Genomic DNA, 53,989 nt, shown 5'->3' on the forward strand with positions numbered 1-53,989 from the left:
CTGCGCGTCGAGCGGCGCTACAAGGGGTCGGTCCCGGCACGCGTCCGCATTTATACGCCGAACGACAGCGGGCGCGGGACGCCCGACGATGGACGGCGCAACATCCTGTTCCTGACGCGCGAGAACGGTCGGTTGACGATCGGCGGGAGCGATCCGAATGGCGGGGGCGCGGCGGTCGAAGCCGAGGTGCGCGCGCTCGCCGCGAAGCCGCGGCGCGGCCCCGGCACGATCGCGCTGCTCGTCGCGAACGAACAGGGCGATGCGATGCGCGGGGTTCGCGTGCGGCTGCGTCATGCGGGCGGCGAGCGCGAGCGGACCGTGCGCACCGATGCGGCGGGCAAGGCGCTGCTCCGCGCCGCGCCGGGGCGATGGACCGCGGAGGTTGCCGACCCCGGCTGGACGAGCCGCTTCAGCCTCTACACCTATCAGCGCGCCGACGGTTTCGACCTGGCGCCGGGCGGATGCGCCGACTTGCGGTTGGAGTCGATACGGTTAGGGTCGGACCGAAAAACATAAAGGGAGAGAGATATGGCTTCGGTACTCGAAGACGCGCGGGCGATCGCGCCGGTCGATGTCAGCGACCTCGCGCTCTATACGGACGACACATGGCGCGAGCCCTTTGCCCATTTGCGCGCCGCGATGCCGGTGAGTTGGTGTCCCGACAGTCCCTATGGCGGTTACTGGTCGGTGGTCAGCCATGCGCTGGTGCAGGCGGTCGAGCTCAACCCGACGGTCTTTTCCTCGTCGTGGGAGAATGGCAATATCGTCATCGCCGACCCGCCGCCGCAATCGAACCTGCCCAACTTCATCGCCGCCGACCCGCCGGTTCACACCGCGCAGCGCAAGGTGATCGCCCCCGCCTTCAACCCGAGCCAGATGGCCGAACGCGAGAAGGTGGTGCGCCAGCGCACGCGCGAATTGTTCGACGCGCTGCCGGTGGGCGAGACGTTCGACTGGGTCGAAAGCGTGTCGGTGCCGCTGACGATCGGGATGTTGTGCATATTGTTCGATTTCCCGTGGGAAGAGCGGCACGACCTCAAGCGCTGGTCGGACTATGGCGGCAATGTCTCGCCCGAGACCGCGACCGAGGAATATCGCGCGCAGTGGATGGCCGAGATGACCGCGATGCTCGCGCGCTTCGACGCCGAATTCGCCAAGCGCAAGGCGATGCCGCCGAGCGACGATTTGCTGTCGCGGATGGTGCACAGCGAGGCGATGGGCAGCCTGAACCCGATGGAGCGGCTCGCCAATATCGCGCTGCTGATCGTCGGCGGCAACGACACGACGCGCAATTCGATGAGCGGGCTGGTCGAGGCGCTGGATCGTTATCCGGGCGAGCTCGACCGGCTGCGCGCCGACGCGTCGCTGATCCCCAATGCGGCGCAGGAGATCATCCGCTGGCAATCGCCGGTGACGCATATGCGGCGCACCTGCACCGAAGATGTCGAGCTGGGCGGGCAGCAGCTTCGCAAGGGCGAGAAGGTCATCCTCTGGTACATCTCGGCGAACCGCGACGAGAGCGTGTTTCCCGACGCCGAGCGCTTCGACGTGCGCCGCGACAATGCGCGGCGGCATGTCGCGTTCGGGCACGGCATCCATCGTTGCGTGGGGGCGCGGCTCGCCGAGATCCAGCTCTGCACGCTGATCGAGGAGATCGTCGACCGCGGTATCCGGATCGAGCCGCAGGGCGAGGCCGAGCGGCTGGCGAGCCCCTTCCTGCACGGATTCGTCCATATGCCGGTGCGGATCGTGCCCGGCTGAGGCATCACTTTCCAGGTTGGAAAATTATAACTTGCCGAATCGGAAAGTGATGCCTATTGCTTTCCGTATTGGAAAGTGAAGGAGGCGTGTGATGAACCCGATCGAAGCCCAGGCGGCGCTCGACTCGATGGCCGAGGCGCGGCGCGAACTGGCGCGCAGCGGGCCGAAATACCCGTTGTGGCGGCACGCCGCCTTTGCCGCGGTGATGGCGGCGCTGGTGCTGGGGCAGGGCGTTGGCCAACCATGGTCGTTGCTTTTGCTGGTGTTCCCGATGGCGGCGGTCGCCTGGCTCGTCACCGACGATCGCAAACGGTACGGCATTTTCGTCAACGGCTATCGCAAGGGTCGCACGTTGTCGGTCACGACCCTGCTGCTCGTGCTGATGCTCGGCGCGATGGGCGGCGAGATTTACGCGCGATCCTATGGTCTCGGCTTGCTCGTGAAGTTGGGGATCGCGGGCTTCGCCTTTGTCGTGGCGCTGGCGATGAGCCTGTGGTGGACGCGCGTCTATGACCGCGAACTGTTGAAGGGCGCGTGACGATGGACGGCATCGACATGCTGCTGCACGCGCCGGCGCGGCTGCAGATCGCGGCGTTGCTCAGCACGGTCAGCGACATGGAATTCGCCAGGTTGCGCGAACTGGTCAAGGTCAGCGATTCGGTGCTGTCGAAGCATCTCTCGGCGCTGAGCGATGCCGGCTATGTCCGGCTGAAGAAGGCGTCCGAGGGCGGGCGGCAACGCACTTGGGCCTCGCTGACCCGCGAAGGCGGAAAGGCGCTGGACCGCCACGTCGCGGCGCTGCGCGCGATCGTCGCCCATTTGCCGGCGGCCGCCGACTAGCCGCCGCCGGCTCCATTGCAGGATTGTAATGTTACGGACGCGCTGCCGCCATGATGGCTGTGCGATAGATGCCACCCTCTCCACAGGATGAAGGAAGGCTTATCATGCAGATGACCAAACTCGCGGCAATCGGTGCGGCAGCCCTGTTGGCGCTGTCGGGCACGGCCGCAACCGCGCAGAATGCGACACCTTTTTGCTCGAAGTCGGTGACCGACAATTGCATGCAACGCGAAGGCCATGCCGTCGCCGCGCATCGCGCGCCGGCGAGGCATCATGCCGCAGCCAAGCATCGCGTCGCGGCGAAGCATCACGCCGTGAAGCACCACGCCGCGAAGCATCATGTCGCGAAACATCGCGTTGCCGCGAAGCATAGCGCCGCGCCGCATCGCGCGGTCGCGGCAAAGGCCGCGCCGGCGCCCGCGCACAAGATGTGACCGCCGCCCGCGCGCCGCCGATCGAGCGGCGCGCGGGTCGCGTCGCGATCACGCCGCGGCGACGCTTTCGCGCGCGCCCGCCTGCCAGCGGGCGGCGGCCGCGGCGACGCGCCGGCCGAGCGAATGGGCGGTGGCGCGGTCGCCGGCTTTGGGGGTGACCTCGGCGCTGTCGTTCGCCGCCTGCGCCATTGCGCCGAGGAAGCTGCCGAGGCGGTTTTCGACGTCGGTCGCGGCGCTGGTGTCGTCGTTGTTGCCGGGATTCTGGCCGGTGCCGATCCACAGCATCGCATGCTGCGCCGCAAAGATGGCGAGGGTGGTCAGCGTGTTGAGCTTGTCGCCCGAGGGCGAACCCGACACGGTGAAGGCGGCGGCGAGCTTGTCCTTCCACTGCTTGGTGAAATAGACAGCGGCGCTGGCGTCCATGAACGCCTTCATCGGCGCCGAAACGGTGCCCATATAGGTCGGGGTGCCGAAGACGAGCGCGTCCGATTCGGCGGCGACGGCGAAAAATTCGTCGAAGTTCGTCTGGCCGAGCTCGATCGCGAGCAGCACCGGGGTGGCGCCCGCGGCTTCGACCCCGCGTGCGACGTCGGCGGCGAGAACCGCAGTGTGGCCGAAGCCCGAATGATGGATGATCGCTACCTGGGTCATGTCTGTCGTCCTTTGCTGATGCCGGGGAGGGTCCGGGCGGCTTGCGCAACGGGAGATGATGGGGTAGGAACCAAAAGTGAAGTACGCACCTTGAGGTAACTGCCAAAATGACTGTTCCGGACTGGGTAGGCAAAGTCGATCCGTGCGACGCGAATTGCCCGTCGCGCGAGATTCTCGACCTCGTCGGCGACCGCTGGAGCCTGCTGATCCTGTTGGTGATCGCGCAGGGCCACACCCGCAACGGCGAGCTGAAACGGCGGGTCGGCGGGATCAGCCAGAAGATGCTGACGCAGACGTTGCGGGCGTTGGAGGCCAATGGGCTGGTCGAGCGGCACGATTTCATGACGGTGCCGCCGCATGTCGAATATCATCTGACCCCGCTCGGAGTGTCGCTCGGCGACGCGATGACGCCCTTTTTCGAATGGATCGAGCGCCAGTTCGGCGCGGTGCAGGCGGCGCGCGCGGCGTTCGCGGCGCGGCTGGCGGTGGCGGCATGACCCGGCCCGACCTGTCCGATGCCGACGCGCGCGCCGCCTATCGCAGCGAATTGCGCGGCATCGCCCGCGCCCCGCGCATGCTGGGCCTGATCTTCGTCTTCGCCTCGCTGGGGTTATGGGCCTGGCCGCAGAACGGCGGGCCGCTGGTGCTGGGGCCGCTGCCGACCGAGACCTGGGGATGGATCTGCCTCGGCATCGGCTGGGCGGTGCTATTGTGGGTGATCGTCGCGCGCACGCGCCACAACAAGGAACGGTTGGGCGGCCCCGACGCCTAGCGCAGGAACGGCCCGCGCGCCCGCACCCGTGCCTGTCGGGCGGGGACCCCGGCCAGTTCGCGAAATTCGCGCGCCATATGCGCCTGGTCGGCGAACCCACCGTCGGCGGCGTGGCCCGCGAGGCTCGTTTCGCCGGGGAGCGTCTCGAAGGCTTTCTGGAAGCGCAGCAGGCGCAGATAGGCGCGCGGGGGCACCCCGACATGCGCCGCGAACCAGCGCTGGAGCGCGCGCGGCGCCATGCCGGTGGCGGCGCCCATCGCGGCGACGGTCGGCGCGCCGACGATGGCGAGGCCGAGGACGCCAAGGTCTGTGGCGGCGGACAATCGCCGCTCGATGGCCTCAAAATCGGCGGCGGGACAGGCTTGCCACCGGCCGGTGATCTCGGCGAGCGGGGCGCCGCCGAGCGCGGTCCAGGCCCAGGGCCAGAGCCGTAGCGCCTCGAAAGCGGCGTCGCCGCTGATCGTGAACGCCTGCGGCCGGTCGACGAGCCCAACAACGAAATCCGCCGGCTGGTCGCCGTCCCAACGCGACCGGCCATGGGTGCGGCGGATCAGCTCGATGCAGCCGTCGGGGGTCGCCTGCTGGGCGATCCACGCGTCGGGGTCGCCGCCGCCCGCGAGCGTCCAGCGTGCCTTGACCAGCCCGGCGAGCGTGGGGGGCGGGGCGAACTCGCGATAGTCCATGCGCGCTTTAGACGCTTTTTGTCGCATCGGTTCAAGACGCGCGGCGGCGGCGGCGGCAGACGGGGCCGGCGCCGAGTTGCGGCGGGGAGGAAGCGATGATGAAAAGCATGACGGCGGCGATGGCGGCGATGTTGCTGATGGCGGCGGCCCCGGGTTCGGCCCCGGCCGCCACGGTCGGCGATCTCGCCTGGATGGCGGGGGCGTGGGTCAGCGACGCGGGCGATGAATGGAGCGAGGAAAGCTGGTCGGACCCGCGCGGCGGGGTCATGATCGGCCACAGCCTGTCGGGGGCGGGCGACAAGGCGCAGGCGTTCGAATTCCTGATGCTGCAGCCGGGCACCGACGGCACGCCGACCTATATCGCGCGGCCCGGTGGCGGCCCGGCGGTGGCGTTCGCGCTGGCCGAGCATGGCGCGGCGCATGCGACCTTCGAAAATGCCGCGCATGATTATCCGCAGCGCATCACCTATGCGCGCGACGGCGAAACGCTGACCGCGACGATCTCGCTGATCGACGGGTCGAAGGCGATGCGCTGGACCTACAGGCGGCGCTAGGCCGTCCGGCGCGCCAGATAGACCCCTGCGACCATCAGTCCGATGCCGGCGACGCGCTTCAGGTCGATCGCCGAGCGCATCGCGCCGAACAGGCCGAAATGGTCGATCGTCGCGGCGCTGACCAGCTGGCCGACGAGGACGAAGAAGATCGCGTTGCCGACCCCGAATTTGGGCGCGATGAAGGTCACCGCGATCACATAGAAAGCGACGAACAGCCCGCCGAAGTAGAATTGCGGCGGGATATCCGACGTGAAGCGGATCTGCCCGACCGAGCCGGTCATCAACGCGCCCGCGGTCGCGATCAGGAAGGCGAGGCCGAACAGGATCATCGACGCCGCCATCGGGCTGCCGAGCCGCGTGCCGAGCCCGCCGTTGAGCGCGGCGAGGATCGGGATGCCGACGCCGGTGAGCAGCATGATCAGCGCGAAGGCGGGGGCGCTGTTGTTCGCGGTCATGGCTTGGCCGCCTTCGCCGCCTGCGCGGCGCGGTAGTCGCGGACGGGCAGGCCGCCGATGCCCCAATTTTCGAGCTCGACCTCGTCGATCGTGACGACGGTGGTCGCGGGGTTTTTGTCGAGGACGCGCTGGAGCAGGTCGGTTACGCCGGCGATCAGTTCGGCTTTCTGTTCGGGCGTCGCGCCCTCGCGGGTGATCTTGATGTTCACAGTGGGCATGGCGTCTTCCTTTCAGGCGAACGGGGTCGCGAACTCGATACGGAGTCCGCCGGGCATCGCACAGATGAAATGATGCGTCGCCGCGCCTGCGCGGATCGGTTCGGGGTCGAATTCGATCCGGACGCCGGGATGGCCCTCGACGCGTGCGAAGACGGTGCGCAGCGTGGGCAGATCGGCGACCTGCAGCGCGAGATGGTGCAGGCCGACATTGGCGCGGCGGTCGAAGGGGGGCGTCGATGCGGGGTCCGCGACCTGCCACAGGGTGAGCAAGATGGTGCCGTCGGAGACGAAGATCGCGGGATAGTCGGGGCGTTCGGCGGCGACCGTGAAGCCGAGCGCGTCGACGAAGAAGTCGCGCGCCGCGGCGACGTCGCGCACCGCGAGGCCGATATGGTGGGCGCCCCGGGTGAGCGGGCGCGGCGAGGCTGTCGTCATTGTTCTTCCTTTGCGGAGCGAAGCGCGGCGATTTCGGCGCGCAGCTGGTTGAGTTCGGCGGCCATCGGCTGGATCGCCGCCGAAATTTCGGCCTCGGTGAAGCGCGGGGTGATATGCTGCGAGCAATTCCATTCCCAGCCGACGACGTCGATCAGGAAGGCGCGCTCGGGCACCGCGCGATAGCCCGTGGGCATCAGCGATGTGACCAGTTCGGGATCGTCGGCCAACTCGACGCTGTGCGCATGACCGATCAGTTTCAGCCGGTCCTTGTTCGGATAGTCCATCAGGAACAGCGAGACGCGGTCGTCGTGCAGCAGATTGGCGGTGCTGATATATTGCTTGTTGCCGCGATAGTCGGCGAAGCCGACCCGGTTGCCTTCGATATGCCGCAGGAAACCGGCGGGGCCGCCGCGATGCTGCATATAGGGCCAGCCGTCGGCGGTGACGCTGGCCATGTAGAAGCTGTCGCGCAGCGCCATGAAGGAGATTTCCTTGTCGGTCAGCGCATCGGGCGTGCCGTCGGCGCCGGCGTCGAGCTTGGCATAGGCGGCGCGAGAGCCGTGGATTTCCTGCAGCTTGCGGACGTCTTCGTTGAAGAGGGTGGTCCGGTAATTGCGTGCCATCGGTCGCCTCCTTTCGCCGCGCCGATCTAGGTCATTGCCCGAATGGCGATAATCGGCGAAGATTGCAGAACTTCATTCCGGAAAATGGAATAATCGATGGACCGCTTGCTGACGCTGGAGATGTTCGTTGCGGTCGCGGGCGAGGGCGGCTTCGCCGCCGCGGCGCGCAAGCTGGGCCATTCGCCGCCCGCGGTGACGCGCGGCATCGCCGCGCTCGAGGACAGGCTGGGGACGAGCCTGTTCCACCGTTCGACCCGCGCGGTGGTGTTGACCGACGCCGGCGCGGCGTTTCTTGGCGAAGCGCGGCGCATCCTTGGCGACCTCGCGGGCGCCGAGCGCGCGGTGCGCGGTGCGGCGGCCGAACCGCGCGGCCAGCTGTACCTGACCGCGCCGGTGATGTTCGGGCGGCTGCATATGCTGCCGGTGGTGAGTGCTCTGCTCGCCGAACATGATGCGCTGACCGCGCGGATGATGCTGGTCGACCGCAACGTCCGGATCGTCGAGGAGGGGATCGACGTCGCGCTGCGCATCGGGCCGCTCGCCGATTCGGCGCTGAAAGCGGTGCGCATCGGCGCGGTGCGGCAGATGCTGGTCGCGAGCCCCGCCTATCTCGCGCGGCAGGGCGCCCCGGCGGTGGTCGGCGACCTCGCGGATCATGCGCTGATCGCGATGGACGGGCCGCGCGCAGGGGGCGAATGGCAGTTCGCCGGCACGCGGCTGAAGCTCGAGGCGCGGCCACGGCTGGTGGTCAACACGGTCGACGGCGCGATGGCGGCGGCCGAAGCGGGGGTGGGGATCGCGAACCTGCTGAGTTACCAGGTGATGGACGCGGTCGACGCCGGGCGGCTGATATCCTTGCTCGCCGGTGATCAGCCGCCCGCGCTGCCCGTCCACCTGCTGTTCGAACCGTCGCGCGCCGCGCTGCCGTCGGTGCGGCTGTTCGTTGCGGCGATGAAGGCGCGGCTGCGGATGGCGGGGCTGGCCTGACGCGTCAGCCGATCATCGTGAAGGCGATCCAAACCCCGCCGACCAGCGCGAACAGAGAGCCGAGGCCGACAAACAGGCCGATGAAGCAGCCGTTGCGCATCGGCGCCCATATCATGACGTCATGGGGATCGTCGGGGTTGTAGCGGACGCGCATGATGCTGCCGACCGCTTTGGGGTGGTTGGTCGACAGGCTGTCGGGAATTTGTTTCGTGACGCCCGCGAGCCGATATTCGATCGTCGCGGTGTGCATCAGCGTGCGGTCGCCGTCGCTGTCGCTGCTCCAATGGCTGTCATGGCCGACGATCCGGCCCTCGACCTCGTGCCAGCGGCGGCCGCGCATTTCCTTTTTCGCCATGGCGAGGCCGATGCTCGCGAACAGCAGGCCGATCCCCGCGAAGAACCACGGGATCAGGCGCAATATCTGGTCTTCTGCCACTTCGCTTCCCCCCGGAACGAAGATGGGGACGGACGGGTCCCCGTCTAGAATTGATAGGCGAGGCCGATGCCGCCGAGCCACTGGTCGGCGCTGCCTGCGTCGGCGACGATCGGCGAATCGGCGTAGCGGCCGAGCATCCGGCCATATTGGGCGCCGCCGATCAGCACGAAGCCTTTGCGCAGGTCGCCCGACAGGCCATAGGCGCCCGCGAGGCCGATCGTATATTTGCCCGCGGTGACCTTGTTCCCGGCGCCGGTATAGACGGGCAGGCCGCTCGCGGCGCTGCCGACCGGGTCGACGTCGAAATAATAGCGGCCAAAACCTTTGCCATAGATGTTCACCGACGCCGACATGCCGATGAAGGCCTGTTTCGACAACGGGGTGCCATAATCGATGGTCGGCGAGATGACCCAGCTGCCATGCTTGCCCGAAATGTCGGCGAGCCCGACGACGCGGAAACCGACCTGATCGTAACCACTGGTGACGATGCCGGTGTGGGTGACGCCCGCCGACAGGCCGAGTTCGACCGCCATCTTCTTTTCGCCGAGCGCCTCGACCTGGGCGTCCTTGATGCGGCCGGTGCGGTCGCTGCGCAGGTTGATGATCGGGCCGAATTTCAGGTCGGTCTTTTGCCCGCGCTTCTGGCGGATCAGGTCAACCTGCAGATTGGTGCCGCGGGTCGAGAAGGAAAAGCCGCTGAGCCGGCCGCGCACGTAGAAGGCGGGCAGGACGACGCGGTCGTCGGAGCCGTTGTAACTCGGCGCGGTGATTACCCCGCCGGCGACCGAAATATAGTCGCGCGACCATTTGCGGTCGCTGTCGTCGCCTTCGGGCGAGGCGGCGGGGAGCAGAATCGCCTCGTCGATGTCGCGGTCCTGCAGATAGGCGACAGGCGTGGTGCGGGGCGCCGGGCGGCCGGGCGCGATCTCGGCGCTCAGGCCGGCGAGGTCATAGCCGAGTGCGGGGCCGTCCATCGCCTGGGCAGGGGCGGCGCCGCAAAGCAGCAGCGCCGGAAGCGCAAGGCGGGGGAGAAAGGCGGGCATCGGCATAAAGCGTTAGGTTCCTATGGTCTTGCCCCTCGTGCTGGGGGTGTATGCGAAGCACGGGGGCTTGGAAAGACAGAGACTTGCCGACGGGGGATTTAGTTCCCATGCAGCGTCACATGGCCCGCAATCATTACAATCCCGCGCCCGATGTTGCGCGGCGCGACATCGGCGCTGACGCCATGGCTGTCCCGTTGTTCCGTCGTGACGTCACCGAAAGAACAGGGGCATGAGCCGGATCCCGCGGTTCGTCGGCTATGCGCTGATGGCTGGCGCCGCCGGGCTTGCGCTGCTGGAGCGGCGCGGCATGGTCGCCAGCGTCGGGCCGCTGCCGGTCATTGCGGCCGTGCTGTTGCTCGGTATGGTCGGGGTGATGCTGGTGTTCACCGACCTGATGGTGCGCGGGCTCTATGCGCAGGTCGACGTCGCGAAACGGGCGCCGCCGCCGGCTGATGGCGCCGAGGATACCGACGCCAAATAGGATGCAGGGAAGGACCGCCCTCTCTGGGGAATGGCGGTATTTTGGCAGCCGCGCAGCGGCCGACGGAGGGGCCGACGCGGTCAGGCGGCGTACAGCGTCGCCGGTTCAGTTCGGCGCCGGGCAGCGCGAGCGGTCGCCCTTGTTGCAGGCGTCGATGTCCGCATTGGCCTTGGCGACGCGCGCGACCTCGGCCTGGTGCGCGGCGACGGCGGCGCGATAGTCGGCCTGCTGCTTTTCATAATCGGCCTGTTTCTTGTTGAAGTCGGCCTGTTTGCGTTCGAAATCGGCGACCTTTTCGGCCTGGATACGTCGCGCCTCGGTGTCTGCCTTGAGCCAGGCGGCGGCGGCGGCATTCTGCTCTTCGTTGAGATGGCCCGTTTCGGACGGGGGAATGTCGACGGCCACCGGGCCGGCGGGTTTTGCCGGTGTCGCAGCGACCGGTTTCGGGGCCGCAGGGGCCGGCTTGGCGGTCGAACCGCCACGGCTTGCCATATGCTGGCCGCGCAGCCGGTCCGACTGGCCGGCGTCGCAGCTGCTCGGCTGCTTGCCGTTCCAGTTGTTGCAGCCGTTGACGAAGGTCACCGGCTGGTCGGGGTCGAGTTCGTCATATTCGTCGGCGTCGACATCATAATAGGCGTTGTAGCCGACCGGGCCGTTCAGCACGCCGCGGTCGGCGGTGCCGATGAAGCGTTTGGAGAAAAAGTCGCCGGTCTCGTCGAGGTCGATGTAGAGCGTGCCGGGTCCGCTGATCAGCCCGTCGGCGTTGCAGCCGCCCTTCCATTCGATCAGCGCCACGCCGCCGGACCCGTAACGTTCCTTGACGGTTTTCGTCCCCGCCGCGTCGAGCCCCATCGCACCGTGATTGACGATCATCATGCACTGGCCGGTGCCGTTTTTGACCTTTTTCAGCGACCAGCTGGCGCCGGCATAGGGGCCGGCAAAGGCATCGTCGGTGCCGCTCTGCGCCACGGCGATCACCGGCGTCAGGAGCAGCGCCGCCGCCGCGGCGCCGGCCGCGCCGATCATCGAAACCCGTGTCTTTCCCGTCGTCATGTCCCGATCCTTTTCGCCGCGCCGCGTCGGCGGATGCCGCCGCAAATCTGAGGCGATCGGCGCGCGAAATGCAACTCGAAACAATTTGGTGCGCCCCGCGTGCGCGGTGGACGGAGGCCCCCGGCGCGCGCCCTTTTCGTTCGACACTATCGGCACTTGCCAGTATGACCGGGCGATGACCGATCGCCCGCAAACACCGCTGCTCGACACGGTGGATGTCCCCGCCGACCTCCGCAAGCTGAAGCCCGAAGACCTCCGCCAGTTCGCCGACGAACTGCGCGCCGAGATGATTTCGGCGGTCGGGACGACGGGCGGGCATCTGGGCTCGGGGCTTGGCGTCGTCGAGCTGACCACCGCGCTCCATTATGTGTTCGAGACGCCGCGCGACAAGATCGTCTGGGACGTCGGCCACCAATGCTATCCGCACAAGATCATCACCGGGCGCCGCGATCGCATCCGCACCCTGCGCACCGGCGGCGGGTTGTCGGGCTTCACCAAGCGTAGCGAGAGCGAGTATGACCCGTTCGGCGCCGCGCATAGCTCGACCTCGATCAGTGCCGCGCTCGGCTTTGCGATCGCCAACAAGCTGAAGGATCAGCCGGGCCGCGCGATCGCGGTGATCGGCGACGGGTCGATGTCGGCGGGCATGGCCTATGAGGCGATGAACAACGCCGCCGCGGCGGGCAACCGGCTGATCGTCATCCTCAACGACAACGACATGTCGATCGCGCCGCCGGTCGGGGGGCTCAGCGCCTATCTGGCAAAGCTGGTGTCGTCGCGGCCGTTCGTCGAATTGCGCGAGATCGCGCGGCGCTTTGCGCGCAAGCTGCCCGAACCCTTGCACAAGGCGGCGAAGAAAACCGACGAATATGCGCGCGGCATGGCGATGGGCGGGACGCTGTTCGAGGAGCTCGGATTCTATTATGTCGGGCCGATCGACGGTCACAATCTCGACCATCTGATCCCGGTGCTGGAGAATGTGCGCGACAGCGACCATGGTCCGGTGCTGATCCATGCGGTGACGGTGAAGGGCAAGGGCTATGCCCCCGCCGAGGCCGCCGCCGACAAATATCATGGCGTCCAGAAATTCGACGTGATCACCGGCGAGCAGGCGAAGGCGCCGCCGGGACCGCCGGCGTATCAGAATGTGTTCGGCGAAACGCTGGCGAAACTCGCCGACACCGACCCGCGCATCGTCGCGATCACCGCGGCGATGCCGTCGGGCACAGGGGTCGATAAATTCGCCAAGGCGCATCCGACCCGGACCTTCGACGTCGGCATCGCCGAACAGCATGCGGTGACCTTTGCCGCCGGATTGGCGGCGCAGGGGATGCGGCCGTTCTGCGCCATCTATTCGACCTTCCTCCAGCGCGCTTATGATCAGGTCGTGCATGACGTCGCGATCCAGAATTTGCCGGTGCGTTTCGCGATCGATCGCGCCGGGCTGGTCGGTGCCGACGGATCGACCCATGCGGGGTCGTTCGACGTCACTTATCTGGCGACGCTGCCCAACATGGTGGTGATGGCGGCGGCCGACGAGGCCGAACTGGTCCACATGACCTATACCGCGGCCGAATATGACGATGGGCCGATCGCGTTCCGCTATCCGCGCGGCAATGGCACCGGGGTGGCGTTGCCCGAAGTTCCGCAGAAGCTGGAGATCGGCAAGGGGCGCGTCGTGCGCAGTGGCAAGACCGTCGCGATTCTGTCGCTCGGCACAAGGCTCGCCGAGGCGCTGAAGGCGGCGGACACGCTCGAAGCGCGCGGCCTGTCGACGAGCGTGATCGACCTGCGCTTCGCCAAGCCGCTCGACGAGGAACTGATCCGCAAGACGCTCGCGAACCATGAGGTGTGCGTGACGATCGAGGAGAATAGTGTCGGCGGGCTCGGCGCGCATGTGCTGACCCTGGCGAGCGACGAGGGGCTGATCGACGCGGGGCTGAAGCTGCGCACGATGCGCCTGCCCGACGCCTTCCAGGACCAGGATTCGCCCGACAAACAATATGACGCCGCGGGGCTGAACGCGCCGCAGATCGTCGACACGGTGCTGAAGGCGCTGCGCCACAACAGCGCGGGCGTCGAGGAGGCGGGGGTCCGGGCTTGAGCGGCTGGTGGTTCGCCGCCGGCTGCGTCGCCCTGTTCCTGATCTATTCGCTCATCGCCGCGCGCCGTGACAAACGGCAGGCGGCGGCGCTGGCGGCCCGGCGCGACAATGTCGGGCGCGAACGGTTCATTGCCATGCTGGCCGGCGATTGCGAGCGCGACGTGGCGGAGTTCCTCTGGGATGAGCTGCAGCCCGAATGGGCCTATTGGCCCGTGGGGCTGACCCCGCATCCCGACGACGATTTCCTGAAAGACCTGCCGATCGACGATGAGGAGCCGCAGGACTGGCTCGAGCATTATTGCAACAGCCGCGGCCTCGACTGGAAACGCTGGGCGAATTGGGACCGGAGCCAGCCGACAACGGTCCGCAATTTCGCGCGCTGGCTTTCCAAAGGGCAAGCGTCGCCGGTCGAGGATGCCGCATGAACTTCTTCAACCTCCTGCAATCGCTCGACGAACTGCTGTACGAGGTGATGTCGTGGCTGGTCTTCTATCCGGTCACCCTGTGGCGGGTGCTCGTGCACCCGCTCAAGATGATGGATTATTCGGACGTCGAGCAGGGCGATGTGTCCGACCAGCAATATACCGACACGCTGAGCCCGCCTTTGTTCCTGCTGCTGTCGCTGATCATCGTCCACGCCGCCGAGATCGCGCTGGTCGGCAACGACGCGGTGGTGGCGAGCAAGGTCGGGCTGTCGGCGCTGGTCAGCACGAACACCGACCTGATCCTCCTGCGTATCGTCCTTTACAGCCTGTTTCCGGTGATGATGGCGACGCGGCTGGTTCGTGCGCGCGGGCTGCAGGTCGATCGCGCCACGCTGCGCGCGCCCTTTTACAGCCAATGCTATGTCGCCGCGGTGCTGGCGATGATGCTGGGAACCGCCGTGATCCTGGTCAAGCAGGGCCATGACTGGGCGGTGCTCGCAGGCGGCGCGCTCGCGTTGTTCGGGCTTTTGTGGTTCGGTTTCCTGCAGACCGCGTGGTTCAACCAGCACCTGCAATGCGGCCGGCTGCGCGCCTTCGGCCATGCATCGCGCGCGATGGTCGAAAGCCTGGCCGCGATGTTCATCCTGTCGAGCCTGTTCAGCTGAGCGCCGCGGTTTAAGCCTTTGTCCATCGGTTGCCGTCAGGCCGGACGGAAATAGCGAAAGCGGGGATGCGCGAATGACGGTGACGACGACGATGCGGGGGGTTGCCGCCGCGATACTGGCTCTGCTTGGTGCCGTCGCTTTTGCCGTGCCGGGCTGGGCCGGACCGATCGAGGACGGCGTCGCCGCGATCGACCGCAAGGATTTTGCCGCGGCGGCCCGGCATTTCACCGCCGCGCGCGACGCGGGCAACCTCCAGGGCGACTACCATCTGGGCTATATGGCTTTTGCCGGTGAGGGGCGCGCGGTCGACCGGGGCGCGGCCGCCGACCTTTGGCGCCGGGCCGCCGACCGGGGCATGATCCTCGCGCAGATCAACCTGGCCCTATTATATCGCGGCGACCTTGGCGTTCCGGCGGACCTGCCACAGGTACGCGCGCTGTTGCAGGGACCCGCCGCGAAGGGCGAGGACCGATCGATGGTGATTCTCGCCATGATGATGGCGCGCGGCGAGGGCGGGCCGGTCGACATCGAAGGCGCCGACCTGATGATCCAGCGCGCGCGATCGGAGAACAAGGAGACGGCGGGGCCTGTGCTGGAAGAGCTGCGCGCCGCGGGGCTATTGCCCGATCATGGCGCGCTGCGCTGGCAGGAGCAACGCGATGCCCGCGCGCTGGCGGGGGACAGCGATGCGCTGTTCCTGCTCGGGTCCGACTATCTCCACGGCGAAGGCGTGGCACAGGACAAGGCGGCGGCGGCGCGCTGGTTCGCGGCTTCGGCCGACAAGGGCAATGCGGTGGCGCAGATGGCGCTCGCCGCGCTGCTCACCGATGCCGACAGTCCGCTGGCGGATTTTGTCCGCGCCCGAGAACTGGTGATCGCGGCCGCCAACCAGGGGCATCCCGACGCCCTGTGGAGCATAGCGCGCAATGTCGGTTGCTGCATGAAGAAGCCGGCCGATCAGGACATCGCCGCCACTGCCGCGATCCTCGCCTTCTGGAATGGTGCCTATGAGGTCGGCCCGATTCGCCTTAAGTTCATGAACGGACTGTCGCCAGCGCGGCAGCGGGCGGTGCAGGCGCGCGCCGAGGAATGCCACAAGGTCGGGATCGCGGTGTGCGGCCTGTTCGACGCTTTGGTCTTTCCGGCGGTCGATGGCCGCGGACAGGTGTTGCCCGAGGGCTGAGCGCCCCAACGAAAACGGCCCGGGCAATGCCGGGCCGTCGATCATCCGTTTTGCCAGGCCGAAATCAGCCCGGAATCGCCGCCTGCGCGTCGCGACCGTCGCCTTCGGGCGAGACCAGGATGTCGCGGGTGACGAGGCCCTTGTCGACGACCTCGGTGGTCGGGCTGCCGACCTGGCTGCGGATGCCGGGGTCGGCGCGAGCGCCGTCGGCGCTGCCGATGACGGCGCTTTCGGTCGTGCTGCGCGGGGCGGGGCCGCCGAAAAGGGTGCGGAGCGTCTGTTCGGCGGTGGTTTCGCCGCCGGGACGTGCCGCGCCCGGCGCGGGCGGGACGAGCGAATAGTCGGGCGGCACGATCAGCGGTGCCTGGCGCGACACGCGCATTTCGTCGGGACGGTCGCGGCTGAACAGATTGTTCGACCCGCAGGCCGACAGCGTCGATGCGGCCAGGGCGGCGGCAAGAATGGCGGTGGTCCGGTTCACTTGAAAATCACTCCTGTACGCCCCGTTTAATCGGCGGCGGGCTGGTCGCCCGCCTTCGGGGCCTTTTCGCCCAAGAGCAGCGCGCGCGCAACCAGCAAAAGCACCCCGATGGTGATGCAGGCATCGGCGACGTTGAAGATGAGGAAAGGGCGGAAATCGCCGAAATGCAGGTCGGCGAAGTCGACGACATAGCCGAAGCGGACGCGGTCGACGATATTGCCGAGCGCGCCGCCGAAGATCAGCGCGAGCGCGAAGACGTCGCCCTTCGCCTTTTCGCGGGTCATCCAAATCAACACCGCGCTCGCCACCGCGGCGGTGACCGCGACGAGGATCCAGCGCATCGTCTCACCCCCGTCGGCGAACAAGGACAGCGAGATGCCGGTATTTTCCGCCCAGGTCAGGCGGAAGATCGGCAGGATGTCGATCACGCGCTTCGCCTCGAGCGACAGCGGGGTGATGACGATCCACTTGCTGATCTGGTCGAGCAGGAAGGCGACGGCGGCGATGATCAGGCCGAACTTCAGGTGCGGCGAACGGGTGCTGGACATGGCTTAGCTCAATACCGTGTCGCAGCGATTGCACAAGGCGCCGTCCTCGACCACCTCGGGCAGGTGGCGCCAGCAGCGGCCGCATTTGTGGTTTTCGGTGCGGGTGACGGAAAGCGTTTCGCCCGCGCGGGCAACCGACACGATGAACACTTCCTCCAGCGCGGTCGCGTCTAGCGTCGGATCGGGAATCGTGACCTCGGCTTCGAGGCTCGATCGGATCGTCTTTTCGCGACGATAGGGTTCGATCGCCTCGGTCACTGCTTCGCGCTGAGTGCGGACGCCTGCCCACTTCGCAGCGAGTGCGGCATCGTTCCAGCCCGCCTCGACTGTCGGCCACTCCAGCAAATGGACGCTGGTCGCGTCAGGATAGCGCGTGCCCCAGACTTCCTCGCTGGTGAACACCAGCACCGGGGCGGCGTAGCGGACGAGCGCGTGGAAGAGGATGTCGAGCACGCTGCGGTACGCGCGGCGGGTGTCGGTGCCGAGCGGCGCGGCGGGGCCGAGGTCGCAGTAGAGGACGTCCTTGCGGATATCGAAGTAGAAAGCAGACAGGTCTTCGTTGCAGAAGTCCGACAGCAGGCGCGTGTAGCTGTTGAAGTCGAAATCCTCGACCGCCTGCGCCATCCGCTTGTCGAGGTCGGCGAGCAGGCTGAGCATATAGCGTTCGAGTTCGGGCATCGCCGCGACGTCGGTGATGCGCTCTTCTTCCGTGAACCCGTCGAGCGCGCCGAGCAGGTAGCGGAAGCTGTTGCGCAGCTTGCGATACTGGTCGGCGACGCCTTTGAGGATTTCGTCGCCGATACGGTGGTCTTCGGTGAAATCGACCGACAGTGCCCACAGGCGGATGATGTCGGCGCCGTTGGTCTGCATCACCTTGACCGGATCGGTGGTGTTGCCGACCGATTTCGACTGTTTGAGGCCCTTGCTGTCCATGGTGAAGCCGTGGGTGAGCACCGCCTTATACGGCGCCTGCCCGCGCGTGCCGCAGCTTTCGAGCAAGGACGACTGGAACCAGCCGCGATGCTGGTCGCTGCCCTCGAGATAGAGGTCGGCGCTGTGGGTGCCGCCGTCGTGGCGGACGAGCGCGGGCCAGCGGCCGCTCTCCAGCACGAAGGCGTGGGTGCAGCCCGAATCGAACCAGACGTCGAGAATGTCGACGATGCGTTCGTAATCGGCGGCGTCATAGGCGTCGCCGAGATATTCCTGCGCACGCGCGTCGCTCCATGCATCGACGCCGCCCGCCTTCACCGCCGCGACGATGCGGTCGTTGACTTGCGGGTCGTTGAGATACTGGCCGGTCTTGCGGTCGACGAAGAGCGTGATCGGCACGCCCCAGGCGCGCTGGCGCGACAGCACCCAGTCGGGGCGGTCCTTGACCATCGACCCGATGCGGTTGCGGCCCTTTTCGGGGACGAAGCGCGTGTCGTCGATTGCCTGCATCGCCGCCTGCCGCAGCGTCGGCGCGGCGCACAGGTCCTCCTCATGCGGGTTGATCGCACCGCCTTCGCTTTCCCAGCGCTGCTCGCGCGGTGCCTTGGGCTCGATATGCGTCATCACCCGGTCCATCGGCACGAACCATTGCGCCGTCGCCCGGAAGATGACCTTGGCCTTCGAGCGCCAGCTGTGCGGATAGCTGTGCTGGTAGTCGGCGCTGGCGGCGAGGAGGCCGCCGGCAGCGCTGAGGTCGCTGCAGATCGGGCCGTCGGGGGCGTTGAACTTGGGATTGATGACGCTGCCCTGACCGCCGAGCCAGCCCCAATCCTCGCGATATTTGCCGTCGCCTTCGACCGCGAACACGGGGTCGATGCCGTTCGCCTTGCACAGGTCGAAATCGTCCTCGCCATGGTCGGGCGCCATATGGACGAGCCCGGTGCCGCTGTCGGTGGTGACGAAATCGCCCGCGAGGAAGGGACGCGGACGTGCGAAAAAGCCGCCGAGCTTGTGCATCGGGTGGCGGGCGATGGTGCCGGCGAGGTCGGAGCCTTTCAACACGGCGCCGGGAAATGCAACGTCGCTCCGTTCGGGAACCGCGACGTAATCCCATTCGAGGATCGGGGCGTCCGTGGGCCAATCATTGGCTTCCGGTTGTGCGCGAAGGAAGCGTTCGACGCGTTGCTTGAAGGAATCCAGCAACTGGACCGCGACAAGGAAACGGCCCCGGAATCGCTCCAGTCCCTTCGCGTGAACCGTGATGTCGCCGATCTGGTACTCGACATCCGGCCCATAGGCCAAAGCCTGGTTGACCGGGATCGTCCACGGGGTCGTCGTCCAGATCACCGCATGCGCGCCGACCAGCTCCGCGATCGGGCTTTCGACGATCTCGAACGCGACATCGATCTGCGTCGAGACGATATCCTCATATTCGACCTCGGCCTCGGCGAGCGCGGTCTTTTCGACCGGCGACCACATCACCGGCTTGGCGCCGCGATAGAGCATGTCGTTGGCGGCGAATTTGAGCAGTTCGCGGACGATGGTGGCCTCGGCCTCATAATCCATCGTGAGGTACGGATGGTCCCAGTCGCCGCCGATGCCGAGGCGCTTCAACTGCTCGCGCTGGGTGTCGACCCAATGCTGCGCATAGGCGCGGCATTCGGCGCGGAATTCCTCGACCGGAACCTCGTCCTTGTTGAGCTTTTTCTTGCGATATTGTTCCTCGACCTTCCACTCGATGGGCAGGCCGTGGCAGTCCCAGCCGGGCACATAAGGCGCGTCCTTGCCCTTCAGCGTCTGGGTGCGGACGACCATGTCCTTGAGGATATGGTTGAGCGCATGGCCGATGTGCATGTCGCCATTGGCGTAGGGCGGGCCGTCGTGGAGGATGAACTGGTCGCGGCCCTCGCGGCTTTCGCGAATCTGGCCTTCCAGATTTCCCTCGACCCATTTCGCCAGAATCAGCGGCTCCTTCTGCGGCAGGCCGGCCTTCATCGGGAAGTCGGTCTTGGGCAGGAAGACGGTGTCGCGATAGTCGCGGGTTTCGGCGGTGGGCGTGCTGTCGGTCATGGGGGCGGCGCTTAGCGCAGATTCGCGTGGGAGCAAAGACAATGGGCGCTGGCATCTTGAGGAAGAAGGGGTTCACGCGAAGACGCGAAGACGCGAAAGAAAAAGTTTCGCGCAGAGAGCGCAGAGAGCGCAGAGAAATAGCGAGAAAGGGCGGCGAAGCCGCCAATCATTCTTCTTCGCGCCTTCGCGGCTTCGCTTGAACCGTTTTTCTCTGCGTCCTCTGCGTCTCTGCGCGCATTGTCTGCCTTAGAGGTGCGCGAGCAGGTCCCGCGCCGCGTCGCAATCCGCCGCGATCTGCGCCATCAGCGCGCCCATGCCGTCGAACTTCGCTTCCGGACGGAGGAAGGCGTGGAAGGCGACGTCGATTTCCTGGCCGTACAGGTCTTCGGCGAAATCGAAGAAATGCGGTTCGAGCAGCTCCTTCGGCGGGTCGAAGCTGGGACGGATGCCGAGGTTCGCGGCGCCTTTCAGCACGCGGCCGTCGGGCAGCCGCCCGGTGACGGCGTAGATGCCGTAGCGCGGGCGGAGGTAATTGCCCATGTCGATGTTGGCGGTCGGGAAGCCGAGCAGGCGGCCGTTCTTGTCGCCGTGCTGGACGATTCCGCGCACTATGAACGGCCGGGTGAGCAGGCGCGCGGCGGTGGCGCAATCGCCCGCGTGCAGCGCGTCGCGGATGCGGCTCGACGAGATGACCTCGTCGGCGTCGTCGACCGGCGAGACCATTTCGGTGAAGAAGCCAAGGCGGCGGGCGTGGTCGGCAAGCGTCACGACATCGCCGCCGCGGCCCTTGCCGAAGACGAAGTCGGCGCCGGTGACGACCCCGGCGGCGCCATAGCGGTCGAGCAGCAGGCCGGTGATGAAATCCTCTGCCGTCGTACCCGCGAGCGCGGCGTCGAAGGGCAGGACGAGCATCGCGTCGGCGCCCGCCGCAGCGAACAGCGCCTGCCTTTGGTCGAGCGTGGTGAGGCGGAAGGGCGCGGCGTCGGGCTTGAAGAAGCGCACCGGATGCGGGTCGAAGGTCGCGACGATCGCCGGCCGGCCTTCGTCGCGCGCATGGCGGACGGCGCGGCCGACGACCGCCTGGTGCCCGGCGTGGAAGCCGTCGAAATTGCCGAGCGCGATGACGCCGCCGCGCAAATCGCCCTCGATCCGCTGGTGGCCGTCGAGGCGGATCATAGCGCGGGCGGGGTGAGCGGGACGAGCCCCGCGCTCAGCACGCGGATCGCGTTGCCGCCCATCGCGGCGCGGATCTCGTCGTCGGTGAAGCCCGCGTCGATCAGCGCCTGCGTCATCTGGACCAGCTGCGAGGTGTCGAAGCGGACGGTGGTCGCGCCGTCGTAATCGCTGCCGAGCGCGACATATTGAATGCCGACGAGGTCGCGGACATGCTTCATCGCCTTCGCGATGCTCGCGGGCGAGGTGTCGCAGACGGCGGCGTCCCAATAGCCGATGCCGATCAGCCCGCCGGTCGCCGCGACGCCGCGGATCTGCGCGTCGTCGAGATTGCGGTTGACCTTGCACGTCGCCTGCACCCCGCCATGGCTGGAGACGACGGGGCGGCGCGCCATCTTGAGGATGTCGGCGACGCACGCCTTGCTGCAATGCGCGACGTCGACGATCATGCCCTTGGCTTCCATCGCCGTGACGACCCGGCGCCCGAACGGGGTCAGCCCGCCCTTCTTGAGTCCGTGCATCGACCCCGCGAGGTCGTTGTCGAAGAAATGGGTGAGCCCAGCCATGCGGAAACCCGCGGCGTAGAGCTTGTCGAGATTGGCGATGTTGCCTTCGAGGACATGCAGCCCCTCGACGCTGAGCATGACGCCCCGGCCGGTCGGATGGTCGGGGATCACCTCCTTGTTCAGCCCGTCGAGGCCGCCGGGCGCGGTCACGAGATACCATGGCGGGCGATTGCCGATCGCCTCCTGTTGCTCGGCCAGCGCGCGTTTCAGCTTTTCCGAATGCCAGAGCGAGCGCTCGAGCAGCGAATTCCACGTCCGCACCGGCTGGAGCTGCGCGATGACGAGGCCGGTGATATTGTCGGTGTCGGCGCCATTGGCGTCGTAATTCTGGCCCTTGGGCGATTTGGTGGTGCTCGCCAGGACCTGCAGCGCGACATTGCCCTCTTCGAGCCGAGGAAAATCCATATGGCCACGATCCGCGCGGTCGAGGATGCTGCGTTTCCACAGCAAGGTGTCGCTGTGCAGGTCGACGATCGTCAGCGTCTGGTGCAGCGTCTTGGCGCGTTCGCTGACGACTGGCAGCGGTTTGCCGTCGATCTTGTTCATGTCGCGCTCGAGAATGCCGGGGGCGAGGGCGAAGAAAGCGAGCGCGGCGAGCGCGACGACGAGCAATAGGCCGGTAAGCCAGCGACGCATCAGCGCTTCCTCGTGAAGGTGACGAAGCTGTAGGCGGGGCGGCCCGCCTCGTCGGCCGGATGATCTTCGCGCGCCGCTTCGCGCCAGTCGGCGGGGTCGGGATAGGCGATCGACGCGTCGCCGGCGGGCGTGAGCGCGACTTCGGTCAGCTCGATGCGGTCGGCGAGGGGCAGGAACATCGCATGGATTTCGGCGCCGCCGATCACCATCACCTGCGGCGCGTTGGCGCTGCGCAGCGCCGCCTCGACCGATGCGACGGGTTCGGCGCCGTCCTCCTGCCAGTCGGGGTCGCGGGTGAGCACGATGTGGCGGCGGCCCTCGAGGATCGCGGGCAGGCTGTCGAAGGTCTTGCGCCCCATGATCATCGGGCGGCCCATGGTGAGCTGCTTGAAGCGACGGAGATCGGCGGGCAGGTGCCAGGGCATCTTGCCATCGGCGCCGATGACGCCATTCGCGGCGCGCGCAACGATCAGGGTGATTTCGGGGTGGTTCATGCGGGTTCCGTGCCGACCCAGGTCGCGTGGCCGAGCTTGCGCCCGGCGCGGACCTCGGCCTTGCCATAATGGTGGAGGTGGCAGCCGGGTTCGGCGAGCAAGGCGGGCGCGTCGTTTATGCCGACGCCGATCAGATTGCGCATGACGACGGGCAGCCGCGGGCTCGCGGTGTCGCCGAGCGGCAGCCCGGCGATCGCGCGGATGTGGTTTTCGAACTGGCTCGTCACCGCGCCCTCGATCGTCCAATGGCCGCTGTTGTGGACGCGCGGCGCCATCTCGTTGAAGACCGGACCCTTGTCGGTCGCGAAAAACTCGCCGGTGAGCACCCCGACATAATCGAGGTCGGCGGCGATCGCCGCCATCAGGTCGCGGGCTTCGGCCTGCTGGTCGAGGACGATCGGCGGCGGCGGAAGGGTCGAGGTGGCGAGGATGCCGTCCTCATGGATATTGACCGGGCTGTCCCAGAAGCGTGTCTCGCCATCGATGCCGCGCACCATCAGCACCGAAAATTCATGGTCGAAGGCGACGAAGCCTTCGAGCACCGCGGCGTGACGGTCGATCGCGTCCCACGCGGCGTCGGCATCGTCGGGGGCGGCGAGGCGTGCCTGACCCTTGCCGTCATAACCCATGCGCACGGTCTTGAGGATCGCGGGGGTGCCGATCGCGGCGATCGCGGTATCGAGCGCGGCGCGGTCGGGGGCCGCCGCGAAGGGGGCAGGGCGGCCGCCAAGGCCGGCGACGAAGTTTTTCTCGATCAGCCGGTCCTGCGCGATTTCGAGCGCGTCGGCGCCGGCGCGCACCGCGACATGGCCCGACAGGAACCGCAAGGTGTCGACGGGGACATTTTCGAATTCGAAGGTGACGACGTCGCAATGCGCCGCAAAGGCGGCGAGGCGCGGTTCGTCGTCCCACGCGGCTTGCGTGTGCTGCGCCGCGACCTGTGCGGCGACGCTTTCGGCGTCGGGGGCATAGATATGCGTCTTGTAGCCGAGCTGCGCGGCGGCGACGGCGAGCATGCGGCCGAGCTGGCCGCCGCCCAATATGCCGATGGTAGAACCGGGTGGCAGCAAGCGCTCAGCCCTCGCGCACAGGGATCGGGGCGACGCCTTCGGACTGCGCGGCGCGCCAGGCGTCGAGCTTTGCCGCGAGGCCGGCATCGCTGTTCGCGAGCAGCGCGGCGGCGAACAGTCCGGCGTTGGTCGCCCCCGCCTTGCCGATCGCGAAGGTCGCCACTGGAATGCCGCCGGGCATTTGGACGATCGAATAGAGGCTGTCGACGCCGCTGAGCGCGGCCGACTGGACGGGCACGCCGAGCACCGGCACGCGCGTCATCGACGCGACCATGCCGGGCAGGTGCGCGGCGCCGCCGGCGCCCGCGATGATCGCTTTCAGCCCGCGCGTCGCGGCGCTTTTGGCATAGGAAACAAGGCGGTCGGGGGTGCGGTGGGCCGAGACGATCTGGACCTCGTGGGCGATGCCGAAGGTTTCGAGGATGTGGACGGCGTGCGCCATCGTCGGCCAGTCCGACTGGCTGCCCATGATCACGCCAACGCTTGGCGCCGTGTCGCCCATCCCTCTGTCTCCCTGCCCGGGCGAGTCATCGCCGCGCCCCTCCCCTAGCGGGTCGAAATGATGCGGGCAACGCCATCAAATCGCGGGCTCCGTTTACCGATTGGTATCAAGTCCGTTCTAGGATCGCCCGTCACGAGAGACTGTCGGCATCCGGCCGGCGGCACGGGTTCGCTTCGGGGACGTTTGGGATGGACAGCATAGGGGGGGCACGGATCGCGGTCGATCACCTGACCGCCGTACCCGTCGACTCCATCGAGGACCAGTTGCGCGACGTTCGGCGCGAACGCGACGCGTTGCGCCGCGAAAATCGCGTCCTCAAGATCGCGGTCGCCGAACTCGAGCGCGTGTCGGAACGCGACACGCTGACCCCCTTGTTCAACCGCCGCTATTTCCTGACCGCGATCCACCAGCGCATCGCGCGCTTCGAACGCCATGCCGAGACCGCCGCGGTGGTCTTCGCCGACGTCAACCAGCTCAAATTCATCAACGACAGCTTCGGCCATGCCGCGGGCGATTTCGCGCTGATCCAGATTGCCGATCGGTTGCTGTCCTCGATCCGCGCGACCGATGTCGCGGCGCGCATCGGCGGCGACGAGTTCGGGCTGATTCTCGACCAGTCGACCGAGGAAGGCGCGCGGGCGCAGGTGACGCGGCTGTGCGATATGCTGATGGCGGCCCCCGCCGTCTATGACGGGCGCGAGATCGCGCTGTCGGCGTGCTTCGGGGTCGCGATGCTCCAGCCCGACATGACTGAATCGGACATCCTCGCGGCGGCCGACCGCGACATGTATCGCTGCAAGCAGGGGCAGGATGGCCCCGCCGGCCATCGCTAACCGTCCATTAACCAAATGAGCGCATCGTCACACCCTTGAGGACCAGGGGGTGTCAGATGTTGCATCACAACGACCCGAGCCACGATATCCAGCGCCGGATCACCGGGCAGATCGGCGCGCTCGCCGAGGCGCTGCCGCATTGCGCGCTGACCCAGATCGTCCAGGGGGTCGACGACATCCGTTGCCTGGCGCGGGATCATGGCTTTGCCGCGGTCGAGACGCTGGCGAGCCGGCTCGAATCGGCGGTCGCCGCGGGCGGCTATCGCGCCGCGATCCTGACCTATCTCGACGCGATGAGCGACGCCGCGAGCGTACCGCGCGGGCCGATGGCGCCCGCCGCGCAGGAAGCCTGGCTGGCGTCGGTCGCGATGCGCCTCGGGCACTGATTCCAACGCTTCGGGACCGAATTTCATGGATGCGATCATGCTGGCGCTCGTCGCGGTGGCGCTGGCCAACGCCGACGGACGGACGGGAGTTTTCCTGTCGCGCCTGCTCGCCGCGCGCGACGACCGGCGGCTGGTGTTCGGGATCGCGGTCGGCGTGTTCGTCGTCAATGCGGTGATCGCGGCGGTCGCCGGATCGATCGCCAACCGGATGATCGGGCAAGGCATCGTCGCGCTGCTCGTCGCCTTCGCGCTGCTGTCGGCGGCGGTGGCGCTCGCGTGGCGCGGGCGGCTGACGCTCGCCGACGATCGCGTGCTGACCGCGCCGGTACCGCTGCTCGCGGCGCGGATGCTGTTGATCCAGTTCGGCGACCGCAGCCATTTCCTGATCGGCGCGCTCGCGGCGACGAGCGGCGCGGGGCATTGGGCCGCGGCGGGCGGGCTGGCCGGATGGACGATCGCGATGCTGCCCTTCCTGGCTTTTGGACCCGCGCTCGCCGACCGGCTGGGCGCGAAGATCGTGCGCTGGGCGGCGGCGCTCATTCTGGCGATCTGGGGGCTGCGCAGTGCGATGACCGCGTTCGGGATGCTCGGTCGGTAATCGATTTTATCGATCATTCAGCGTGAAAGGCTGCGTGGGACCATGGGCTTTCTGATCCCTATATTGCGGGAACAGGAAAGGAGGGTGTCATGCCCGACCATAATCAGCCCGCCGTCGCCGATGCGCTCAACGCGCTGCTCGCCGACAGTCTCGCGCTCTATCTCAAGACGAAAAATTATCACTGGCACGTTCAGGGGCCGCATTTTCGCGAACGGCACCTGCTGTTCGACGAACAGGCAACGCAGATACTCGCCACCACCGATCTGATCGCCGAGCGCGTGCGCAAGAATGGCGCCGCGACCCTGCGTTCGATCGGCGACGTCGGCCGCCGCCAGTCGATCCGCGACGACGATGCCGCGGGCGTCGATGCCGAAACGATGGTCCGCACGCTGGCCGCGGACAACAAGACGCTGCTGGCGCAGATCAAGGAGGTCAAGGCGGCGGCGGAAAAGGCCGGCGATATCGCGACGAGCGGCCTGGTCGACGCCTGGGCCGACGAGACCGAGCAGCGGGTGTGGTTCCTGGAGGCAACCGCGGGCTATTGAGCGGCAACTATCGACGCTTGATAGCCGACACAGCTTTAATCCGTTCGTGTCGGGCGAAGTCGGGGCACCCCGAAGGCATGCATTACTGCAGGGTGTCTCGACTTCGCTCGACACGAATGGAGATGGGGGGCTCGCGCCGTAAGATATGTGCCGCCACGCCCCCAACGAAAAAGGGCGGCCTCTCGGCCGCCCTTTTCCTTATCCGTTCGGACCGGAATCAGTCCTGGTGCGGCTGGATGTTCACCGCGGCGAACTTGCCGCGATCGTCGACTTCGATGTCGAAAGCGACGCGGTCGCCTTCCTCGAGGCCGGTCATGCCGGCGCGCTGCACCGCGCTGATGTGGACGAAGGCATCGGCCTGTCCGTCGTCACGCGCGATAAAGCCGAAGCCCTTGGTGGTGTTGAAGAACTTCACCGTGCCCGAGGTGCGTTCGCCGGTCAGTTGGCGCCGGCCGCGGGCGCCGCCCGGTGCAGGACGGTCGCCGCCGAAGCCGCCGCGGTCACCGCGATCGTCGCGGCGCGGGGCGCTGTCCTCGATCGGCATCGGTTCGCCTTCGATCTTCAGGTCGATCGCCGACACCTTGCCGTTGCGTTCGACGAGGGTGAAGCCGAGCGGCTGGCCCGAGGCGAGGCCCTGCAGGCCCGCCTGTTCGACCGCGCTGATGTGCACGAACACATCCTCGCCGCCGTCGTCGCGCGCGACGAAGCCGAAGCCCTTCGACGGGTTGAAGAATTTGACGGTGCCATTGCCTTCGCCGACGACCTGCGCCGGCATGCCGCCGCCGCGTCCGCCGCCGAAGCCACCACCGCCGCCACGATCGCCGCCGCCGAAGCCGCCGCGATCACCGCCGCCGAAACCGCCCCCACGGTCCCCGCCGCCGCCACTGCGATCGCCGAAGCCGCCGCGCGACGCGCCGCCGCCATAGCTGTCACCGCCATAGGGCGCCGGTTCGAAGCTGTCGAAATTGCCGAAATCATCGCGCTTACCGCGCCCCCGATGGCCACGGCGGTCTTTGTTGAAACTCATTGTCTGATAGTCGCTTTCGGTCGTCCACGCTCCGTTACCACCGGCTCCTTGCGCCGGACGGAGACGCAGTTCACCCTTGGCACAGACTCGCCCCGTGCCGCTAACGGCGCAATATATAACCTAAATGACCGGCCGCTGCGAACAGAAAATTCGCGGGCTTCGTCGCGATGCGGGCAGCGTCCGTCGCACCCGCCCGGCGCGCCCGCGGCGCGGGCAAAACCAGTCATTGAGCCGCAAGGCGGCTTGGCCTAAGGCGAGGCCATGACAGTCTATTTCCATGAAGAGGATCTGCCCGAGGGCGTGCTGGGTCCAGGTGCGGTTGCGATCGATACCGAGACGATGGGGCTCAACCCGCTGCGCGACCGGCTGTGCCTGGTTCAGATCAGCGACGGGTCGGGCGACGAGCATCTCGTCCGCTTCGGTCCCGGCAGCGCCTATGACGCGCCGGTGCTGAAGGCGATATTGACCGATACCAACCGGTTGAAATTGTTCCATTTCGCGCGTTTCGACATCGCCGCGCTGCAGCAGGCGCTCGGCGTCGTGACCGCGCCGGTCTATTGCACCAAGATCGCCTCGCGGCTGATCCGCACCTACACCGACCGCCACGGGCTGAAGGAGCTGGTCCGCGAATTGCTGGGCCAGGAGGTGTCGAAACAGCAGCAGTCGAGCGACTGGGGTGCCGCGACGCTGAGCGACGCGCAGCGCGACTATGCCGCGAGCGACGTGCGCTTCCTCCACGCGATGAAGGAGATCCTCGACGCGCGTCTGGTCCGCGAGGGACGCATGGAACTGGCGCAATCCTGTTTCGATTTCCTGCCGACGCGCGCGGCGCTCGACCTCGCGGGTTGGCCCGAGGCCGATATTTTCGCGCACAGCTGAGGGGGCGATTCGCATGTCCGCCCGCGCCGATCATGATCGCACGATGCGCCAGTTGTGGGCGACCAGCGGGTCGAGCCACGACCGTGTCGTGCGCATCCTGCGCTTCGGACTGCCGCTGGTGATCGGCGTCGTCGCCGCGGTGATGATTTTTTCGCCCTTCACCCAGCGGACCGAGGTCAGCTTCCTGCTCGCCAAGGACAAGGTCGAGGTGGCGCAGGAGCGAATGAAGGTGACCCGCGCCGAATATCGCGGGCAGGACACCAAGGGCCAGCCCTTCGCGCTCGTCGCGGGCAGCGCGGTACAGAAAAGCTCGGCCGAGCCGATCGTGCGGATGGAACAATTGTCGGGCGCCATCAACCTGGCTGACGGACCCGCGACGATCGCGGCGGCGGCGGGGCAATATAATATGGACACCGAACAGGTCGCAGTGCCCGGCGCGGTGCGCGTGCGCAGCGCCGACGGATACCGGATCGACGCGAGCAATGTCGCGATCGATTTGAAGTCGCGCAGCCTGACGGGCCGCGGCGGGGTCAACGGCACATTGAACATCGGCAATTTTTCGGCCAACGCGCTGTCGGCCGATCTCGACACGCGCGTCGTCCGCCTGTCGGGCAATGCCCGGCTGAGGATCAATCAGGGAGTGCTGAAATGACCGCAACGCCGCGCCTGGGGGGATTGCGCAGCCTGATCTTGGCGGGCGCGAGCTTCGCGCTGACCAGTCTCGCGATCCTGTCGGGCGGCAGCGGCGGCGCCCCGGCGCGGGCGCAGGCGCTTGCCAACCACAACAGCAACGCCCCCGTTGATTTCAGCGCCGGCAGCATCGAAGTGCAGGACCGGTCCGACCGCGTCGTGCTGTCGGGCGGGGTGCGGGTGACGCAGGCGGGCATGACCGTGACCTCGCAGCGCATGACCGTCGCTTATTCGCGGCAGGGCGGCACCGACGTCAACCGGCTCGACGCGACCGGCGGCGTCGTGGTGACCAAGGGCGACGAGCGCGCAACGGGCAATGTCGCGATCTACGACCTCGACAAGCGGCTGATCACGATGGTCGGCAATGTCCAGCTGACCCAGCGCGGCAACCGCCTGAACGGCGGGCGGCTGGTGATCGACCTCAATTCGGGGCGCGCGACGGTCGATGGGCGCGGCGCGACGCGCGGACCCGACGGCAATGTCGTCCCGGGTGCGGGCGGGCGCGTGACCGGCACCTTCACCGTTCCCGAACGCAAGCAGTAACGGCCTCTAAGTCAAGACGAATTCCGACCCGCGCGGCGGGCGCGGCTCATCACTTTCGCCCGTTACTTGCGATATCCCGGTTTCGTGTCACTATTCCCCTGTAATTTTTCAGAAGTGGGGGAGGCGAGTCGTGTCGATTTCCGAAAGCTTTCTTGATACGATATTCACCGTGACCGATCCCGATGCGCGGTTGCGCAAGCCGGGCGCGCTGTTCGAGTTCGAAACATGGCGGGCGGGCGACGCGCTGCCCGCCGGCGCCGCGGTCGGCGGGTTCAAGACGATCCCCAAGAACAGCAAGGTGAAGGTCGAGCAGATCAAGATCGAACCGTCGGGGAGCCAGTCGAAGATCGTCTTCGCGCTGGTGGCGCCGGCGGCGGGCGGCGCGGCGCTGGGGTGGACCTCGACGCGCAATTTCAGCGGCAGTTTTCGCAACGTCACGCTGGGCAAGATCGCTCCCGCGCCGGGAGCGGGGCAGTTCGGACCCAATGCGGCGTGGAAGGGCGGCGCCTATCAGGGCCAGATCACGCTGGTCCAGATCGTCGACCGGACGCTCGAGATCGAATATCTGTCGGAGGCGATCGTCGAGCCCTATCAGAAGATGGTCGCGGCGGCGGCGGCGGACGGCATCGCGATCCTGCTGAATTCGGGCTTTCGCACCTATGCCAACCAGAAATATCTCTATGAGGGCTATGTCGCGGGCCGGCCGGGGTTCAACAAGGCTGCCAAGCCCGGGTCGTCGAACCACCAGCACGGCATCGCGCTCGACATCGACACCGCCGGAGGACTCGGCAGCCCGACCTATGACTGGCTGGCGAAGCATGCGACGCGGTTCGGTTTCATCCGCACCGTGCCGAGCGAGGCCTGGCATTGGGAGCATCGTCCCGCCGCGGCGGCGACGGCGCGCGCCGCGGGCAAGCACCAGCTCTGATCCGCGGCGGCGATTCGCGGGAAAGGGCGCGCTAACCTTTTCCGTCAACGCGGTCGATACCATGGCGCGCCAAGGTGGCGGCGGGACCAGACCATATGCGGCACCGGGGGGTGCGACGCCGCGCAGTAAAAGGCGCCCCGCCCATGCGGTTCTCCCCGATTGTCACGCCGCGCCGCCCGCTGTTCGGCCAGCGGCTGACCACCATCGAAACCCCCGAACTTGCCGGCCCGACCAGCGAGGAACGGCGGCTGATCGACCGCCTGCTGCGGCGGGCGGGATATCGCGATTCGCGGTAGAAGAAGAAAATCTCACGCAAAGGCGCAAAGAAAAAGGGTCTCACACAAAGACACAAAGATGTCGCGCCTGGTCGGCTGGCGTCGGCTCGTCGCCGCAGGCGACATTTTCAAAGGCGCTTCGCGCGATCCTCGCGTCGCGCCCGTGGCGTGCGCTGCCCTCTTCGCGCCTTTGCGCCTTCGCGTGAGATATTCATGGCGCAGCGCGCGGAGGCATAAGTCAGCCTGTCGTCACCAACCCCGCTTGGCGTTGGGCGGCGTCCACCCTACATGGGGCGCCGATGCCGCCCGATACGCAAACTTCCGCCGATGCGGCCAAGGAACCGCCGGTGCTGGACACGCTGCGGCGCTTCCTGCCCTATCTGTGGCCCGCCGGGCACACCGAGCATAAGGTCCGCATCATCGCCGCGGGACTCATCGTGCTCGCGTCGAAGGGCGTCCAGCTGTCGATGGGCTTCCTCTATGGCGCCGCGATCGACAAGATGGCGCCGGGGATGGAGCAGGGCGTCGCGCTCGCGATCGGGCTGGTGCTTGCTTATGCCGGGGCGCGTTTTGCCGGGGTGCTGTTCGACAATATGCGCAACGTCGTGTTCGAGCGCGTCGGGCAGGATGCGACGCGCGAGCTCGCGATCGCGACCTTCACCCATTTGCACGCGCTGAGCCTGCGCTTCCACCTCGCGCGGCGCACCGGCGAGGTCACCAAGGTGATCGAGCGCGGGACCAAGAGCATCGACACGATGCTCTATTTCCTGTTGTTCAACATCGCGCCGACGATCGTCGAGCTGCTCGCGGTGCTGATCATCTTCTGGACCAAGTTCAGCTTTGGTCTCGCCAGCGCGACCGCGCTGATGGTGATCGTCTACATCATCTTCACGCGGCGGGTGACCGACTGGCGCAATGCGCTGCGCGTCCGCATGAACGACCTCGACACCCTCACCGTCGGGCGCAGCGTCGACAGCCTGCTCAATTACGAGACGGTCAAATATTTCGGCGCCGAGGAGCGCGAAGCGGCGCGCTACCGCGACGTCGCCGACCAATATGCCAAGGCCGCGGTGAAGAGCGAGAACAGCCTCGCCTGGCTCAACATCGGGCAGAGTTTTGTCACCAACGCCGCGATGGCGGGGGCGATGGCGTACACCGTCTGGGGCTGGTCGAAGGGGCAATATCAGGTTGGCGACGTGGTGCTGGTGAACACCCTGCTCGCGCAGCTGTTCCGCCCGCTCGACATGCTCGGCATGGTCTATCGCGTCATCCGCCAGGGGCTGATCGACATGGAGGCGATGTTCCGGCTGATCGACACCCCGAGCGAGGTGCGCGATGCCGAGGGCGCCTGGCCGCTGGTGGTGAACGGCGGCGCGGTGGCGTTCGACAATGTCGTGTTCGGCTATGAGCCCGACCGCACGATATTGAACGGGGTCAGCTTCGCGGTCGGCGCGGGCGAGACGCTGGCGATCGTCGGGCCGTCGGGCGCGGGCAAGTCGACGATCGCGCGGCTGCTGTTCCGATTCTATGACCCGCAGGGCGGGCGGATCACCATCGACGATCAGGATATCGCCAAGGTCACGCAAAAAAGCCTGCGCGCCGAGATCGGCATCGTCCCGCAGGACACGGTGCTGTTCAACGACAGCATCGGCTATAATATCGCCTATGGCCGCGAGGGCGCGAGTGCCGAAGAGATCGCGGCGGCGGCCGAGGGCGCGGCGATCGACACCTTCATCGGCATCCTGCCGCAGGGCTATGACACTGAGGTCGGCGAGCGCGGGCTGAAGCTGTCGGGCGGCGAGAAACAGCGCGTCGCGATCGCGCGCACGCTGCTCAAGAACCCGCCGGTGCTGATCTTGGACGAAGCGACCAGCGCGCTCGACAGCCGCACCGAAGCGGCGATCCAGGACACGCTCGACCGCATCGCCGCACGCCGCACGACGCTGGTGATCGCGCACCGCCTGTCGACGGTGACGGGGGCGGACCGGATCATCGTGCTCGACAAGGGCCGCGTGGCCGAGACGGGGACGCACGAGCAACTGCTGCGAATGCGCGGGCTGTACGCCGACATGTGGGCGCGGCAGCAGGCGGAGAAGGAAGAGGGGACGGTTTAGAGAGGAGGGTTGCCTTGTGTGCGTGCGGGAAGCACTAACCAAGATTACGCAAACTGTTGTAGCCCGTTGGCGCTTTCACCGCCGCGAACACTTCGTATGGCGCAAATTTCTACGTTGCCGGGCTGGCAATTGAATACGATGATGTAGCGACCACGCTGGACGAGATGCAACGTGACAGAGCGAGGGTGCGGCATGGCTCCTGGCGCTGCTGAGCAACCAGATCGGTCAATATCATCGAAGGCCTGTCTCAAAGCGGACCGACGGCTCGCACGCAGCTGATTCCAAAGCAAAAGGAGATTATGTTCATTCCGCTTGAACGACCATGCCATTTACAATTCCCCCAAACTCTTGCTGACAATGATGCGCAAATTTTGAGCATCCTGCAACCCTTCGTTTGTTGCCTCTAGCAGATCCTCAAAGAGGAGTTCCAGACGATCCTCGTCTTGAGCTTTGTCGCCATCATATTTGATCTCGAAGAGAGGCAAGGCGCCCTGAATCCTTGCCAAATTTGGATCGTCGAGTATAGAAGAGAATAAAGAAGAAATCTCGGAAACTCTTATCTGAAGCTTTCTTATGTCGATTATCTCTTTTGGCTTCAAGTTTGATAGCTTATCCCAATTATCAGATATAAAGTTAAAGTCGATATTCCTTGAAGCAAATCTGATTGCGTTGACGGATCCGGCGGATCCAATGCTTTCAATCTCTATTGATTCTAATATTTCCTTTGTCCTTTGAATCTTTTCAATTGCCATGTCTAATTCAGAAACTAAAACAGAAAAGAATGCTAGTCTTTTTGATTCTAAATCATCTCTGCGATTTTTGTCATTTAGATAAGTTGATATGATGGCGTTAAATAGCGTAAAAAATCCGATGATAAAAGTCAGTCCAGAAGCAATTAAAATCTGATGACTTTCTAGGAATGGCTTATCCATATATTTTTTTGGATCGACCATTATTATTTTTACTGTTTCTCGTTGCGCGGATTCTGGTATTTGTGAATCCGGCCGGGGCGAAGCGGCGTCTGCGTGAGAATTTTTACGTTCTTGCATCTGCAACCCCGTAGTGATGGCCAAGCGGTGTTATCATCACATGAACCGGTCGACCTATCAACGTTCTTCAGCATATCTTGAGCGTTAGACCAGCTTACGCGAAGGATGTGACGATAGCTCAATTGCCGCCGCGCGACAAAGGGATGCACGAAGCTTAGCGCACCGTCCAACCCCCTCCCCACCGTCAACAATATTTACAAATTTGTAAGCAATTACCGCCATTTCGGCAGCAATCGTCCCGCCCTGTCCGCGGGCTGTTTTGCGTCAAGAGGTGGGGATTTTGATCAGGCTGGCCATGTGCATCGCGATCGAGCACGATCCGTGGCTCGTCGCGCTCGCCGTCGCGATCTGCGGCGTCGGTGCCTTTGCCATCGTACAGATGTTCGAACGCGCGCGCGATGCGGAGCGGGCGCAGGGGATCGCTTGGGCGTTCCTCGTCGCCGTCGCGGCCAGCGCGACGATCTGGTGCACCCATTTCGTCGCGATGCTCGCCTTTGAAGCGAAAGCCCCTGTCACGCTCGATCCGGTGTTGACGATCGCCTCGCTGATGGTCGCGATAGTCGGATCGTTCATCGGTTTCGCGGTCGCCGCGTGGGGCCGCGACGATATTTTTGGCGCGATCGGCGGCGCGCTGTTCGGCGGCGCGATCGCCGCGATGCACTTTACCGGCATGACCGCCTATCGCGTCGACGGCATCGTCGCCTGGGACCAGAATTATATCGCAGCAGCGGTGATTAGCGGCATGGTCTTCGCCGCAGCCGCGCTGACCGTGCTGCGCACGCAGCGGGCGATGCGCCATCGGGTCCTGCTCGCCACGACGCTGATCGTGCTCGCGATCGCCTCGCTGCATTTCCTCGCGATGACCGCGATGCGCATCACCCCGATGGCGCTCGACCAGACACCGCTCCGCCCGTCGGAATTCAATGCGCTGGCGCTCGCGACGGTGCTGGTCGGCGGCATCGTGATCGCCGCCGGCGTGTTCGCCGCGATGCTCGACCGGCAGACGCGCTCGGAGGCGATGCGCGAGCTGACCCATATGGCGATGAACGACGCGCTGACCGGCCTGCCCAACCGCACCGCCTTTCGCGCCGAACTGGCGCGGCAAATCGGCGCCGCGATCGTCAATGGCGAGCGCGTCGGCCTCTGTGCGATCGACCTCGACCGCTTCAAGGAAATCAACGACGTCCACGGCCACAAGGCCGGTGACGAGGTGCTCGCGCGCATCGCGCAGCGGATGCGCGATGCGCTCGGTCACAATGAATTTGTCGCGCGGCTGGGCGGCGACGAGTTCGTCGCGCTGACGCGCTTCACCGATCGCGCGCAGCTGACGGCGTTCGCGGCGCGGCTCGATGCCGAGCTGAAGGCCCCGCTGATTCTGGCGGATTTCGAAGCGCGGCTGGGCGCGAGCATCGGCATCGCGGTCTTCCCCGACGATGCCGCGACCGCCGAAGTGCTGGCGAACAATGCCGACCTCGCGATGTACCGGGCCAAGGCCGACGCCGCGCCGGTGCCGTGCCATTATGATTCGCAGCTCGATGAGGCGATCCGCGATCAGCGCGAACTCGCCGCCGACCTGCGCCGCGCGATCGACCGCGACGAACTCGACGTCCATTACCAGGTCCAGACATCGGTCACGAGCGGGGCGGTCACCGGCTATGAGGCGCTGCTGCGCTGGACCCACCCGCAACGCGGCGCGATCCCCCCTGCGGTGTTCATTCCGATCGCCGAATCGAACGGCTTCATCCTCGCGCTCGGCGAATGGGTGCTGCGCCGCGCCTGCGCCGATGCGGCCGCCTGGCCGCACCAGTCGAAGGTCGCGATCAATGTGTCGCCGCTGCAGCTGGCGCACGCCGACCTGCCGCGCCTGTTCCACCAGGTGCTGATCGATACCGGCCTGCCGCCGCGGCGGCTGGAGATCGAGCTGACCGAGACCGCGATCATCGCCGACCGCGACCGCGCGCTGCACGTGCTGCGCCAGATCAAGGCGCTGGGCATCGGGGTCGCGCTCGACGATTTCGGCACCGGCTATTCGTCGCTCGAAACGCTGCGCGCCTTTCCGTTCGACAAGATCAAGCTCGACCGCTTCTTCGCCGCCGAGCTGGAAGGCAATATTCAGTCGACGGCGATTTTGCGCGCGGTGCTGGCGCTGGGCAAGAGCCTGTCGATCCCGATCCTGGCGGAAGGGATCGAGACGCGCGAGCAGCTCGAGGTGCTGCGCCGCGAGGGTTGCGACGAGGCGCAGGGTTTCCTGATCGGCCGCCCGGGCCGCGGGGTCGCGCTGGCAGATGCGGGCGGAGGCCTGGGCGCACAGGCCGCCTGACGGGTCGCCCGTCACGTTTTTTTGCGCCGCACAACTTGACCCGCCGTGCCCGCGCCCCGTACGCAAGGAGCATGCCGCACGACACTTCTTTGATCGGAACCGTGGTCGCGGGCTTGGGGGTCGCCTTTCTGATGGGCGCGCTGGCGCATCGGCTGCGCATTTCGCCGATCGCGGGCTATCTGCTCGCCGGCGTGATGGTCGGGCCGTTCACCCCGGGCTTCGTTGCCGACACCGGGCTTGCGATGCAACTCGCCGAGATCGGCGTGATCCTGCTGATGTTCGGGGTCGGCCTGCATTTTTCGCTGAAAGACCTGTTGTCGGTGCGCAAGATCGCGGTGCCGGGGGCGGTGCTGCAGATCGCGGTGGCGACCGCGCTGGGGATGATGCTCGGGCTGTGGCTCGGCTGGTCGATCGAGGGCAGCGTGGTCTTCGGCCTCGCGCTGTCGGTCGCCTCGACGGTGGTGCTGCTGCGCGCACTGCAGGCGCGCGACATGGTCGAGACCGAAAAGGGACGGATCGCGGTCGGCTGGCTGATCGTCGAGGACCTCGTCATGGTGCTCGCGCTCGTGCTGCTGCCCGCGATGTTCGGGGCGCGCGGCGACGAGGGAACGAGCGCGGGGCTGCTGCAATCGGCGGCGATCGTGCTGGTCAAGGTCGTCGGTTTCGCCGCCTTCATGTTCGTGATCGCGCGGCGGGTGCTGCCCTGGGTGCTGCACTGGGTCGCGCATTCGGGATCGCGCGAGCTGTTCCGGCTCGCGGTGCTGGCGATCGCGCTGGGGGTCGCGTTCGGCGCGGCGGTGATTTTCGACGTGAGCTTTGCGCTCGGCGCCTTCTTCGCCGGCATGATCCTCGGCGAGACGCAGCTGTCGCGTCGCGCCGCCGAGGAAACGCTGCCGCTGCGCGATGCGTTCGCGGTGCTGTTCTTCGTATCGGTCGGCATGCTCTTCGACCCCAAGGTGCTGATCGAGCAGCCGGGGCCGGTGATCGCGACGGTCGCGATCATCGTCATCGGCAAATCGGTCGCCGCCTATGCGCTCGTCCGCGCCTTCGGCCATGATTCGCGAACCGCGCTGACCGTATCGGTCAGCCTGGCGCAGATCGGCGAATTCTCCTTCATCCTTGCGGGACTGGGGGTCGGGCTCGAGGTGCTGCCCGAGACCGGGCGCGACCTGATCCTCGCGGGCGCGCTGCTGTCGATCCTGTTCAATCCGATCCTGTTCACCCTCGCGGTGCGGCGCATCCGCGCCGAGCAGCCCGATGCGGCGGAGGAACCGGCCGAGGCCGAAGCGGCGCCCGCGCCGTGCAACGCCGGGGTGGTGCTGATCGGTTATGGCCGCGTCGGCAGCCATATCGGCTCGCTGATCTGCGGCCGCGGCGAGGGGCTGACGGTGATCGAGGACCAGAAGGACATGGCGGCGGCGGCGAAGCAGGCCGGCGCGACGGTGATCGTCGGCGACGCAACCAAGGAAAGCATCCTGCGGCAGGCGGGGATCGAGGACGCCTCGACCCTGCTGATCGCGATCCCCGAGGGAGTCGAGGCGGGGGCGATCGTGCGGCGCGCGCGGGCGATCAATCCCAAACTGCTGATCGTCGCGCGCGCGCATTCGGACGAGGAGGTGACCGACCTGGTGCGGCGCGGCGCCGACCATGTCGTGATGGCCGAACGCGAGACGGCGTCGCGGATGGCCGAACGGGCGATGCTGGCGGGGGCGTAATTGCCGTCGTCCCCGCGAAGGCGGGGGCGACGGAATGGGGGCTTCCCCCGCTCTCCCAAACTTCCTATCGCCCGCACTATGTCTGCCGCCGCGCTGCTCCCCCTCCTGAAATCGACCTTCGGCTTCGACCATTTCCGTGGCCGCCAGGGCGAAGTCGTCGACCGCGTCATGGCGGGCGAGCGCACGCTCGCGGTGATGCCGACCGGCGCGGGCAAGTCGCTGACCTATCAGCTGCCCGCGGTCGCGCTGCCCGGCTGCGTCGTCGTCGTGTCGCCGCTGATCGCGCTGATGCACGACCAGCTGCGCGGGGCGCGGGCGGCGGGAATCCGCGCGGCGGCGCTGACCAGCGTCGATGCCGATTTCGCCGAGACGCGGCAGCGCTATCGCGACGGCGACCTCGACCTGCTTTATGTGGCGCCCGAACGCGCGACCGGCGAGGGGTTTCGCGCGCTGCTCGAGGCGCGCAGCCCGGCGCTGTTCGCGATCGACGAGGCGCATTGCGTCAGCGAATGGGGGCATGATTTCCGCCCCGACTACCGCCTGCTGCGGCCCTTGCTCGACGCTTTCCCGGCGGTGCCGCGGCTCGCGCTGACCGCGACAGCCGACAAGCATACGCGCGAGGATATCCTCGTCCAGCTCGGCATCCCCGCGGGCGGACTGATCCTCGCGGGGTTCGACCGGCCGAACATCCGCTATGCGATGCGCGGGCGCGTCACCCCGGCGCGCCAGCTCACCGATTTCATCACCGCCAATCCGGGCCCCGGCATCGTCTATTGCCCAACGCGCAGCGGGACCGAGAAGCTTGCGAGCCAACTCGCGGCGGCCACCGGGCGCAAGGTCGCGGCCTATCACGCCGGGCTCGATCCCGAAATCCGCGCGCGCGTCCAGCATGATTTCGTCGCGTCGGAAGACGGCATCGTCACCGCGACGGTCGCTTTCGGCATGGGGATCGACAAACCAGACGTGCGCTTCGTCGCGCACGCCGGGCTGCCGAAGTCGATCGAGGCCTATTATCAGGAAACCGGCCGCGCCGGCCGCGACGGCGACCCCGCCGAGGCGCTGATGCTGTGGGGGGCGACCGACTTCGCGATGGCGCGGTCGCGATTGGGCGAACTGCCCGAGGCGCGTGTCGCCGGCGAGCGGGCACGCCTGAACGCGCTTGGTGCGCTGGTCGAGACACCGGCGTGCCGCCGCGCCTTGCTGCTCCGCCATTTCGGCGAAGACCCGCCCGAGCGCTGCGGCAATTGCGACAATTGCCTCGAACCGCCGAGCCGGATCGACGCGACCGAACTGGCGCGCAAATTGCTCTCGGCGGTGTATCGCACCGGGCAGAGCTTCGGCATCGGCCATGTCGAGGCGGTGCTGACGGGGCGCAGCGACGAACGGATCGTCAGCCGCGGTCACGACAAATTGTCGGTGTTCGGCATCGTCGCGGGCGAGGAGGCGCGGTTGATCAAGCCGCTGGTGCGCAGCCTGATGGCGCGCGAGGCGCTCGCCACGACCGAACATGGCGGACTGATGCTCGGCCCCGCGGCGCGCCCGGTGCTGAAGGGCGAGGCCGAGGTGCTGATGGCCGAACCGCCGGTGAAACGCACGCGGCGCGAGCGCGGTGGCGCGGGCGGGGCGCCGAACCCGGTCGGCGACCCGCTGTTCGACGCGCTGCGCAGCGTCCGGCGCGAACTCGCGGCCGAGGCGGGGGTGCCGCCCTATGTCGTGTTCCACGACGCGGTGCTGCGCGCGATGGCGACCGAAAAGCCCGGCACGCTGCACGCGATGGGGGCGATCCCGGGGGTCGGCGCAAAAAAGCTCGAGGCGTGGGGCGATGCGTTTCTGGCGGTGATAAGGCAGTTTTGATCCGCGCGCCGCGCACCAGGCAAATCGAAACCGGCCTCTCGGCCCGATCCCATCGCGATTGACAGGGACCCGCGACCGCCGCATCAGGCGCGCAGGGTCGCGGCCGATGGAGCCTGCCATGTTGCGCTATGCCCTGCCGATATTTCCCGCCCTGTTGCTTGCTGTTCCCGCCGCCGCCGAGGAAACCCCGGTCGCCTATGACGACGCGGCGCGTTGCGGGGTGCTCAACAGCCTGATGGGGGTGCTCGTTGAGGGCGATGCCGAAGCGGTGCGGACGCGCGAGGCGATGGCGCTGACCTGGTTCGCGCTCGCCAGCGACCGATCAGCGTTGAGCGACGCCGAGCAGACCGCCGCCTTCGATACGGTGCACAAGGAAGAGGGCGAAGCCGTGGTCGCGCAGCCCGCCGAAGGCAGCGCGCGGGCCGATCACCTGATCGGACGCATGACCGCGTGCGATAAGCTGCGCCGCGCCCATCTCGACGCCTATCGCGACATGGCCGAACTGCTCGCGCTCGCGGCGCCCGAAAAATTCGCGGACGGCGCCGCGCTGGAACGGCAGGGCAGCGAACCGCCGCCGATCCCGCGCAAGGATTTGAGCTTCGGCGACGGCTGGACCTTTCAGTCGCGCGGCAACAGCTGCATCGCGACGCGGCCGCTGGCGAAGGATCTGACGCTCGCGCTGCGCTTCACCAATTTCAACGATGGCAATATCTGGCTGAGCGGCAAGGCGCTGCCACGCATCGACGAAGGCAAATCCGAGGCGCTGTCGGCGCAGCACGAGAAGGGCGCGAGTGCCGGCGAGGATGCCGAAGGCAATCCGCGCGATCGGTTCGATCCCGGCGTCACCTACGCCAATTTCCCGGGCACCGCGATCTTCGTCGATGGCGCGGTGGCCGCGCGCTTCATCTATGGCGCGACCGAGGAAGGCGCGACCGATTACAAGCTGGGGGCGCTGCAGGAATATTATTGGCCGACTCTGAAGGCCGGCCGGACGATGCAGGTCAAGGTGCTCGGCAAGGAAATGGGGGTGGTCCAGCTTGCCGCCGCGGGCGGGCTGTGGGCCGAAATGCAGACCTGCATCGACCAATATCCCGACGGCTAGGCACGGTGGCGCCGCCGCGCGCCGTGAGCTAGCAGACGGCGATGGCGGTGCTGGATATAATCGACCCGATGATTCGCGGCGGCGCGATCGCGCTGTTCGCCTTGTGGATCGCCATTTTGGTACGCGACCATCGGGCCGTCCTGTCGGCGCGGGTCGCGATTGCGATGAACGTCACCATCGTCGCCTATCTCCTGTCGGGTTTGCTCAAGCTGCACGGCGCGGCGCACTATCCCTATATCCTCTTGGACACGCTGTCGGTGATGGTGCCGGCCCTGTTCTGGCTGTTCGCGCGGCTGTGGTTCGACGACCGGCAGCGGATCGGCCGGCGCAGTTGGTTGCTGGTGCTGGCGTTCGGCGCGTTGCCGCTGATCCAGGTTGCGCTGATCGCGGCGACCGGGCGCTTCAGCTGGGAGATTTGGGGGGTGGTGCGGATCGGCATGTTCGCCTTTGCGGTTGCGGGCATGTGGATCGCCTGGCGCGGGCGCGCCAACGACCTGATCGAGGCACGGCGCGGATTCCGGCTCGGCGTCGTCGGGGCGATCGGCGGCTTCATCCTGCTCGTCACCTTTGTCGAGATGTTTCACAACCGCGACATGAGCCGGGACCTTGGCCGGTCGGTGACGCTGGTCGCGATCTTCGTCGCGACCTTCATCGTCTCGGTCGGGCTGTACCGGTTTCGCGCAACCGAATTGTTCGCGGCGCCGGGAGCGTCGACGGAACCCGATGCGGTGGCGTCGCCCACCGCGCCGTCGCCGCTGGCGCAGCGGTTGCGCGCGGTGATGGCCGATGAGCGCGCCTATCGCGCCGAGGGTTTCTCGATCGCGATGCTCGCGGCAAGGCTCGGCGAGCCAGAATATCGCGTGCGGCGCGCGATCAACGGCGAAATGGGGTTTCGCAACTTCACCGCCTTCCTGAACGGCTTCCGGCTCGACGAGGTCCGCGCCGCGCTCGCCGACCCGGCGCAGCGCGAGGTGCCGATCCTGACGATCGCGCTCGACGCGGGTTTCGGCTCGCTCGGGCCGTTCAACCGCGCGTTCCGCGACGCCGAGGCGATGACGCCGAGCGAATATCGCAGCGTCCGATTCGCCGATTCCGGAATCGGCTAGCCGTTTTCGGACATCGGGGAGCGAGGTATCTGCTGCCGTGCTGAAAGGCGGGCATCCAATCCAGACAGGATGCCCCGATGCTCGACGCCTTTCCGCCGCTCGCCAATCTGGTCCACAAAGGGCCGGTCGTCTTCGCCTTCGACTTCGGTCGCTACCTGGTCGCCGCCGCGCTGGTCGCGGCGATCGTCTGGGGATTGCGGCGGACCAGCCTCAGGACTCGCAAGATCCAGGCGCGCGAGGCGACGATGGCCGACAGGCGCCGCGAATTCGCGCAGTCGGTGCAGACCGTCGCGGTCTATACCGTCGTGTCGGCGTTCATCATCTGGGGCGTCGATGTCGGGGTGCTGCACCGGTTCGAGGGCAGCTATGGCTGGGCCGGCGACCTCGCGCTGCTCGCTGCGATCATCGTCGCCCACGACGCCTATTTCTATTGGGTGCACCGCGCGATGCACCACCCGAAATTGTTCAGGATCTTCCACCGCGCGCATCACCGCTCGATCACCCCGACGCCCTGGGCGGCATACAGTTTCGCGATTCCCGAGGCGTTCGTGATGATCGCCTTCGTGCCGATCTGGCTGCTCTTTGTGGCGACCCCGGTCTGGGTGATGCTGAGCTGGATATTGTTCCAGATCCTGCGCAACGCGATGGGGCATGCCGGGTTCGAACTCCACCCGCGCTGGTGGCTGTCGACGCCGTGGACGCGCTGGATCAACACCACGACGCACCACGACCTCCACCACAATGGCGGCTTCAACAAGAATTACGGGCTCTATTTCACCTGGTGGGACAAGATGATGGGGACCGAGCACCCGCGTTATGCCGAGCGTTTTGCCGAGGTGGTGGCCGGCGACCGGGCGGTGGGCGCGAAACCCGCCGACTCAGGCGCAACAGCGGTGGCCGCCTGAACCGAAACCGCCTTCCCGGGCGAGGGGTTCGGGGAGAAGGCAGTGGGCCTCCCGCAAGGCGGGCCTGCTTCAGGGAGCCTGGGGGCGCGGATCGCGTCCCCAGGCTTTCGCGGCTTTCGGGCTATGGGTGGGGACGCCCCGGTGGCGAGATGACCGAGACGATGTCGCTGCGCAGCGTCCAACCGAGCCGTTCGTAAAGCGCCTTGCCGTCGGCGGTGGCGACCAGCAGGCATGTGGTGACGCCGCGGGCAACGGCGCGGCGACCGAGTTCGGCCATGATCGCCGAGCCGAGCCCGCGGCGAGCGAACGCCGCTTCGGTGACGATCTGGTCATAGACGGCGGTGCCGCCATGGATGCCGAGAACGCCGCGCGCGGCGAGCGACCCGTCGCCATGTCTGGCCACCGCCTCGAAACGGTCGGTGCTTTCATCGACTTCGATCGCAAAGCCGGGCGTGGGCAGTGCCGCCGGCATGATGGCGTCGGTCGCCATAAGCCACATCGCGTCGCGTGGCTGCCAGCGCGGCGGAATATGGGGGAGAATGGCGTCGCGCGGCGCGGCAATGTCGACATAGATATGGGACGCCGCGACAGCGGCGAACGCATCGGCGGCCGCCTCCCCTGACACATTCCCCAGAATGAAGCGGCCGGCCTGATCGGGCTTGCCGACATCGAACCACAGCGCCGGAGGGGTGGTCGCGGCAACTGGATGGCCATAGCCGCGCGCCGCGCAATAGCCGAAGGCCCATGTGAAATGATCGTCCATGGCATCGACCATAGGTAAAGCGCCGGGCAAGGAAAGCGGCAACGCAGCTTCCCGCTTGTCAGCGAGCGGGCGGCGGGAGTAGATCGGCGCCATGAGCGATTTTCGAACCCTGTCCGCCGACTATAGCGTCGCCCCCCAGATTACACTCGAGGACGTGGCCGAGGCCAAGGCCGCGGGCTTCGCGATGATCGTCAACAACCGGCCCGACGGCGAGGAACCTTCCGCGCCGCAGGGCGACGATATCGCGCATGCCGCGGCGGCCGAGGGACTGGCCTATGCCGCGATCCCGGTCGGCCATGCTGGCTTCAGCCATCCGCAGCTCGACGCGCTCGACACCTTGCTCGGCGATGCGACGGGGCCGATCCTCGCATATTGCCGGTCGGGCACGCGCTCGACGCATCTGTGGGCGCTGACCCGCGCGCGCGCCGGCGATGATGTCGATGCCATCGTCGAGGCAGCGGCGAATGCGGGGTATGACCTGAGCGGGCTGCGGCCGATGATGGACGCGCTCGCGGGCGACAAATGACGCTGACGGACCTCATCCAATTGGGCGCTTCGCTGGTCGCGGTGCTGTTCGTCGCCTGGCTGGTCAAGGCCATGGGACTGGGCGCCGATCCGCGCATCGCGGACGAGGCGCATGCGATCCGCCTCGCCGAAGAGGCCGAGGCGGGGTTCAGGGGCGTCGAGGTCGCGCGCGACCGGGCGGGTTTCGCGGCGATCGTCCGCGATGCCGGGGGGCGCCAGATGCTGGTCCGCGCGCACGGCAATCATTTCGCGGCGCGCCCGATCGATGCCAGCGTGACCGGTCGGCTCGACAAGGACTTTCTGATCCTGACGATGCCCGAACGCACCTTCGGCACGGTGACGCTGCAATTGGGGAAGGACGCGGGGATGTGGGCCAGCCGGATGCGCGAGATCGCCCGTGGATAAGCTTCCCGATCCCGTCGTCTATGCGGTGCCCGCCTTCATCCTGCTGCTGATCGCCGAGATGGTGATTTCTCTGCGCAAGGACAAAAGCCGCTACGAGGCGCGCGACACCCTGACCTCGCTGATGCTCGGCACGGTGAGCCAGGTCGCCGGCGCGCTGGTCGGCGCGGCGGTGATCGGGGCGTCGGTGTGGGTCTATCAATATCGCCTGTTCGACATCGGGATCGAATTCAAAAGCTGGTGGTGGGCGTGGATCCTCTGCTTCTTCCTCGACGACCTCGCCTATTACGCCTTCCACCGCAGCGCCCACCGCGTGCGCTGGTTCTGGGCGAGCCACGTCATCCACCACAGCAGCCAGCATTATAATCTGTCGACCGCGCTGCGGCAGACATGGACGGGGTTCTTCAGCCTGACCTTCCTGTTCCGCCTGCCGCTCTTCCTGATCGGCTTCCCGCCCGCGATGGTCTTTTTCTGCGCGGGGCTGAACCTGATCTACCAGTTCTGGATCCATACCGAGGCGATCAAGCGCCTGCCGCGCTGGTTCGAGGCGGTGATGAACACCCCGTCGCACCACCGCGTCCATCACGGCGTCAACCCGCGCTATCTCGACGCCAATTACGCCGGGGTCTTCATCATCTGGGACAAGATGTTCGGCAGCTTCGTTCCCGAACGCGACGACGAGCCGGTGCGCTACGGCATCGTCAAGCAGCTCGGCAGCTTCAACATATTTTGGGCCGCGGTGCATGAATGGGTGGGCATCGCGAAAGACGTCTGGGCCGCGCCGTGGAAACACAAGCTCAGCTACATGTGGCGCGAGCCCGGCTGGAGCCACGACGGCAGCCGTGCGACGAGCGCGATGATCAAGGAACGCTGGGCGGCGGGGCGGCCGGTGGAAGAGCCGGCGGAGTAGGCATCGTCGCCCCCGCGAAGGCGGGTTCCGTTGTCGGCCTTGGCCATCGGCGAAGGCCTAAACTTCCAGCGGCCCCCGCCTTTGCGGGGGCGACGACTAGGGTCTTGCTTCGCCCGCTAATGACATTCATGTAAGCACCCGGCGACCGCCCGCAGGCGGCGCGAGGGGAGCGGCATATGGATCAGTTCGACATCATCGTCATCGGCGGCGGCAGCGCGGGGAGCGCGGCGGCGGGGCGGCTGGCTGAGGACGGCACGCGCAGCGTGTGTCTGGTCGAGGCGGGCGGCACGAACGATATCATTCGCGTCAAGACACCGGGCTTCATGCCCTTCATCCCCGAGGCGTCGAACTATCGCTACGACACCGTTGCGCAAAAGGGGCTGAACGGCCGCATCGGCTATCAGCCGCGCGGGCGCGGTCTCGGCGGGTCGAGCGCGATCAACGCGATGGTCTATATCCGCGGCCACAAGTTCGATTACGACCAGTGGGAGGCGCTCGGCGCGACCGGCTGGAGCTATGCCGACGTGCTGCCATATTTCAAACGCAGCGAGGGCAATGAGCGCGGGGCGGATGATTTCCATGGCGGCGACGGGCCGCTCAATGTCATGGACCAGCGCTGGCCCAATGTGACGAGCCGGCGCTTCGTCGAAAGCGCGGCGGCGCTGCAACTGCCGCGCACCGCCGATTTCAACGGACCGAATAACGAGGGGTTCGGCCTTTATCAGACGACGCAAAAGGCAGGCGAGCGCTGGTCGGCGGCGCGCGCCTATGTCGAACCGCTGCGCGGGCGCGCCAATCTCGACATCCGCACCAAGGCGCTGGTCGAGAAGATCCTCGTCGAGGACGGGCGCGCGACCGGGGTCGTGATTCGGCGCGGTGGTAGCCGCGAGACGCTGCGCGCGCGGGGCGGGGTCATCCTGTCGGCGGGGGCCTTCAACAGCCCGCAGATCCTGATGCTGTCAGGGATCGGGCCGGGCGCGCATCTGCAGGAGCAGGGCATCGATGTGGTCGCCGATCGCGCCTCGGTGGGTGCAGACCTGCAGGATCATATCGATTATGTGTCGAGTTGGGAGACGCGCTCGACCGATCCCTTCGGCGACAGCCTCGGTGGCAGCTGGCGGATGCTCAAGGCGATCGTCGAGCACCGGCTGAAACGCACCGGCATCATGACGACCTGCTTCGCCGAAGCGGGCGGCTTCTGGAAATCGCACCCCGACCTGCCCGCGCCCGATATCCAATATCATTTTGTACCCGCGATGCTCGAGGACCATGGGCGGACCAAGGTGAAGGGGCATGGCTTTTCGATCCACGCCTGCGTGCTGCGGCCCGAAAGCCGCGGCACGGTGCGCCTCGCATCACCGGACGCCGCCGCCGCGCCCGCGATCGATCCGGGCTTCCTGACCGACGACCGTGACATGGCGACGCTCCGCGCCGGGGTGCGGATGATGCACCGCATCGCCGCCGCGCCGCCGCTGTCGGACTATGCCGGCGCCGACCGGCATCCGGTGGACCTCGCCGACGATGCCGCGCTCGACGCGCTGATCCGGTCGCGCGCCGACACCGTCTATCATCCGGTCGGGACGTGCCGCATGGGCAGCGACGATGCTGCGGTGGTCGACCCGACGCTGAAGGCGAAGGGCCTCGACGCGCTGTGGGTCGCCGACGCGAGCATCATGCCGCGGCTGGTCAGTGGCAACACCAATGCGCCGAGCATCATGATCGGCGAACGCGCGGCGGATTTCGTGAAGGCGGCTTTGACCTGACCCTGACGTTCCCCGGCGAAAGCCGGGGCCCAGAGAGCTGGCGCGGCGTCGCATGGACCCCGGCTTTCGCCGGGGAGCGCTAAGCGCAAGCCTCCGCCAGCACCCGCCCCGTCTCCGTCAGCCCATAGAGACTGCTCGGCGGCCGTCCGTCGACCACCTCGCGCACGACCAGCCCATGCTTGCCGAGCGCGGTCAGCCCCTGCGACAGCGCGCGCGGGGTTGCGGGGGCGAGCAGCCGCGACAGCGCGTTGAAGCGGGCGTGCCCGGCGTCGATGCCGGCGACCAGCGGCAGCCCCCAGCGCGTCGCCGCGCCGGGCGGCAGGCCGATTGCCGCCTGCACCTGTGCGATCGTCGCGGCGCGCAGTGCGGCGGCGGCACCGCTTTCGGTGAGGATATATTCGGGGCGCAGCGGGTGGCCGTGGCCGGGATTGCGTTGCACCCAGCCGATCGCCGCCGCGGCGTCGAGCGTGCGCGTCAGGCTGTCCCGCGCGAGCGCGAGCCGGTTCACCAGTTCGACGAACCGCGCGCCGCGGTGCGCGGCGAGATCGGCGAGCAGCGGGATCAGCCAGCGGTGGCGGGTCAACTGCGCGAGCAGGGGATCGGGAACGCTTGACGGCATTTGCTAGTTACTATACAAACCAGACTATCGAAGCAAGCGGATTGGGGCTCGGGTTCCAATTCATAAGCACCGTCATTGCGAGGAGCCGCAGGCGACGCGGCAATCCAGAGGGGGCGTCAGTCGCCCTGGATTGCTTCGCTCGCAATGGCGAAGTCCTGGCCAGATAGGGAGAAATGGCAATGGCGTTGAAGATCGGGTACGAACTCACCTGTTCGATGGGGGTCAAGGACATGACCGCGTCGATCGCCTGGTACGAGCGGGTGATGCTGTGCACATTGCTCTACCGCGCCGACGAGATCGGCTGGTGCGAGCTCAAATCGCCGATGGCGGGCGTGAACATCGGGCTGAGCGAGGTCGAGACGGTGGTGCAGGGCGGCGGCGCGACCAACGTCTTCGAGGTCGAGGATATCGTCGCGGCGAAGGCGCATCTCGACGCCGAAGGGGTGCGGCAGGACGGCGATATCCAGCATATCCCGGGGCTGGTGAAGCTGCTCACCTTCTATGATCCCGACGGCAACGCCTTCATGTTCTCGCGGTCCGAGGCGGGCGCGGTCTGAGCGCCTGATAGAGCAACCCCCGCCGCATTGCTGCGGCGGGGGTTGCGATGGGTCCCTCTTCAAGCCCGGACCCGACTCGCTCATTCTTTCGTCCGAGCGGAATCCGCAACGCGCCGCGTGCGGCGACAGGTACGCGGGTACGGGTTATTCGGGAGGATTCCGCCGCGGCGAATCGGGGGGCTTTCGCAGCCGCCCCGTGCGCCGGCTGCGGCGCAGCAAAATTCCGCGCCGCGCTTTTCCGGGCTTTTGCGCGATGGCTTATGCTGCGCACAAAAAAAGAGGGCCGGGACTTGCGTCCCGGCCCAGCCTTTCAGGCTCTCCCCTCCTGAAACTCTTGATGGTTGAATGCCATATTAATGTCATGATGGAAAGGCCTAAATTTGCATCACCACTGCCTATTTATTGTGCGCCTGCGAAGGCGGGCAGCCGCGAACGGCAACCCGCCCCGATCGATTAGAAACTCTGGCGCGCAGTGACGCCAAAGGTGCGCGGCTGGCCGACAGTATAGCCGAGGCGCGCCCGGCCGCCGCGTTCGCGGTCGAACGAGAGCAGGGCGTTTTCGTCGAGCAGATTGTTGACATAGACGCTGAGCGACAGGCCGCTTTCGAAATCGACCCCGGCGCTGAGATTGACCAGCTGGTAATCGGGCAGTTCGAGGTCGACCGTCGTCGCGGCGTTCGCCGGGGCGCCGCCGAAGGGCAGGCCGTGGACGAAGGTGCGCGGGTTGTTTTCCTGATCCGCGGGCTGGGTGTAGCGCGCGCCGACATGCTGGAACGACGCCGCGAGATAGGCCGACGCGCTGTCCGAGACCGGGAATTCATAGCTGCCCGATGCCGACAGCTGGAACTTCGGGACCGAGGGCAGGCGGTTGCCTTCGCGGATGCCCGTCGCGGTGGCGAGTACGCCGGGCAGGGTGGTGTCGAACTCGGCCTCGATCAGGCTGCCCGACAGGTTGAGGTCGAGTCCGTCGATCGGGTTCACCCCGAGCTCGACCTCGACCCCCATCGAATGCGCCTTGGGGACGTTGAAGACGATGCGCGACGAGCAGCTGCCGGCGTCGAGCGTGACCTGGAGGTTGCGAATGTCGTTGTAGAAGGCGGCGGTGTTCAAGGTGAAGCCGCGGCCCTTCGACTTCACGCCGACTTCATAGTTCCACAAGGTCTCGTCGTCATAATCCTGGAAGCCACCGAACAGCGCCGCATCGCTCGGCGAGCAGAGCGGCAGGTTGAGCGGATCGTTGACCCCGCCGAGGCGAAAGCCCTTCGACGCCTGTGCATTGACCGACACATTGTCGGCGACGTCATAGCTCAGCAGCACGCGCGGACTGATGCCGTTCGAGCGCGTCTTGTCGCGGCGGCGGTCGCCGTTCGCGAACAATCCGCCGGTGACGAAGCGCCGCGTCTCGACGAAGTCGTAATAGCGGCCGCCGACCGTGACGTCGAAGGCGTCGGTGATCGAATAGGTGCCTTCGCCGAAGATCGCGAGCTGCTTGATCTTATAGGGCAGGTCGGCGTTGTACGGCGAGTTGGCGGGGAAGCCGTTGGCGACCGCTGCCGAGGTGCCCGCGCCGAGCGTCGCATCGGTGAAGGCGTCATAACCGGGGGTGGGCAGACGCTGGCGATAGAAGCGGTCGGTGCTCGAATAGAAACCGCCGAACACCCATTGGAAGGCGCTGTCATAATCCGATGCGAGGCGGACTTCCTGCGTGAAGGTCTTAAGGTCGGTGGTGTCGACGAGGGCCGATGGCAGCAATACCCCGGCGGTCGGGAAACCGAGGTCGACCGAGACCGAACCGGTCAGCGCGCTCGCGTCGCGGCTGACGAGGATGTCGCGGTTGGTGTAGCTGGTCACCGAGGTGACCGAAACGCCGTCGAGCTTGGCGTTCATCACCAGGTCGGCGATCAGCGTCTTGTCCTCGAACGCTTCGCGCAGCAGCAGATATTGCTCGCGCTCGTCATAGGTCACCTGCGGGCGCGTGGTGGTGAAGCGGTTGCCATAGAGATTATAGATATCCTGGCGGTTGAAGCCGTCGGCGGTCACCTTTTGATAGACGATGCGCGGGGTGATGGTGACGTCGTCGACGGGCTCGAAGGTCACCGCGAGGCGCCCGCCATAACGTTCGCCGCTGTTGACGTCGTTGCCGCCCGCGGGGCCGACCGCGTTGATGAAGCCGCCGTAGCGCGTGTAATAGCCGACCGCGCGCACCGCCGCCTTGTCGCCGAGCGGGACGTTGATCGCGCCTTTCAGATGACCCCCGATATCGTCGCCGTCGACGAGGTTGAGGTTCGCCTCGACGCTGCCTTCGGTCACGCCGAGCTTGGGCTGGTTGGTGATGTAGCGGATCGTGCCGCCGACCGACCCCGACCCGAACAGCGTGCCCTGCGGCCCGCGCAGCGTTTCGACGCGGTTGAGGTCGAAAAGGTCGATGTCGGGGGTGAAGAGCGAGAGCGAGATGACGCTTTCGTCGAGATAGACGCCGACCTGTTCCTTGACGCCGGGCTGGTCGCGCACGACCTGTCCCGCCGACACGCCGCGGACCGACACCTGGCTCTGGCCGGGGCCAAGGTTTTGCACCGACAGGCCGGCGACGTTGCGCGACAGATCCTCGAGCGTCACCGCCCCCGACCTCTGGATGTCGGCGGCGGTCTGCGCGTTGATCGAAAAGGGGATGTCCTGAAGATTGGCGTCGCGCTTGGTCGCGGTGACGATGATGATGTTGCTGTCGTCTTCCTCGGCGGCGGCGTCCTGCGCGGCGGCGGGCGTAACGAAATTGGCCAGCGCGAGCGTCGAAAGCCCGGCCAGCAGCATAGTGCGAGCATGCATGATGTTTTCCTCTCTGAGCAGCGCGGGACTATCTTGTCCCGTCGCGGCGAGAGGAGTGCGCCTCTTGTCATAAATGCGCAATGGGGTCCGAATCGCGCGTAACAAAATGTCGGCGCGCTGTTGCATTGCTGCCACATACCGACGCGCCAGGCCGCCTGGGTGCGTCGCCGCTAGGCCGCTGGGCCGCAAGCAAAAAAAAGCCGGAGACCTGGTCCGGGCCTGCGGCCGCCCCGGCCGCCATCGAAAAAAAAGGCCGGGGACAAGCCCCGGCCAGTGGTTCGCAGGAGGAACCTGGGTTGGACCCCGCCGCCTTTTTAAAGAGGAGAGAGCGGCGGCGGGTGTCCAGTCTCGTCAATAATTATAGGCACGCTCGCCATGTTCGCCGAGGTCGAGGCCTTCGCGCTCCACCTCTTCGCTGACCCGCAGGCCGGTCAGCGCCTTGGCGATGTAGATCGCGATCGCGGTGCCGATGGTCGACCAGATGATGGTGGTGACGACCGCCATGACCTGCGTCGTGATCTGCGGGCCGAGGGCATAGTCTTCGCCCGCCGGGCCGCCGAGCGCGACCAGCATGGTGAAGGCGGTGCCGATCGCGCCGACCATGCCGCCGATGCCGTGGATGCCGAAGGCGTCGAGCGAGTCGTCATAGCCGAGCTTGGCCTTGAGCTTGGTCACCGCGAAGTAGCAGACGACCGAGGCGACCGCGCCGAGCAGGATCGCACCGAACGGACCGGCGTTGCCGGCGGCCGGGGTGATCGCGACGAGGCCGGCGATGACGCCCGAGCAGAAGCCGAGCGCCGAAGGCTTGTGGCCGCTGACCTTTTCGGCGAGCATCCAGACGAGCGCGGCGGCGGCGGTGGCGACCATCGTGTTGATCATAGCGAGGCCCGCCGAGCCATTGGCTTCGAGTGCCGAGCCGGCGTTGAAGCCGAACCAGCCCACCCACAGCAGGCCGGTGCCGATCATCGTCATGGTCAGCGAGTGCGGCGCCATGATTTCCTTCTGGTAGCCGATGCGCTTGCCGAGGATGATCGCGGCGACCAGCGCCGAGACGCCGGCGTTGATGTGGACCACGGTGCCGCCGGCGAAGTCGAGCGCGGCCGGCGTGTCGGTGCCGAACATGCCGCCTTCGAAGAACAGGCCGCCGCCCGCCCACACCATGTGTGCGATCGGGAAATAGACGATGGTCAGCCAGATCGCGCCGAACACGAGCATGGCCGAGAATTTGAGGCGCTCGACGACCGAGCCGAGGACCAGCGCGAGGGTGATCGCGGCGAAGGTCATCTGGAACGAGATGAACACATATTCGCTGATCACTTCGTCGGTGAAGGTCGCGCCGGTCGAGTCGGCGGTGACGCCCGACAGGAAGAATTTGCCCCAGCTGATAAAGGCGTTGCCCTCGGGTCCGAAGGCGAGGCCATAGCCGTAGCTGACCCAGATCAGCATCGCGAGACAGGCGGCGGCGCCGACCTGCGTCATCGTCGACAGCATGTTCTTGGTGCGCGTGAGGCCGCCGTAGAAGAGCGCGAGGCCCGGCAGGATCATCAGCAGGACGAGGACGGTGGCGGTCATCATCCAGGCGTTATTGCCCGGGTTGGCGACTGCGGGTGCGGCTTCGGCGGCGGGCGCCGCGGCGGCGGCTGCCGCTTCCTGCGCCCACACGGGCAGCGCGGCGAACAGTGCGAGGCCCGCAGCCCCGGCGGTCGCCGCAAATTTGTTTGCGAACGTCATTGCTTCCCCCTTTATCATTACAGAGCCGCCTCGCCGGTCTCGCCGGTGCGGATGCGCACGGCCTGACCGACGTCGAGGACGAAAATCTTGCCATCGCCGATCGACCCGGTTCCGGCGCTTTGCTGCAGCGTTTCGACGACCCGCGGTGCGAGCGCGTCGTCGCAGACGAGCTCGATCTTCACCTTCGGCACCATGTTGGTGGCATATTCCGCGCCGCGGTAGATTTCGGTCTGGCCTTTCTGACGACCGAAGCCTTTGACTTCGGTCACGGTCATTCCGGCAATGCCCAAGCCGGTGAGGGCTTCGCGCACCTCGTCGAGCTTGAACGGTTTGATGATAGCCAGGATCAGCTTCATGACGCCCCCTTGTGATTATTGGCAGATGTTGCACTGCAACAGCCGTGCCAAATTACGCGGGCGGGGGTTGAGTTAACATTTTGTGACGAATTGGCGCGCGCAGGCGACCGATTGAGTCAGTGGAATGGGCAGGCGAGGCAGCGCGATGCCTAAATTATGGGCAGGGACGTAACCTGCCCGCCCCTTAGGGGAGGGGCTTTTTCAGGCTATCCCGCCCGCTCGAAGCGCGCCCAGATCGGCAGATGGTCCGACGCGCGCGCCGCGAGCGCGCTGCGATGCACCCCGGCGTCGACCGCCTGCAGGTCGGGCGAGGCGAAGATGCGGTCGAGTTTCGCCACCGGGCGACGGCTGTGGAAGCTGTGGCCGGTGTCGACGAGGCGATGGCGTTCGCCGAAATC

Annotated in this window: 60 protein-coding genes (2 of these 60 running past the window's edge); 35 read left to right on the top strand and 25 right to left on the bottom strand. The window is 66.7% G+C overall.

Annotation, left to right across the window (positions count from 1 at the left end):
* From ASD67_RS01935 to ASD67_RS01955, 5 genes are all read left to right on the top strand, one after another.
* Nucleotides 1-516, top strand: partial view of a carboxypeptidase-like regulatory domain-containing protein gene (locus tag ASD67_RS01935; RefSeq protein ID WP_056342424.1) — the 3' portion only. 204 nt of this gene lie to the left of the window's left edge; 516 of the gene's 720 nt are visible here — the last part of the coding sequence; its start codon lies beyond the left edge, outside the window; its stop codon occupies nucleotides 514-516.
* Between the two features lie 12 nt (nucleotides 517-528).
* Nucleotides 529-1,761 (top strand): cytochrome P450, encoded by a 1,233-nt coding sequence (locus ASD67_RS01940; protein WP_056342426.1) that lies wholly within the window; start codon nucleotides 529-531, stop codon nucleotides 1,759-1,761.
* 91 nt (nucleotides 1,762-1,852) lie between these two features.
* Entirely contained in the window at nucleotides 1,853-2,299 is a 447-nt protein-coding gene (locus tag ASD67_RS01945; protein WP_056342429.1) for a hypothetical protein, read from the top strand.
* A gap of 2 nt (nucleotides 2,300-2,301) precedes the next feature.
* Nucleotides 2,302-2,601, top strand: a complete 300-nt coding sequence (locus ASD67_RS01950) for a transcriptional regulator (protein ID WP_056342434.1) — start codon at nucleotides 2,302-2,304, stop codon at nucleotides 2,599-2,601.
* 104 nt (nucleotides 2,602-2,705) lie between these two features.
* Entirely contained in the window at nucleotides 2,706-3,035 is a 330-nt protein-coding gene (locus tag ASD67_RS01955; RefSeq protein ID WP_056342437.1) for a hypothetical protein, read from the top strand.
* A 48-nt stretch (nucleotides 3,036-3,083) separates the two neighbouring features.
* Here ASD67_RS01955 and ASD67_RS01960 read toward each other — a convergent pair whose 3' ends face one another.
* On the bottom strand, nucleotides 3,084-3,686 hold the full coding sequence (locus ASD67_RS01960) for a flavodoxin family protein (protein WP_056342439.1): 603 nt from the start codon (nucleotides 3,684-3,686) through the stop codon (nucleotides 3,084-3,086).
* Nucleotides 3,687-3,793: 107 nt separating this feature from the next.
* On the opposite strand from ASD67_RS01960, the gene ASD67_RS01965 reads away from it, so the two are divergent.
* Nucleotides 3,794-4,183, top strand: coding sequence for a winged helix-turn-helix transcriptional regulator (locus ASD67_RS01965; RefSeq protein ID WP_056342442.1), 390 nt, complete (start codon nucleotides 3,794-3,796; stop codon nucleotides 4,181-4,183).
* Nucleotides 4,180-4,458 carry a hypothetical protein gene (locus ASD67_RS01970; protein ID WP_056342444.1) on the top strand — a complete coding sequence of 93 codons (279 nt, stop codon included), beginning with the start codon at nucleotides 4,180-4,182 and terminating at the stop codon, nucleotides 4,456-4,458. The genes ASD67_RS01965 and ASD67_RS01970 overlap by 4 nt, the downstream gene beginning before the upstream one ends.
* On the opposite strand, the gene ASD67_RS01975 is transcribed toward ASD67_RS01970, so the two are convergent.
* A complete protein-coding gene (locus tag ASD67_RS01975) occupies nucleotides 4,455-5,141 on the bottom strand; it encodes a helix-turn-helix domain-containing protein (RefSeq protein WP_056342448.1) in 687 nt (228 codons plus the stop codon). The two genes, ASD67_RS01970 and ASD67_RS01975, sit on opposite strands and share 4 nt — an antisense overlap.
* A gap of 98 nt (nucleotides 5,142-5,239) precedes the next feature.
* Between ASD67_RS01975 and ASD67_RS01980 the strand changes: the two genes are divergently transcribed.
* On the top strand, nucleotides 5,240-5,695 hold the full coding sequence (locus tag ASD67_RS01980; RefSeq protein ID WP_235535532.1) for a DUF6265 family protein: 456 nt from the start codon (nucleotides 5,240-5,242) through the stop codon (nucleotides 5,693-5,695).
* Here the strand turns inward: ASD67_RS01980 and ASD67_RS01985 are convergent.
* Genes ASD67_RS01985 through ASD67_RS02000 form a run of 4 tightly spaced genes read right to left on the bottom strand, consistent with a single transcriptional unit; the run spans nucleotide 5,692 to nucleotide 7,426 of the window.
* The gene (locus ASD67_RS01985; protein WP_056342451.1) at nucleotides 5,692-6,150 is read right to left on the bottom strand and encodes a DMT family transporter; all 459 of its coding nucleotides are present in this window, start codon (nucleotides 6,148-6,150) and stop codon (nucleotides 5,692-5,694) included. The two genes, ASD67_RS01980 and ASD67_RS01985, sit on opposite strands and share 4 nt — an antisense overlap.
* A complete protein-coding gene (locus ASD67_RS01990) occupies nucleotides 6,147-6,368 on the bottom strand; it encodes a tautomerase family protein (protein WP_056342454.1) in 222 nt (73 codons plus the stop codon). Before ASD67_RS01990 ends, ASD67_RS01985 begins: the two co-directional genes overlap by 4 nt.
* A gap of 12 nt (nucleotides 6,369-6,380) precedes the next feature.
* Nucleotides 6,381-6,803, bottom strand: a complete 423-nt coding sequence (locus ASD67_RS01995) for a VOC family protein (protein ID WP_056342457.1) — start codon at nucleotides 6,801-6,803, stop codon at nucleotides 6,381-6,383.
* Entirely contained in the window at nucleotides 6,800-7,426 is a 627-nt protein-coding gene (locus ASD67_RS02000; protein ID WP_056342461.1) for a pyridoxamine 5'-phosphate oxidase family protein, read from the bottom strand. The genes ASD67_RS01995 and ASD67_RS02000 overlap by 4 nt, the downstream gene beginning before the upstream one ends.
* A gap of 96 nt (nucleotides 7,427-7,522) precedes the next feature.
* Between ASD67_RS02000 and ASD67_RS02005 the strand changes: the two genes are divergently transcribed.
* A complete protein-coding gene (locus ASD67_RS02005; RefSeq protein ID WP_056342464.1) occupies nucleotides 7,523-8,413 on the top strand; it encodes a LysR substrate-binding domain-containing protein in 891 nt (296 codons plus the stop codon).
* A gap of 4 nt (nucleotides 8,414-8,417) precedes the next feature.
* On the opposite strand, the gene ASD67_RS02010 is transcribed toward ASD67_RS02005, so the two are convergent.
* Together ASD67_RS02010 and ASD67_RS02015 are read right to left on the bottom strand one after the other, a co-directional pair.
* On the bottom strand, nucleotides 8,418-8,849 hold the full coding sequence (locus ASD67_RS02010; RefSeq protein ID WP_162248525.1) for a DUF3592 domain-containing protein: 432 nt from the start codon (nucleotides 8,847-8,849) through the stop codon (nucleotides 8,418-8,420).
* 44 nt (nucleotides 8,850-8,893) lie between these two features.
* Nucleotides 8,894-9,898, bottom strand: a complete 1,005-nt coding sequence (locus ASD67_RS02015; protein ID WP_056342470.1) for a MipA/OmpV family protein — start codon at nucleotides 9,896-9,898, stop codon at nucleotides 8,894-8,896.
* A 223-nt stretch (nucleotides 9,899-10,121) separates the two neighbouring features.
* Here ASD67_RS02015 and ASD67_RS02020 point away from each other — a divergent pair, with 223 nt between their 5' ends.
* Nucleotides 10,122-10,373, top strand: a complete 252-nt coding sequence (locus ASD67_RS02020; protein ID WP_056342473.1) for a hypothetical protein — start codon at nucleotides 10,122-10,124, stop codon at nucleotides 10,371-10,373.
* 105 nt (nucleotides 10,374-10,478) lie between these two features.
* Here the strand turns inward: ASD67_RS02020 and ASD67_RS02025 are convergent, their stop codons facing one another.
* Entirely contained in the window at nucleotides 10,479-11,426 is a 948-nt protein-coding gene (locus ASD67_RS02025; protein ID WP_056342476.1) for a hypothetical protein, read from the bottom strand.
* A gap of 175 nt (nucleotides 11,427-11,601) precedes the next feature.
* On the opposite strand from ASD67_RS02025, the gene dxs reads away from it, so the two are divergent.
* From dxs to ASD67_RS02045, 4 genes are all read left to right on the top strand, one after another.
* Nucleotides 11,602-13,530 carry a 1-deoxy-D-xylulose-5-phosphate synthase gene (gene dxs, locus ASD67_RS02030; RefSeq protein WP_056342477.1) on the top strand — a complete coding sequence of 643 codons (1,929 nt, stop codon included), beginning with the start codon at nucleotides 11,602-11,604 and terminating at the stop codon, nucleotides 13,528-13,530.
* A complete protein-coding gene (locus ASD67_RS02035) occupies nucleotides 13,527-13,955 on the top strand; it encodes a hypothetical protein (RefSeq protein WP_056342481.1) in 429 nt (142 codons plus the stop codon). The genes dxs and ASD67_RS02035 overlap by 4 nt, the downstream gene beginning before the upstream one ends.
* A complete protein-coding gene (locus ASD67_RS02040) occupies nucleotides 13,952-14,620 on the top strand; it encodes a hypothetical protein (protein ID WP_056342483.1) in 669 nt (222 codons plus the stop codon). The genes ASD67_RS02035 and ASD67_RS02040 overlap by 4 nt, the downstream gene beginning before the upstream one ends.
* Nucleotides 14,621-14,693: 73 nt before the next feature.
* Nucleotides 14,694-15,803: a tetratricopeptide repeat protein gene (locus tag ASD67_RS02045; protein ID WP_056342486.1), complete on the top strand. Its 1,110-nt coding sequence runs from the start codon at nucleotides 14,694-14,696 to the stop codon at nucleotides 15,801-15,803.
* A 64-nt stretch (nucleotides 15,804-15,867) separates the two neighbouring features.
* Here the strand turns inward: ASD67_RS02045 and ASD67_RS02050 are convergent, their stop codons facing one another.
* The 8 genes from ASD67_RS02050 to purE all read right to left on the bottom strand — a co-directional run bounded on the left by ASD67_RS02050 (nucleotide 15,868) and on the right by purE (nucleotide 24,273).
* The gene (locus ASD67_RS02050; protein WP_056342489.1) at nucleotides 15,868-16,284 is read right to left on the bottom strand and encodes a DUF3035 domain-containing protein; all 417 of its coding nucleotides are present in this window, start codon (nucleotides 16,282-16,284) and stop codon (nucleotides 15,868-15,870) included.
* A gap of 26 nt (nucleotides 16,285-16,310) precedes the next feature.
* Complete coding sequence (gene lspA, locus ASD67_RS02055; RefSeq protein WP_056342492.1) at nucleotides 16,311-16,832, bottom strand: signal peptidase II; 522 nt, start codon at nucleotides 16,830-16,832, stop codon at nucleotides 16,311-16,313.
* A 3-nt stretch (nucleotides 16,833-16,835) separates the two neighbouring features.
* Nucleotides 16,836-19,832: an isoleucine--tRNA ligase gene (locus tag ASD67_RS02060; protein ID WP_056342495.1), complete on the bottom strand. Its 2,997-nt coding sequence runs from the start codon at nucleotides 19,830-19,832 to the stop codon at nucleotides 16,836-16,838.
* A gap of 246 nt (nucleotides 19,833-20,078) precedes the next feature.
* Nucleotides 20,079-21,008: a bifunctional riboflavin kinase/FAD synthetase gene (locus tag ASD67_RS02065; protein WP_056342499.1), complete on the bottom strand. Its 930-nt coding sequence runs from the start codon at nucleotides 21,006-21,008 to the stop codon at nucleotides 20,079-20,081.
* On the bottom strand, nucleotides 21,005-22,207 hold the full coding sequence (locus tag ASD67_RS02070) for a dipeptidase (protein ID WP_056342502.1): 1,203 nt from the start codon (nucleotides 22,205-22,207) through the stop codon (nucleotides 21,005-21,007). Before ASD67_RS02070 ends, ASD67_RS02065 begins: the two co-directional genes overlap by 4 nt.
* Nucleotides 22,207-22,701, bottom strand: coding sequence for a dihydrofolate reductase (locus tag ASD67_RS02075; RefSeq protein WP_056342505.1), 495 nt, complete (start codon nucleotides 22,699-22,701; stop codon nucleotides 22,207-22,209). The genes ASD67_RS02070 and ASD67_RS02075 overlap by 1 nt, the downstream gene beginning before the upstream one ends.
* Nucleotides 22,698-23,771, bottom strand: coding sequence for a 5-(carboxyamino)imidazole ribonucleotide synthase (locus ASD67_RS02080; protein ID WP_235535533.1), 1,074 nt, complete (start codon nucleotides 23,769-23,771; stop codon nucleotides 22,698-22,700). Before ASD67_RS02080 ends, ASD67_RS02075 begins: the two co-directional genes overlap by 4 nt.
* A gap of 4 nt (nucleotides 23,772-23,775) precedes the next feature.
* Nucleotides 23,776-24,273, bottom strand: a complete 498-nt coding sequence (purE, locus tag ASD67_RS02085) for a 5-(carboxyamino)imidazole ribonucleotide mutase (protein ID WP_056342508.1) — start codon at nucleotides 24,271-24,273, stop codon at nucleotides 23,776-23,778.
* Between the two features lie 188 nt (nucleotides 24,274-24,461).
* Here purE and ASD67_RS02090 point away from each other — a divergent pair, with 188 nt between their 5' ends.
* The 4 genes from ASD67_RS02090 to ASD67_RS02105 all read left to right on the top strand — a co-directional run bounded on the left by ASD67_RS02090 (nucleotide 24,462) and on the right by ASD67_RS02105 (nucleotide 26,635).
* Complete coding sequence (locus tag ASD67_RS02090) at nucleotides 24,462-25,106, top strand: GGDEF domain-containing protein (RefSeq protein WP_056342511.1); 645 nt, start codon at nucleotides 24,462-24,464, stop codon at nucleotides 25,104-25,106.
* 56 nt (nucleotides 25,107-25,162) lie between these two features.
* A complete protein-coding gene (locus ASD67_RS02095) occupies nucleotides 25,163-25,492 on the top strand; it encodes a hypothetical protein (protein WP_056342514.1) in 330 nt (109 codons plus the stop codon).
* Nucleotides 25,493-25,517: 25 nt separating this feature from the next.
* Nucleotides 25,518-26,090, top strand: coding sequence for a TMEM165/GDT1 family protein (locus ASD67_RS02100; protein ID WP_056342518.1), 573 nt, complete (start codon nucleotides 25,518-25,520; stop codon nucleotides 26,088-26,090).
* Nucleotides 26,091-26,179: 89 nt separating this feature from the next.
* On the top strand, nucleotides 26,180-26,635 hold the full coding sequence (locus tag ASD67_RS02105) for a Dps family protein (protein ID WP_056342521.1): 456 nt from the start codon (nucleotides 26,180-26,182) through the stop codon (nucleotides 26,633-26,635).
* A gap of 217 nt (nucleotides 26,636-26,852) precedes the next feature.
* Here ASD67_RS02105 and ASD67_RS23905 read toward each other — a convergent pair whose 3' ends face one another.
* Nucleotides 26,853-27,662: a cold-shock protein gene (locus ASD67_RS23905; protein ID WP_056342523.1), complete on the bottom strand. Its 810-nt coding sequence runs from the start codon at nucleotides 27,660-27,662 to the stop codon at nucleotides 26,853-26,855.
* Between the two features lie 261 nt (nucleotides 27,663-27,923).
* Here ASD67_RS23905 and ASD67_RS02115 point away from each other — a divergent pair, with 261 nt between their 5' ends.
* From ASD67_RS02115 to ASD67_RS02135, 6 genes are all read left to right on the top strand, one after another.
* Entirely contained in the window at nucleotides 27,924-28,541 is a 618-nt protein-coding gene (locus tag ASD67_RS02115; protein WP_056342525.1) for a ribonuclease D, read from the top strand.
* 13 nt (nucleotides 28,542-28,554) lie between these two features.
* Nucleotides 28,555-29,193, top strand: a complete 639-nt coding sequence (gene lptC, locus ASD67_RS02120; protein WP_056342527.1) for an LPS export ABC transporter periplasmic protein LptC — start codon at nucleotides 28,555-28,557, stop codon at nucleotides 29,191-29,193.
* Nucleotides 29,190-29,774: an LptA/OstA family protein gene (locus tag ASD67_RS02125; RefSeq protein WP_056342530.1), complete on the top strand. Its 585-nt coding sequence runs from the start codon at nucleotides 29,190-29,192 to the stop codon at nucleotides 29,772-29,774. The genes lptC and ASD67_RS02125 overlap by 4 nt, the downstream gene beginning before the upstream one ends.
* Nucleotides 29,775-29,904: 130 nt before the next feature.
* Complete coding sequence (locus ASD67_RS02130; RefSeq protein ID WP_056342533.1) at nucleotides 29,905-30,702, top strand: M15 family metallopeptidase; 798 nt, start codon at nucleotides 29,905-29,907, stop codon at nucleotides 30,700-30,702.
* 143 nt (nucleotides 30,703-30,845) lie between these two features.
* Entirely contained in the window at nucleotides 30,846-30,998 is a 153-nt protein-coding gene (locus tag ASD67_RS22865; protein WP_156377531.1) for a hypothetical protein, read from the top strand.
* A 278-nt stretch (nucleotides 30,999-31,276) separates the two neighbouring features.
* The gene (locus tag ASD67_RS02135) at nucleotides 31,277-33,091 is read left to right on the top strand and encodes an ABCB family ABC transporter ATP-binding protein/permease (protein WP_056342536.1); all 1,815 of its coding nucleotides are present in this window, start codon (nucleotides 31,277-31,279) and stop codon (nucleotides 33,089-33,091) included.
* 329 nt (nucleotides 33,092-33,420) lie between these two features.
* On the opposite strand, the gene ASD67_RS22870 is transcribed toward ASD67_RS02135, so the two are convergent.
* Nucleotides 33,421-34,164: a hypothetical protein gene (locus tag ASD67_RS22870; protein WP_156377532.1), complete on the bottom strand. Its 744-nt coding sequence runs from the start codon at nucleotides 34,162-34,164 to the stop codon at nucleotides 33,421-33,423.
* A 271-nt stretch (nucleotides 34,165-34,435) separates the two neighbouring features.
* On the opposite strand from ASD67_RS22870, the gene ASD67_RS02140 reads away from it, so the two are divergent.
* The 6 genes from ASD67_RS02140 to ASD67_RS02165 all read left to right on the top strand — a co-directional run bounded on the left by ASD67_RS02140 (nucleotide 34,436) and on the right by ASD67_RS02165 (nucleotide 43,142).
* A complete protein-coding gene (locus ASD67_RS02140) occupies nucleotides 34,436-36,460 on the top strand; it encodes a putative bifunctional diguanylate cyclase/phosphodiesterase (RefSeq protein WP_200937970.1) in 2,025 nt (674 codons plus the stop codon).
* 71 nt (nucleotides 36,461-36,531) lie between these two features.
* Nucleotides 36,532-38,175 (top strand): YbaL family putative K(+) efflux transporter, encoded by a 1,644-nt coding sequence (ybaL, locus tag ASD67_RS02145; RefSeq protein ID WP_056342538.1) that lies wholly within the window; start codon nucleotides 36,532-36,534, stop codon nucleotides 38,173-38,175.
* Nucleotides 38,176-38,253: 78 nt separating this feature from the next.
* A complete protein-coding gene (gene recQ / locus ASD67_RS02150; protein WP_056342540.1) occupies nucleotides 38,254-40,029 on the top strand; it encodes a DNA helicase RecQ in 1,776 nt (591 codons plus the stop codon).
* A 118-nt stretch (nucleotides 40,030-40,147) separates the two neighbouring features.
* Nucleotides 40,148-41,131: a hypothetical protein gene (locus ASD67_RS02155; RefSeq protein ID WP_056342542.1), complete on the top strand. Its 984-nt coding sequence runs from the start codon at nucleotides 40,148-40,150 to the stop codon at nucleotides 41,129-41,131.
* 47 nt (nucleotides 41,132-41,178) lie between these two features.
* Nucleotides 41,179-42,237, top strand: a complete 1,059-nt coding sequence (locus ASD67_RS02160) for an AraC family transcriptional regulator (RefSeq protein ID WP_162248526.1) — start codon at nucleotides 41,179-41,181, stop codon at nucleotides 42,235-42,237.
* Nucleotides 42,238-42,314: 77 nt separating this feature from the next.
* Entirely contained in the window at nucleotides 42,315-43,142 is an 828-nt protein-coding gene (locus ASD67_RS02165) for a sterol desaturase family protein (RefSeq protein ID WP_082544772.1), read from the top strand.
* 121 nt (nucleotides 43,143-43,263) lie between these two features.
* Here the strand turns inward: ASD67_RS02165 and ASD67_RS02170 are convergent, their stop codons facing one another.
* On the bottom strand, nucleotides 43,264-43,905 hold the full coding sequence (locus ASD67_RS02170; RefSeq protein WP_162248527.1) for a GNAT family N-acetyltransferase: 642 nt from the start codon (nucleotides 43,903-43,905) through the stop codon (nucleotides 43,264-43,266).
* A gap of 91 nt (nucleotides 43,906-43,996) precedes the next feature.
* On the opposite strand from ASD67_RS02170, the gene ASD67_RS02175 reads away from it, so the two are divergent.
* From ASD67_RS02175 to ASD67_RS02190, 4 genes are all read left to right on the top strand, one after another.
* Entirely contained in the window at nucleotides 43,997-44,431 is a 435-nt protein-coding gene (locus ASD67_RS02175; RefSeq protein ID WP_056342550.1) for a TIGR01244 family sulfur transferase, read from the top strand.
* The gene (locus ASD67_RS02180) at nucleotides 44,428-44,835 is read left to right on the top strand and encodes a hypothetical protein (RefSeq protein WP_056342553.1); all 408 of its coding nucleotides are present in this window, start codon (nucleotides 44,428-44,430) and stop codon (nucleotides 44,833-44,835) included. The genes ASD67_RS02175 and ASD67_RS02180 overlap by 4 nt, the downstream gene beginning before the upstream one ends.
* A complete protein-coding gene (locus tag ASD67_RS02185; protein ID WP_056342559.1) occupies nucleotides 44,828-45,742 on the top strand; it encodes a sterol desaturase family protein in 915 nt (304 codons plus the stop codon). Before ASD67_RS02180 ends, ASD67_RS02185 begins: the two co-directional genes overlap by 8 nt.
* A gap of 176 nt (nucleotides 45,743-45,918) precedes the next feature.
* Nucleotides 45,919-47,505 (top strand): GMC family oxidoreductase, encoded by a 1,587-nt coding sequence (locus ASD67_RS02190; protein WP_056342562.1) that lies wholly within the window; start codon nucleotides 45,919-45,921, stop codon nucleotides 47,503-47,505.
* Between the two features lie 79 nt (nucleotides 47,506-47,584).
* Here the strand turns inward: ASD67_RS02190 and ASD67_RS02195 are convergent, their stop codons facing one another.
* Nucleotides 47,585-48,124 (bottom strand): winged helix-turn-helix transcriptional regulator, encoded by a 540-nt coding sequence (locus ASD67_RS02195; protein WP_056342565.1) that lies wholly within the window; start codon nucleotides 48,122-48,124, stop codon nucleotides 47,585-47,587.
* Between the two features lie 179 nt (nucleotides 48,125-48,303).
* Here ASD67_RS02195 and ASD67_RS02200 point away from each other — a divergent pair, with 179 nt between their 5' ends.
* Nucleotides 48,304-48,681 (top strand): VOC family protein, encoded by a 378-nt coding sequence (locus tag ASD67_RS02200; protein ID WP_056342568.1) that lies wholly within the window; start codon nucleotides 48,304-48,306, stop codon nucleotides 48,679-48,681.
* A 453-nt stretch (nucleotides 48,682-49,134) separates the two neighbouring features.
* Here the strand turns inward: ASD67_RS02200 and ASD67_RS02205 are convergent, their stop codons facing one another.
* The 4 genes from ASD67_RS02205 to ASD67_RS02220 form a co-directional block, all read right to left on the bottom strand.
* On the bottom strand, nucleotides 49,135-51,504 hold the full coding sequence (locus tag ASD67_RS02205; RefSeq protein ID WP_056342572.1) for a TonB-dependent receptor: 2,370 nt from the start codon (nucleotides 51,502-51,504) through the stop codon (nucleotides 49,135-49,137).
* A gap of 351 nt (nucleotides 51,505-51,855) precedes the next feature.
* Nucleotides 51,856-53,235, bottom strand: coding sequence for an ammonium transporter (locus tag ASD67_RS02210; protein WP_056342575.1), 1,380 nt, complete (start codon nucleotides 53,233-53,235; stop codon nucleotides 51,856-51,858).
* Between the two features lie 17 nt (nucleotides 53,236-53,252).
* Nucleotides 53,253-53,591 (bottom strand): P-II family nitrogen regulator, encoded by a 339-nt coding sequence (locus tag ASD67_RS02215; protein ID WP_003043080.1) that lies wholly within the window; start codon nucleotides 53,589-53,591, stop codon nucleotides 53,253-53,255.
* A 206-nt stretch (nucleotides 53,592-53,797) separates the two neighbouring features.
* Nucleotides 53,798-53,989, bottom strand: partial view of an endonuclease/exonuclease/phosphatase family protein gene (locus ASD67_RS02220; RefSeq protein ID WP_056342578.1) — the 3' end only. 507 nt of this gene lie beyond the right edge of the window; the window shows 192 of its 699 coding nt (coding positions 508-699); the start codon falls outside the window, past its right edge; its stop codon occupies nucleotides 53,798-53,800.

Origin of the sequence: Sphingopyxis sp. Root1497 (assembly GCF_001427085.1) — a bacterium.
Lineage (GTDB): Bacteria > Pseudomonadota > Alphaproteobacteria > Sphingomonadales > Sphingomonadaceae > Sphingopyxis.

Bases quoted from the DNA above. Each gene is read 5' to 3' on its own strand.
- ASD67_RS01970 (WP_056342444.1), top strand. From the start codon at position 4,180: ATGACCCGGCCCGACCTGTCCGATGCCGACGCGCGCGCCGCCTATCGC.
- ASD67_RS02095 (WP_056342514.1), top strand. From the start codon at position 25,163: ATGTTGCATCACAACGACCCGAGCCACGATATCCAGCGCCGGATCACC.
- ASD67_RS02100 (WP_056342518.1), top strand. From the start codon at position 25,518: ATGGATGCGATCATGCTGGCGCTCGTCGCGGTGGCGCTGGCCAACGCC.
- ASD67_RS01980 (WP_235535532.1), top strand. From the start codon at position 5,240: ATGAAAAGCATGACGGCGGCGATGGCGGCGATGTTGCTGATGGCGGCG.
- lspA (WP_056342492.1), bottom strand. From the start codon at position 16,832: ATGTCCAGCACCCGTTCGCCGCACCTGAAGTTCGGCCTGATCATCGCC.
- ASD67_RS02215 (WP_003043080.1), bottom strand. From the start codon at position 53,591: ATGAAGCTGATCCTGGCTATCATCAAACCGTTCAAGCTCGACGAGGTG.
- ASD67_RS02155 (WP_056342542.1), top strand. From the start codon at position 40,148: ATGTTGCGCTATGCCCTGCCGATATTTCCCGCCCTGTTGCTTGCTGTT.
- ASD67_RS01950 (WP_056342434.1), top strand. From the start codon at position 2,302: ATGGACGGCATCGACATGCTGCTGCACGCGCCGGCGCGGCTGCAGATC.
- dxs (WP_056342477.1), top strand. From the start codon at position 11,602: ATGACCGATCGCCCGCAAACACCGCTGCTCGACACGGTGGATGTCCCC.
- ASD67_RS01940 (WP_056342426.1), top strand. From the start codon at position 529: ATGGCTTCGGTACTCGAAGACGCGCGGGCGATCGCGCCGGTCGATGTC.
- ASD67_RS01995 (WP_056342457.1), bottom strand. From the start codon at position 6,803: ATGACGACAGCCTCGCCGCGCCCGCTCACCCGGGGCGCCCACCATATC.
- ASD67_RS01945 (WP_056342429.1), top strand. From the start codon at position 1,853: ATGAACCCGATCGAAGCCCAGGCGGCGCTCGACTCGATGGCCGAGGCG.
- ASD67_RS02015 (WP_056342470.1), bottom strand. From the start codon at position 9,898: ATGCCGATGCCCGCCTTTCTCCCCCGCCTTGCGCTTCCGGCGCTGCTG.
- ASD67_RS01985 (WP_056342451.1), bottom strand. From the start codon at position 6,150: ATGACCGCGAACAACAGCGCCCCCGCCTTCGCGCTGATCATGCTGCTC.
- ASD67_RS02115 (WP_056342525.1), top strand. From the start codon at position 27,924: ATGACAGTCTATTTCCATGAAGAGGATCTGCCCGAGGGCGTGCTGGGT.
- ASD67_RS01975 (WP_056342448.1), bottom strand. From the start codon at position 5,141: ATGGACTATCGCGAGTTCGCCCCGCCCCCCACGCTCGCCGGGCTGGTC.
- ybaL (WP_056342538.1), top strand. From the start codon at position 36,532: ATGCCGCACGACACTTCTTTGATCGGAACCGTGGTCGCGGGCTTGGGG.
- ASD67_RS02140 (WP_200937970.1), top strand. From the start codon at position 34,436: ATGTGCATCGCGATCGAGCACGATCCGTGGCTCGTCGCGCTCGCCGTC.
- recQ (WP_056342540.1), top strand. From the start codon at position 38,254: ATGTCTGCCGCCGCGCTGCTCCCCCTCCTGAAATCGACCTTCGGCTTC.
- ASD67_RS02210 (WP_056342575.1), bottom strand. From the start codon at position 53,235: ATGACGTTCGCAAACAAATTTGCGGCGACCGCCGGGGCTGCGGGCCTC.
- ASD67_RS02205 (WP_056342572.1), bottom strand. From the start codon at position 51,504: ATGCATGCTCGCACTATGCTGCTGGCCGGGCTTTCGACGCTCGCGCTG.
- ASD67_RS02125 (WP_056342530.1), top strand. From the start codon at position 29,190: ATGACCGCAACGCCGCGCCTGGGGGGATTGCGCAGCCTGATCTTGGCG.
- ASD67_RS02105 (WP_056342521.1), top strand. From the start codon at position 26,180: ATGCCCGACCATAATCAGCCCGCCGTCGCCGATGCGCTCAACGCGCTG.
- ASD67_RS02165 (WP_082544772.1), top strand. From the start codon at position 42,315: ATGCTCGACGCCTTTCCGCCGCTCGCCAATCTGGTCCACAAAGGGCCG.
- ASD67_RS02075 (WP_056342505.1), bottom strand. From the start codon at position 22,701: ATGAACCACCCCGAAATCACCCTGATCGTTGCGCGCGCCGCGAATGGC.
- ASD67_RS02025 (WP_056342476.1), bottom strand. From the start codon at position 11,426: ATGACGACGGGAAAGACACGGGTTTCGATGATCGGCGCGGCCGGCGCC.
- ASD67_RS02195 (WP_056342565.1), bottom strand. From the start codon at position 48,124: ATGCCGTCAAGCGTTCCCGATCCCCTGCTCGCGCAGTTGACCCGCCAC.
- ASD67_RS02005 (WP_056342464.1), top strand. From the start codon at position 7,523: ATGGACCGCTTGCTGACGCTGGAGATGTTCGTTGCGGTCGCGGGCGAG.
- ASD67_RS01990 (WP_056342454.1), bottom strand. From the start codon at position 6,368: ATGCCCACTGTGAACATCAAGATCACCCGCGAGGGCGCGACGCCCGAA.
- purE (WP_056342508.1), bottom strand. From the start codon at position 24,273: ATGGGCGACACGGCGCCAAGCGTTGGCGTGATCATGGGCAGCCAGTCG.
- ASD67_RS02020 (WP_056342473.1), top strand. From the start codon at position 10,122: ATGAGCCGGATCCCGCGGTTCGTCGGCTATGCGCTGATGGCTGGCGCC.
- ASD67_RS02040 (WP_056342483.1), top strand. From the start codon at position 13,952: ATGAACTTCTTCAACCTCCTGCAATCGCTCGACGAACTGCTGTACGAG.
- ASD67_RS02065 (WP_056342499.1), bottom strand. From the start codon at position 21,008: ATGATCCGCCTCGACGGCCACCAGCGGATCGAGGGCGATTTGCGCGGC.
- ASD67_RS02070 (WP_056342502.1), bottom strand. From the start codon at position 22,207: ATGCGTCGCTGGCTTACCGGCCTATTGCTCGTCGTCGCGCTCGCCGCG.
- ASD67_RS02045 (WP_056342486.1), top strand. From the start codon at position 14,694: ATGACGGTGACGACGACGATGCGGGGGGTTGCCGCCGCGATACTGGCT.
- ASD67_RS02090 (WP_056342511.1), top strand. From the start codon at position 24,462: ATGGACAGCATAGGGGGGGCACGGATCGCGGTCGATCACCTGACCGCC.
- ASD67_RS02190 (WP_056342562.1), top strand. From the start codon at position 45,919: ATGGATCAGTTCGACATCATCGTCATCGGCGGCGGCAGCGCGGGGAGC.
- ASD67_RS22865 (WP_156377531.1), top strand. From the start codon at position 30,846: ATGCGGTTCTCCCCGATTGTCACGCCGCGCCGCCCGCTGTTCGGCCAG.
- ASD67_RS01960 (WP_056342439.1), bottom strand. From the start codon at position 3,686: ATGACCCAGGTAGCGATCATCCATCATTCGGGCTTCGGCCACACTGCG.
- ASD67_RS02170 (WP_162248527.1), bottom strand. From the start codon at position 43,905: ATGGACGATCATTTCACATGGGCCTTCGGCTATTGCGCGGCGCGCGGC.
- ASD67_RS02135 (WP_056342536.1), top strand. From the start codon at position 31,277: ATGCCGCCCGATACGCAAACTTCCGCCGATGCGGCCAAGGAACCGCCG.
- ASD67_RS02175 (WP_056342550.1), top strand. From the start codon at position 43,997: ATGAGCGATTTTCGAACCCTGTCCGCCGACTATAGCGTCGCCCCCCAG.
- lptC (WP_056342527.1), top strand. From the start codon at position 28,555: ATGTCCGCCCGCGCCGATCATGATCGCACGATGCGCCAGTTGTGGGCG.
- ASD67_RS01965 (WP_056342442.1), top strand. From the start codon at position 3,794: ATGACTGTTCCGGACTGGGTAGGCAAAGTCGATCCGTGCGACGCGAAT.
- ASD67_RS02060 (WP_056342495.1), bottom strand. From the start codon at position 19,832: ATGACCGACAGCACGCCCACCGCCGAAACCCGCGACTATCGCGACACC.
- ASD67_RS02000 (WP_056342461.1), bottom strand. From the start codon at position 7,426: ATGGCACGCAATTACCGGACCACCCTCTTCAACGAAGACGTCCGCAAG.
- ASD67_RS02200 (WP_056342568.1), top strand. From the start codon at position 48,304: ATGGCGTTGAAGATCGGGTACGAACTCACCTGTTCGATGGGGGTCAAG.
- ASD67_RS01955 (WP_056342437.1), top strand. From the start codon at position 2,706: ATGCAGATGACCAAACTCGCGGCAATCGGTGCGGCAGCCCTGTTGGCG.
- ASD67_RS23905 (WP_056342523.1), bottom strand. From the start codon at position 27,662: ATGAGTTTCAACAAAGACCGCCGTGGCCATCGGGGGCGCGGTAAGCGC.
- ASD67_RS02180 (WP_056342553.1), top strand. From the start codon at position 44,428: ATGACGCTGACGGACCTCATCCAATTGGGCGCTTCGCTGGTCGCGGTG.